Origin of the sequence: Asaia sp. VD9, assembly GCF_037150015.1 — a bacterium.
Classification (GTDB): Bacteria; Pseudomonadota; Alphaproteobacteria; order Acetobacterales; family Acetobacteraceae; genus Asaia.
This window is the reverse complement of record NZ_JBBCQM010000013.1, coordinates 1-56,103: the sequence shown is the minus strand read 5'-3', so window position 1 is coordinate 56,103 and position 56,103 is coordinate 1. Positions and strand designations below refer to the sequence as shown.

Below are 56,103 nucleotides of genomic sequence, written 5' to 3'. Positions count from 1 at the left end.
CGTGAAATCCGCCATCGCGTCGTGGGAGGCCGAGAGCCACAGCCTGGCGGACATCCCCATCGTCGCCCCTCGGACGCTCTTCATCACGCGACCGGAGCAGGGTCACTCAGCTTACGACTTCGAGGCAGCGGACATGAGAGACCGTCCTCAACTCGCTTCGGTCGCGACGAAGATAGCCCGGCTCACGGACGAGGCCCTAGAAAACAAGCTGAAACGCGCGTTCCCGCACTACAATCCTACCGAAGACCACGCCGAGAACGACCGCCTCCGTGCCGCCGCCATCGCGACGTGGAAGGCCGCCCGTGACGCCCGCATCCAGGAGACCGCCCATGCCTCGCCTGCCTCTTCGCCCCGCCCTGCGCCTACTGTCTCGCAACGTGTTCCCGGCGTGGATGACGCTGATGTTCCTGGCGGCCTTGGTGAAGAATCCACACGGCACCACGCGGCTGGTCAGCGGCATAGCGACGGTCTGGTGGGCGTGCGGAGCGCTTCAGATGCTGACAGCCATCATGGTAGCGGGTGGAGCCATGAAGCTGATGCCGATGGCGAGGACGAGGTTCCAGACGGTCCGGGGCTAGATGACGAAGAGGTGTCGTCCTTCCGCTTCGGTTGATGGGCATCGTATCGTGGTGCGAGAGCCGCCCCGGAGCAATCTAGGGCGGCTTTTTCATGTGCAAGTTATGACGATACAGCATTGAAAGAAATCAGGTTTCTTTCGGAATGACGCTTGCTGACGATTCCTTGACACGGTATGTAATCTGTATCGAAGCCGAGACAGAAGACTGGGCAGATGGCTCACGACACAACCGATGAAGGCGGCATCTCAGTTGCCGTCCTCCTGTGCCGCAAGGATGGCTCAAACCAAGAGATGTGGGGGCCTTTGGCCGCAGAAATCGAGGCGCTGGTCATCGAGCGCATCCAGCGCGGCGCGACGCTGGGCCAGGTCGAGCACTGGTTTGAGGACACCTATCTTGACGAGGGGCAAAGCGCCTGCGTCACCGTCGATGAGATGTTTCACGAAGGAGAGTATCTGGGGCAACAGGTATGCATTGCCGTTGTCTGGGTCGACGAGTTCGTGGAGGCCTTTTAAGGGCCTCGGCGGTTCTCCGACTTCGCGGGCTCGGAGCCTAACTTCGGCTTGGGAAGACGTTTCTGCTTGGGCGGAACCCCATCACGGATGGCCGCAAGTTCAGCATCTCGCCGTTTTGCTGCCTCTGGCTCGATAACTGTCTGCGTCACAAAGCGTTCGAGTAAGTCTATCAAAGTAACAAGCTCATCTTGCCGGGGAAACCAGCCTCTGTGAGCAGCGGCATTGCCAGCCTCTATTAGGACAGCGAGATGAGCGCGTTCGTCAGACCGAATATGATTGCTTGAGAGTAGCTCATCGAGCTTTTCCTCGAATGACAGAGCGGCGTCTACTCCAAGCTTTGCGGCGACGACATCAAACGCTGTGCGCACGCCAACTGCCGACAGCATCACCAATCCAGCATCTATCGCCTTGTAGACCTCATCCAGCACTTCATAGAGGCGGCTTTCTCCCGGCGGCCACGATAAGAACAGGCTATCAAGCCACTCCGGCCTTGCACGCTTGGCTAAGGCAGGAAGATATTCGATATGCTCGATGTATTCTTTTTCTTCGTTGCCGTGGCCGTCGTCCCAGGAGGCATAGTCCTCCGAGTTCGTATATCCCACCCTGACGAAGGTATGCTCGCAGCCAGCGCACTCTAAAATCTGGTAAAGCCGATGTGCGGAGATATCTTCCGAATCAACTCTCCACTGGTGTTCCGCTCGGACATAACAATTCCGCTCACCACCGCAGGTCGAGCATTCGGCTTTTCTCTTTGAGATATCGCCCACCATCAGACGCGCCCCACCTTTGCGGCCTCAATCAAAGCCCTCTCCCTGGTCCGAATAGCTGCTGCTCGGGCCTCCAGGTCGAGTTTATTCGCAGCAAGAGCATTCATCACGCAGACGCTCCGTTTCCATCCTTTGCCTCCCGCGCCTTCCGCTCCGCCTTGCGACGCCGCAACTCCGCAGCTTGTTCCTCAGGTTTAGGGTTGTAATAGGTCTCATGCAGCACTCGCAGGGTCTTGTGTCCTGTCAGCTTGGCAAGCTCCATCGCGGACTGATGGTCCTTCGCCAGGTCCGTGATAGCGATGTGACGTAAATCGTGGAAAGTCACTTTCTGCTGCATGCCATGCAGAGACTGAGCCCGCTTAACGGCGGCAACGTAAGAATTCGACACCATGCTCTCAGTCAAGCCGCCGTCCGCGCCTAGTTTCGCTGGGTCGCCGAACAGCCAGCCATCGTTTCGAACAGGCATCGCCTCCATGGCCCCTCGGATAACTTCATAGCCCTCCAATGTGAGCGGCACGTCTCGCGGGCGCAAATCACTGCCGCCCCTCGTGTTTTTCGTCAGCGGCAGGTGGACATGGGTCTCGTGGAGATGCGCCCGATGGAGCCGCCGTATTTCCTTGGCGCGCATCGCCGTCTCAATCGCAATCAGCACACAATGGATGAGGTACGGTGGGCCGTTCCGGCACTCAGTCATCAGCAGCTTGGTGTCGGCAGCCGAAATCGCAACATGGCGAGGCGGCCTTGCAGGAGGCAGACTGACCAAGCGGCACGGGTTTGCGATATCGAGATGAAGCTGCTTTCGAGCTGCCTCGAAGACCGAGGATAAGATAGCGACCGCATTACGCACGGTTGACGGCGCAGCCCCTGCCTTTACCCGCTCATCAATCCAGCCCTGGATTTGGGCGGGCATGATGGACGTCATCGGGTATGGCTGCCATGCCTCCTGCGCCTTCCAGGCCCTGACCCGCGACGCCTCTTTATCGCCCCCTCGCTTTCGGGGCATCACATGCTGCTCGTGATGGCTCAACCCATCAGCAAGGGTGAATCGCCTCAACCGCTGCCCATCGTCCCATGTGCCGCCTCTGATGAGTTCTTCAGCCTTCACGCGCGCAGCGACAGCTTTATCCATTGTAGGCTCGGTGCCGTTCGCGTCGATGTCACGAATCCGCAAGCGCCATTGCCACTGGCCGGGAGCGCGGAGCTTAACTCCGGTGGGGATACCTTTGGGCTTTCGTGCCATTCGTTGTGCCAATCCGCTGCGGAGAACCGGACAGCGTTGGCACAAAAATTAAGGGGTATTTTTCACCACCCCTTGAGCGCCCACCTTGTTTTCCGCAGTTTTCTGCGGGTTTCAGGTGGTGGAGAGAGTTGGATTCGAACCAACGTAGGCGTACGCCAGCGGATTTACAGTCCGCCCCCTTTAGCCACTCGGGCATCTCTCCAGGTCGGGACGGGGAATATGGCGGATCAGGATTGGTGTCAACGGGCATTCTTCATTTTTGTTGCATGATACGGCCGTTGCTCCCATAGAGCGCTGATGTCCAAACGCCCCTCCCGCCCTTCCGCCGCCCGCGCTCCGGCTGGCCGTTCCGCACGCTCATCCGAGGGGCGCTCGACCGCCTCGGGCTACTGGATGTACGGCCTTCACGCCGTTGAAGCCGCCCTGCGTAATCCTGACCGCCAGGTTCACGAATTGCTGGTGACCAAGGAGGCTCTTTCGGCGTTAGAGGCCAAGCAGGCACCGATCCGTCTCTCCCCCAATGTGGTGGAGCGCCAACGTCTCGATCATCTGTGTGACCGTGACGCCGTGCACCAGGGTGTATGCCTGCGTGTCGAACCGCTCACACCGCCTTTCCTCGATGAGGTGCTCGAAAGCCGCGAGGGGCCGCTTCTGATTCTCGATCAAGTGACCGACCCGCGCAATATCGGTGCGATCCTGCGTTCGGCCGCGGCTTTTGGTGCCGCAGCGCTGGTCGTGCAGGATCGCAATACCCCGCAGGAGGGAGGCGCTCTCGCCAAGGCGGCTTCGGGCGCGCTGGATGTCGTGCCCGTACTGCGCGAGGTCAATCTCTCACGCATTATCGCGCAGCTCCAGAACGCAGGCCTCTGGACGGTCGGTCTCGATGCCGATGGGTCGGTGCTGAACGGGCAGGGCTTCGCCGGGCGACGTGTCGCTCTCGTGCTCGGGGCTGAAGGGGCAGGCCTGCGCCGCCTCACCCGTGAAAGCTGCGACGAGATTGCCAGCGTCTATATGCCTGGTGATATGGAGAGCCTGAACGTCTCGAATGCCGCAGCGGTCGCCCTTTACGAGCTCGTACGCCCGGCCTGAGAGGGGGGCGCCAACAAGCGCTCAGGCATCCCTGATGTCTATGGAAAGCGCATGGGGCGTGCGCGCGCTGGGGCTGCGCATCGCAGAAGCGTGTTCCCCTCCTGTGAGAGCCGCCTTGGCCTTCTGATCAGGGCTGCGTCTTACAGTGGCACTGTGTTAGCCTTGCCCCCTGGTGAGTCGTCTCAAAAGGGGAACCCGCATGAAAGCGGTTGGCTACAAGGCGCCCGGCGCGCCGGAAATCCTTGAGGATATCATCCTCCCCGACCCAATGCCGCCTCAGGGGCGTGACCTTCTGGTGCGAATCAAGGCGGTCTCGATCAATCCAGTTGACACGAAGATCCGATGCCGCGCGGGTGCGCTCGAAGGCGCGACCTGGCGCGTACTCGGCTGGGATGCGGCAGGGATCGTGGAAGCGATTGGCCCGGATGTGACGTTTTTCAGACCTGGTGACCATGTTTTCTATGCGGGCGAGCTCATGCGGCAGGGCAGCAATGCCGAGCTTCAATGCGTCGATGAAACCCTCGTCGGGCATATGCCGCAAGGTCTTGACTGGGGGCAGGCTGCATCGCTCCCCCTGACAGGCGTGACGGCGTGGGAAATGCTCTTCGACCGCATGGGGGTTACCAGTCTGACCGAGGGCGTTCTGCTGGTCGTGGGTGGAGCCGGGGGCGTTGGGTCGATTCTGATCCAGCTTGCGCGCAAGCTCACGGGACTGACCGTGATCGCAACTGCGTCGCGCCCCGAAACGGAGGTATGGGTGCGTCGTATGGGGGCGCATCATGTGATCAATCACCGCGCCGATATGGCGGCCCAGATAAGGGCGCTTGGACTCGATGCGGTGACGCATATCGCCTCGCTCACGGCCAGCGATCGTCACCAGGCTTTCTACGAGGAAATTCTCGCGCCGCAGGGACATGTGAGCCTGATCGATGATCCGGCCAGTTTCGATATCATGGGGTTCAAGCGCAAGAGCGCGGTGATCTCGTGGGAGTTCATGTTCACACGCTCGCTTTTCGCCACGCCCGATCAGGGGCGTCAGCACGAGATACTGGAGCAGATTTCCTCGCTCGTTCAGGCAGGGGCAATCGTCCCGACCGATCACAAACGCGCCCAGGGTCTGAACGCCGGTATTTTGCGCGGCCTGCATGAGGAAAGCGAGATCGGTACAAGCATCGGCAAGACTGTGCTGGTCTATTAGCGCCGCCGCTTTCTGGCTCCCGATCCTTCTGCGCGGGATGGGTCTTCAGGCGAGAATGCGTATCCCGCTCGGGGCTGCCTCAGGGCTGCGCCAGAACATCCCGCCCTGCAGACGCTCTTGTATGGCGGGAGGAAGAATGCAGCGTCTGGGCTCAAGACTGACTCTGGGGCGCAGATGATGCAGCCCCGGCGTCGACAGGCAAGCATCGAAGGCATCACTGCCGATCTGGTCGATGCGCTCGAGATCATAATCATGAGGGGGCAGGTTGAGCGCGCGCGTCAGCGTGTCGAGAGCTGCTTTCGGGTATCGCGCGAGATAGTCGTATTCCACTATGACGAGACGATGCGCAAAAGGGCCATGGAAGGCTTCGGTCAGAACGCGCCATGCATAGCCGAAGACGCCCTCGGGCGAGAGCAGATGCTCAATCCGGTCATGCTGGGTTGCGCGCCGCGCCATAGGCACCAGTCGTGATGACAGAATCGGATCGCTCACGATCAGACGCTCGAGCGAGTCCAGAATCCAGATTGGGTCACGTACGCAGCAAATGACCTTGGATTGGGGGAAGATTGTGTCGATCAGCCCCAGCCGCGCACACCAGTCCCGGTGGGTGTCGATGATCATGCGCTGGGTACCGGAAGGCGCATAGTAGCTGCTCACGATCTGCCTCAGTACGCGGTCGCGACGCGTGGGATCGAAATCACTCGCATGATCACCCTCTGCCATGAGGGAGGAAACACGCAGGATCATCGGTGCAACGGGTGAGGTGCGTCCTGAGGTTATCAGAGCCGGATTCTGGCTCAGAAGGGATGAGAGAAGGGTTGATCCGGAGCGAGGCAGTCCGGAAATGAAATGAACATCTGGTCCCGTATGCAGCACGCGCGATGATCCCTGGCCTGAGCGTCTCTAAATAAGTAAGGGACTTCGCTTATCCGGCGATATGGGGGGCAGCAATCGGGCAAGCAGGGCGCAATCTGTGCCCTAAAAAGCACAGGCAAGGAATAAACCTTTTGCGGCCTCGGGCGATAAGATGGTTCGAGCGAATTGTGATGCAGAAATGCAACACGTCACTTTTCGTTACCGAACGTAATGGTCGTGTCACGGTCTGCGGCATCGCGCTCTGTCGGTCTTCATGCCGGGCGGATGGCAGTGCCTGACACGATCGCTGCTCGACGCTGACGCCAACCTGACATTTGTCGTCAGAGCCGTAACACAGGAACAGGCATTTATGGGTATATTCAGCACCATCATGACGAAGATCTTTGGCCATGCGGAGGCGGCTCCGGCCAGTGGATCGGCAGGCGGGGCTGCCGCATCAGGCGACGCCGTGCCTGCGGCGGCGTCTTCCGTTCCCTCGGCGCCCAGCGCCCCGGTCGATGTCGACGCGGTTTTGTCCCGCCTGCAGGCAGAGAAGGGCCAGACGCTGAACTGGCGCACGTCCATCGTCGATCTGTTGAAGCTGCTCGACATGGACAGTTCGCTGGAAGCACGCAAGCACCTCGCTCAGGAACTGCATTATACCGAAAGCACGGAAGACAGTGCGGCCATGAATGTCTGGCTGATCCGTCAGGTCATGCAGAAACTGGCCGAGAATGGTGGGAAGGTCCCTGAAGACCTGCGTCACTGATCTGACTGCGTGACGGGCTGCGCGCCCGTCACGTCTTCAGACGGCGAAATGTCGGACCATCGCGCTGAGTGCCAGAGGGTCTTCCTCCAGCATCGCGCGTCGGTGAAGCTCATCGCACGCGTCCAGGCTTAGCGAGCGAATCATCCGCTTCACGGGTGGCAGCAGAGCGGCTGACATCGAGAACGAGCGGAGCCCCATACCGATCAGGAGCGCCACGGCGCGTGGGTCCGAGGCCATCTCGCCACACACACAGATCGGTCTGTGGGCGCGCAGTGCCTCATCCACCGACAGGCGCAGCAATTTCAGCAGCCCGGGATGGAGCCCTGTATAGAGATCCGACCCCATGGCCGAAGAACGATCGACTGCCAGCGTATACATGGTCAGGTCATTCGTCCCGAGCGCAAGAAACTCCGCCTGACGCACAAGCGCACCGGCCGTCAATGCGGCGGCGGGGGTCTCGATCATGACTCCCAAAGGGGGCAAGTCAGCAGGAAGTTTCACCCCTCTGCGGCGTAGTCTCTTGGCGCAGCGCTCATAGATCTGCCGTGTAGCCAGCACCTCATTGACCGAACTCACCATGGGCAGGAGGATGCGCAGCTTTCCCTCCAGACTGGCGCGCAGGATAGCGCAGAGCTGAGTTTCGAGAATTTCGGGATGACGCAGCAGCAGGCGCAGGCCACGAACGCCGAGTGCCGGATTTTCCTCTTCCTGCTCATCCGTAATCCCGAGCTGCCTCAGCCGCGCCAACCCTTTCTCGCCGCCCCAATCCAGCACACGGATCGTGGTGGTCATCTCCTGCATATCGGCAACGAGGCGGGCATAGACCGCATACTGCCCGTCTTCATCCGGCAGAGCCTCGCTCTCATCGAACAGGAATTCGGTGCGAAGCAATCCGATGCCTGCGGCGCCATTGCGGTGCAGCAGGGGAAGCTCATTGGGAAGCTCGACATTGGCCAGAAGCTCGATATCCTCGCCACTTACCAACCTGCTGGGCAAACGCCGCAACCGGCCAATGCCCTTACGCTCACGGGCCTCCTCAGCCATGGCCGAGCGAGCCTCGGCCAGCGTTGCCGAATCCGGATGCAGGACCACACGACCCGTTGTGCCATCCACGATCACAAGGCAGCCTTCCTGCATGTGATCGATCAGGGTCGGGACGGCCAGCACAGCGGGCACGTTGAGCGCGCGTAGCATGATAGCCGTATGGTCTGTTACGCCCCCGCCCTCCGAGAGGACGGCGGCGATACGGTTGGGGTCGATGACGGCGGCATCCGCGGGCCGTATCTGCTCGGCCACCAGTACCGAGCCACCTGGGATATCGGAAAAGGCCCGGAAAGAGACACCTGTGAGATTACGCAGCAGACGGCGGGCCACCTCACGGAATTCGCCCTCGCGTCTTTTTGCACCCTCGATTTCCTCTTCCGGCATGCCCGGTTGCGGCCCTGCCTGCGCCGCGAGCGCGTCACTTTCTAGCTGAACCGCAGCCTCTGCGGTCAGGCCGTCCTCGGCAAGGCGACGATGCGCGGCGCGCACCAGGCGCGAGTGATTGAGCATACGCTCATAGACAGAGAGCAGTGCATCGATCTCGATCCGACCCTCATCCGGGAGCGTGTCGAGTTTACCGCGCAGTTTCCTAAGTTGCTTGAGCGTGAGCGCAATTGCCTGATCGAGCCGCGTACGCTCGGCTTCGGCACCGAGAAGCGAAGGGACGGCCTCAATTACGGGTAGTGGGCGCTCATAGGCGAGGCTTGCCCGGGCGATGACTACCCCTTGCGAGATGCCAACGCCCTGCAGGATTTTCATGGGCTGATCGTCTGGCTGGGCCACTTCGCTCGGTGGCCGCCGCAATCGCTTAATCACGTTCACCAAAACCATCCGCGACGAGAGCGCAAAGCGCCTCGATCGCGGCAGCGGCCTGCGCTCCGCTAGCCGAAATCCGGACCATCTCGCCGCGACCGGCTCCGAGCATCATCAGCCCCATGATCGACAGGGCCGATACGCTCTGATCATGACGGCTCACCTCGACGGTCGCATCAAAGCGCTCCGCCTGAGTCACGAATTTCGCTGCGGCGCGGGCATGAAGGCCGAGCCGGTTGACGATGGTCACATCGCGCTCCAGCGTCGGGCCTGCACTCATCGGGCGGCCTGACGCAGGGGCGTCAGAAGAGGGGTAATGGGAGGGACATAGCTCATGGTCGTATTGACCACCATTTCACAGCTTTTACCGCCCTGCAAACATGAAGCCGGTAGCTGGTAGGCAGCCGCGATATATTTGCGCCCTGCCATTGTGGCCAGCTCGGCGCATTCGGCCAGACTGCGCGTGCAGCGGGTCTTGGCCAGTTTCACGAGCATCGGCACATTCACCCCGGCCAGAACCTCCACGCGCCCTTCCTGACGCAGGGAGAGGGCAAGATTGGAAGGGGTGCTGCCAAACATGTCGGTCAGGAGGAGAACGCCATCTCCGGTATCTACGGCGCTGATCGCCGTCTCGAGCAGGGCGCGGGCGGTAACGACATCGTCGTCGGGCATGATGCCCATCACCGCGATCTGGGGCTGAGGCCCGACAACATGGGTGACGATTTCAAGAAGAGACTGAGCGAGAGAGCCGTGTGTAACAAGAACGATCCCGATCATCGGGGCATTCCTTCATGGGGTACGTAGCGCCCTTTCAGGGGCGAACCCATGACATATTGGTCATCCGACGACGTTATCAAGACGGCTCTGTCCGTATCTGTTCATCCGGTACCGCACGTTGCTGGGGCGCGCGTACCCATCTCCATGAGCTGCGTCCCTGACGTGCCAGTTCTCGATGCATGACGACGATCGGTCCGTCTGACAAGAGTGTAATGTCGTCAGAGCCGCCCAACGACGCTGCGATCTCTTCAACAAGTGTTACAGAACGGTGCTGACCACCCGAGCATCCCACCGCAACGGTCGCATGTTTTTTCCCCTCGGCGACGAAACGAGGCAGTACAAGTTTCAGTAGATCGAGGATCCTGGACAGGAAAACATCGTAATCGGGATCCTGCTTCACGTATTGACGCACGACAGGATCGAGCCCGGTCATTGCCTTGAGATCAGGATCGTAATGCGGATTGCGCAGAAAACGCGCATCGAAAACGAGATCGGCCTCGCGGGGCAATCCTGCAGGATACGCAAAGGATTGAAGCGTCACTGTCATCGAGTCGCCATCATTCTGATGGCCGAATCGGGCCTCGATCAGGCGGCGCAGGTCATGAGGTGGCAGGTCCGAGGTGTCGATCACCAGATCGGCAGCCCCCAGAAGCGGGGCCAGCAGCACAATTTCCTGGTCGATGCTCGCAACCAGCCCGGGGGCTGTGCCTGTGCTGTTATCGAGCGGATGACGCCGCCTCGTGGCCGTGAAGCGACGCAGGAGGATATCGGTCTCGGCCGTGGCGTAGAGCAGCTCGACCAGCAGGTCGTTCTGTGCGCGGAGCTGGGCCAGAGCGCCCAGAACGGCCCTCGCCTCAAAACCGCGCGTGCGCACGTCGATCCCGATCGCCAGGGGCTGGTCGCTTCGCGCAACCAGTGCGTCAAGCAGCGTCAGGGGCGGATTATCCGTCACCTCGTAGCCCAGATCCTCGAGGATGCGCAGGATCGAGGATTTTCCGGCTCCCGACAGGCCCGTGACCAGAAGTACGCGTCGTGCGGGTGTCACCGTTCAAGTCTCCTGCCAGGCCGTAAGGGGGGAAGATCGAAAGATGTTATCGCGCTTCCGCCGCCATGGGGAGGGGGAGGACAGGGGGCGTTGCCCCATTTACGCCACAAAGCAGCGTGAATTCGCCGTTTATGCACCGCAGGGCGCTTCGGATGATCGCTACCGCGTCAGCCTGAAACCCGTTCATCCTGATCATCCAGGCGCCGGTTTGCGGGTCGCTTGCCATCTCAGGCAGACGGGTTACCGGCCCGTTCTCAACGAGCTCTATCCAGAGTTTGACGGGGGTACTGGCCTGATGAGGCATGCGCAGAATACCGAGCCCCCTCACCTCGATGAGCCCGGCGAGACGCGGCTCCGGACGGGCCATACCCGCCTCGATCAGGATCCGGTCATCGCCCACCAGGTCGAACCCTGAGTCGATCAGACGAAGCAGCAGGCTCGACTTTCCACTGCCTGAGGGGCCGGTCAGAACCACCCCCATGTCTTGCCAGCGTGCACAGGAAGCATGATGCCCGGTCGTCGCCCCAGCCTGCGAACCGGCGGGGGAAGGGGGGGAGGCTGGAGGGCGGGGGGCAGGGGGCGCTGCAGGGCCTGTCGGGGCGATAAGCGATGTGCAGCGTTCGGATTGTGCGATATGCTGGGTTTCATGCACGATCATCACTCCTCTCCTACCCGTCCTGCAGCGCTACAGGACAGTGTGACCTATTACGGCGTGACGGGACTTGGTCCTGATGGGCAGGCACCGGAGAGTCTGATCGAGGAATGCCAGAACGCCCTGATGCGTATGCGCGAGATTCTGGCCACCCATGGTCTCGTGCCCGAGGATATCACCCATCTGGCCTACATGATTCCTGATAGCAGCGTTTTTGCCGCCTGTCAGAGAATCATCGCCGAGGCCCTCGGGCCCGCCCGGCCTGCCATGACCCTGCGCCTCAAGCCCGAATTCGACGTGAAAGGGCAGCGTCTGGAGTTCAACTTCATCGCGGCGCCCTGAGCGGAGCATCGGGAAGCGTCGAGCCGTCACTCGGCGGCAGAGGCGTCTCGTGACGGGCTGAGGAACGATTGAGAAATGGTAGCCCCGGAGCGACGGACTCGTGCCTCGTGCCTCGCGATCGGGACATCGTCCCTGGACGCGTGCCGTTCATGGAGGCAAGGGCAGATATCACGACGAGAAAAAGGCGGAAGAGCGACCGCTCCCCCGCCTCGAGGTTCCGGGAAACCCGGTCCTCCTCTTCCGACCTCAGTGACGCGCGGAATAGAGGGTCGTCAGACGGTCCGGCGTGTTGGCGATACGCTCCAGATGCGGGTAGCGCAGGCCATCATGATAGGGGATGGCCACCGTGCGGAAATGTTCCCCTGATTTAACCAGGAGCGTGATGGGCGCCTTGTCTGTCTTCGCGGCCTTGATGGCGTCGATCAACCCATCGGGCGAGAAGCTGTCGCCATTGACGGCCACGATCTGGTCATGGATGGCAAGTCCCGCCTTATAGGCCGGGCTGTCCCAGGCAACCGTTCCCAGAGAGCCGTTCTTGGCGTTGATGATCACGCCCAGAGAAAAGCGCAGGCCCACGCGGTGGCGGTTCTTGAGCAGCTGCGCCTCGAAGGCATTTTCCTGATCGGTATAGACCAGCTTGTAGCCGCCCGTTTCGAGCCCGTTCAGCGGCGCGCGCTTTTGTACGGTGCTGATGCGCTCATGCAGGAACTTGGCCCAGTCATAGGGTACGATCTTGTTGAGCGTCAGAACCACATCGTCGAAAGTATAGGGGCTGACGATGATGCTGCCATCATTCGTGCCGAAAAACGCCTTGGCGAAATCATCGAGCGATTTCGTGTCATGAGACAGCTTGCGGATGGTCATATCGGCATCCAGCCAGACGAGCTGACCTTCAACGTAATAATCTTCCGAACGCTGGAAATCGCGCCATGAGAGCGGGGCGCGCTGGGCGATGATCGGGTCATTGGTCGTATCGGCCACGGGGCGCCAGCTACGGCCTGCCTGCGAATCATAGCTCGCAGCCATGAGCGCCAGGCTGTCGAAGCCCTGATCCTTGGTGACCAGTCCCGATCGTGCGGCAAGGATATTACCCCAGAATTCGGTCTGGCCCTCATAGACCCAGAGCAGCGAGCCGCGCTGGGGCGTATTGAAGGTGGCCCCATAGAGATCGGCTGGGCGGCGATATTTGCCGTTCCAGGAATGGGTGTATTCATGCGCCAGCAGGTCGCGCTGCGGGAAGGAGTGCTTCCAGTCCGTGAAATAGTCTTCGGTCACGCTGTCTTCGCTCGACTGATGATGCTCGAGACCGATCCCGCCCAGCTCGTCGGTCAGCGCCATCAGGAAGTCGTAATGCGCGTAATGCTGCGAGCCAAAGGTCAGCAGCGCTTGCGTGACAAGATTGCGGTGGATCTGCAACTGCGCGTCGTCATAGGCGAGGTCGCCCGGCTTGTCGGCCACCATGTTGAGCGTGACGGGAACGCCGCCCGGCGCGTTCAGGGCAACCTTCTTGAAGTAGGCCCCGGCAAAGATCGGAGAGTCGACCAGGGTGTTGTACGGCACGGTGCCGAAAGTGAGTGTATCGCCGTTGGCCGGCCCCGTGGGACGCAGGGCAGTGGCGGCCTGCCAGCCATGAGGCAGGGTCACGCTCGCCTGATAGGGCATGTTGCGGGAGTAGTATCCGGCTGGGTAGAGCGAGACCTCGTTCCATTGCACATTGACGATATGCGGCGTCATGACCACGCGGCCCTCGTCATCCGTAACAGGCGATAGCAGCTTGAAGTCGAGGTCGATCTGGGTCTGCGCCTTGGTGACAGGCACATGGAACGCGAACACATCCACCGGATCGCGCAGCCAGGAGAGGGTCTTGCCCTCTGAATGCACGACGAGGCCGCCGAGCTGGGTGATCGTGCCTTCAGGCGCATGACCGCCGGGCACCCATTTCGGATAGAGCAGCACAAGCTCGCCCGCTTCGCGCGCGGCCTGGGGCACGGGCAGGGTCTCATGAATGCTCATCACGTGATGCGCCAGATCGGTGGCATTCACGCTCAGCTTGATGGTGCCGGGAAAGGCGCCGTCCTTGGCCTGAGGGAGCGGCGAGGGCAGCGGGGTCGCCTCGGGCTGAGGCTGGGCAGCCAGGGCAGGCATGATCGGGCTGCCGAGGATCAGGGCAGTCAGGAAGCTACCGGCGCGGAAGAGGCGGATCGTCAAGCGGGAACACTCCGGAAAAAAGGCGTGGCTGAAACGGTTCATTACCAAAATGGAAACGGCGCCCTCTGGCAACCCATATTCCGGGTTTAAATGCGTCCCGCAGGACGTATCGCGACATGCGGCTCTGACCTTCCCAGGGCGCGGCTTCTGTGACCCGATCTCGCCATGGCGCTGGTTCCGCTCGTCAGCGACAGGCATCGTGCACGCAGAAACGCCCTTCAGCGAGAGGTCAGAAGCCCGATATCGCCGCCGATGGCCGCATGGTTGATCGTCACCACGGTTTCGCTCAGCAGCCATTCGGGGCGGACGGTATCGAGATCATAAACCGGTACGACCATGCCCTCCCGGGCGGTGACCGTCAGGGCGGCCTGCTCGGCGCTTTCTGCTCCACGCTGGATCAGCATGGCGTCGCATTCGGGCAGCGCGCCGGGGTCCACGCGCGTGATTGCGTTGGCAAGCTGGCGCGAGACCTGACGCAGCCATTCCACAGCGGGATCGGGTGCGAGCACGAGCACGGTATTGCCCGTGCCCAAAGCGAGCCCGACTGCGTGGAGCAGGGAAGGCCAGCTTTCACAGGCGCAAAGAATGACGCCGCGCGGACGCAGGCTGTAGCGGTTGCTTTCGCCGGAGGGCGCCGGCAGGTCGAATGACAGCCCGCTCAGCGCGTGAGCAATCACAGCGCGCACGCGTCGGGCCGAGGGCGGGTCACGCGGCTCGAGAAAGGACAGGAAAGCGCGTGCGGTAGAAGGAACCGGCGTTTCAGGAGGTGCGACGATCGGGCAGGGCGCGCCGTGCATCAGCCTCGGCAGAAGAAGCGGTCCGCCCAATTTGGGCCCGGAGCCGGACAGGCCTTTGCCCCCGAAAGGCTGCATCCCGATCGTGGCCCCGATAATGGCCCGATTGACATAGATATTACCGGCTCGACTACGTGCGCAGGCGCGCTCGATCGTGGCGGGAAGGCGGCTCTGTACGCCGAACGTGAGTGCATAGCCTGTTGCGTTCAGCGCATCGATCACGCCATCGAGTTCATGCCGCGCGTAACGCCGTATATGCAGGACCGGGCCGAATACTTCTTGGCCGATATCAGCCACACGCCCGATCTCGATCAGGGTTGGCGCTACGAAATGCCCCCGCAAGGTCTCGGCCTGCATGTCAGGCTGCCAGACGCGATAACCCGCGCGCCTCATGCGCTCGACATGGTCTTCCACACGCGCCCGGGCGCTGGCCGAGATCACCGGGCCGATATCGGTCCTGAACTGGTCAGGCGCTCCGATACACAACTCGCGTATGGCGGATTGAAGCCGCTCGATCAGCGCGTCGGCTCCATCTTCCTGAATCAGCAGGACGCGCAGCGAGGCGCTGCGTTGCCCGGCGCTGTCGAAAGCGGAAGACAGGATATCGGGAATGACCTGCTCGGGGGGCACGGAGCTGTCCACGAGCATGGCGTTCTGCCCGCTCGTATCGGACAGCAGGGGTACAGGCTGACCCGTGCGCCCGGTACGCCCGAGCAATTCGCGACTGATGGTTTTCGCAACGGCTGTCGAACCGGTGAACATCACGCCGTCTATGCGTGAATCCGCGACGAGCGAGGCCCCTACATTTCCTTCACCGGGCAGGAGCTGAAGGGCACGCGCGGGAAGTCCTGCCTCCAGAAACAGGCCGAGCAGCCGGGCGGCGATCAGCGGTGTTTCTTCTGCAGGCTTGGCGATGACCGCGTTGCCCGCAGCCAGAGCGACCGCTACCTGCCCGGTGAAGCTTGCGAGCGGGAAATTCCATGGGCTGATGCACAGAATGGTGCCAAGAGGTGCGCCGAGCCCGCCTGTTTCGGCAAGGCTGCGTAGCTGGGCAGCGTAGTAGCGCAGATAATCCACCGCTTCGCGCCATTCCCCCACGGCATTGGCCAGGGTCTTGCCCGCCTCGCGCATCAGCAGGGCGATCAGGGCTATCTGGTCCTGCTCCAGAGCCAGAGCCATGCGATCGAGACAGTCGGCGCGGGTGCCGGGCTCGGTTCGCCGCCAGATCATGTCGGTTTCGGCGGCATTGAGCGCGGCGTCGATATCGCGTGGCCTGGCATAGACGACCACCCCCACCCGGTCTTCATGGGTGGCCGGGTTGGAGATGGCGCGCGGTCTGCCTTCCGGTCGGGGCATGGCGGCGCCCATCGGCAGAGCCTCGAGCAAGGCAACCTGACCGGGCAAGGTGCTTGCGAGCGCTTGCAGTGTGAGCGGGTTCGCCAGATCGAGACTGGCGGCCGAGACGCGCTCGGGCAAGAACAGCTCGGTAGGGGGCGTGATACGCTGGCTTGGCATGCCGCGCGGCAGGACATTGCGCGCCTTGGCCACGGGATCGGCGATCAGCGTATCCAGGGCGATGGTCCGGTTGGCGGCCTGATTGACGAAGGAGCAAGGAGCCCCGTTCTCGAGCAGACGACGCACCAGGGTCGGGGCGAGGCGTGAATCGGGGCCGATCGGGGCCATGATCCGACAGCCCGGCGTTGCAGCATTCTGCCCCGTGCCGCTATGTCCCGCACCGGAAGCGGCGTTGGCGCGCATCAGTGGGGCATAGAGCGTTTCGCCCATGCCATGCAGGCAGCCGAATTCATATCGACCCGGGGTGAACGGGTTGGCCAGCGCCATGATGGTCGCGATGCTTCGCGCATTATGGGTGCCGAACTGGGGATAGAGCGCTTCCGGCGCCTCAAGTGCCTGTCGGGCGCAGGCGATGAAGCTCACATCGGTGTGGCATTTGCGCGTGAAGACCGGGTAATCGCTGGCCGATTCCCTTTGGGCGTCGCGGATCTCCCGATCCCAGAACCCGCCCTTGACCAGACGGAGTACGATACGTCTCTCGGTTTCGCCCGCGAGCGCGATGAGATGCTCGATCACGGGCAGGCATCTTTTGTCGCTGGCCTGCACCGTGAAGCCCAGTCCGTTCCACCCTGCCAGCTCATGCAGATGGCAGAGCGCCTCGAATAGATCGAGCGACAGCTCCAGTTCCGTGCTGCGACCGGCATCGAGGATCAGGAGAATATCGGCGGCACGCGCGCGTTGTGCCAGCGTGGCGAGAAAGGGCAGCAATTCGGCTTTGATGCGTGCAAGCTGCGTGGTCTCGAACCGGGGGTGCAGCGACGAGAGACACAGCGAGAGGGCCGGGCGCTCGAACAGCGTGTCTCCCCGAGCCTGACGTCCCAGCGTATCGACCATGGTGAGTGCGTCGCGCCGGGCCATTTCGGCTTCCTCGGCGGTCTGGGCCGTTTCGTGCAGGGCGGCATAGGCGAGTGTGAACCCTTGCTGTTCCAGCTTGCGCCCGCGCCGCAGGGCCTGGTTCAGGGTTTCGGCCAGAACGAACTGGCTGCCCATCATGCGTATGGCTTTTTCCACCCCGTGACGAATGAAGGGGGCCGTTCCGCGCATGGCCAGGCTGCGCAGCCCGCCCGTCACGGCATTGAAGCGAGACGAGGTGGACATGGCCCAGCTCGCGGCATTCAGGAAGAAGGGATGGTCATGGCCGCCATGATGCAGCCATTCCCCCTGGCCGATCTGGTCATGGATCAGCGCATCGCGTGTCGGGGCGTCGGGAATGCGCAACAGCGTTCCCGCAAGGCAGAGCAGAGCCTTCCCCTCGGCCGACACAAGGGGGAAGGCCTGCATCATGGTCTCGACCCCTTTTGTATCGGCGTTCTCACGCAGGGCCGTGGCGAGGATGCGGGACTGAGCCTCGATCTCTTCCATCTGGCTGTCGGTCAGGGTTGCACGGGTGAGGAGGGGAGCAAGGATTTCCGCCTCGGGGCGGCGGGCAGCATGGGCGATGGCCTCACGCGTGGGCGAGAGCGCCGGACGATGAGGAAGGAAACTGGAAAACGGAATCATGCTGTCTCAGTCGCGCGAGAACCCAAAGCCCGAGTCTAGACGGGCCCATGGAGCAGGAAAACCCTGCGGTCGTTACTTGTGAGTCATGAACACCCGGGGATTGGCCCCCGCCCGATCAAAGGGGCGCGAGGGACAGGTCACGCGGGGCACTGGCGATGTGACGGGCCCGGAGCGGCTGCCCGTGCGGCATCTGCCGGAGAACGGGACAGGCGACAGACAGGCCTGAAGGGTGTTGCGCCGATCAGGGATGACGTCTGGTGAAGAAACGCACGTTGCGCTCTTCGATGTTCAGATCGCGCAGGGCGTCGGCGAATTTCTCGAAATGCGGGGTCTTCAGATGCGCTTCGAAAGCGGCGCGTCCGGTGTAGACTTCATGGAGCACGATGATGTCAGAGGCATCCTGTTGTGTAAGCACGTCAAAGGTCAGGCAGCCTTCCTCATCGGCAAGGGAGCGGTCGCTGTCATAGCGGCACATTTCGAGAAACGCCGGGAAGCTTTCGGCGGGAGCCGCAAATTCCGCGATGACGGTGAAATGCTCGGACATGGCTATAACTCCATCGAGTTTACTGAATTGACTTTTCTGCCCCAATTCTGCGAAGAGTAAACACCGATTCACGGGAGAGACCGGACAATTTTTCCGGCGCCGAAGGAGCAACCGCCCCGGAAACTCTCAGGCAAAAGGACCGCGATCGGCTGGAACTTCTGGAGAGAGGCATTCCTGTGGGATGTCCGCCGACGGGATAGCGATCTCAGGCAAAGGCGACAGAAGGGGCGACGATTTTTTCGTTTTCTGCCTTGGGGGATTCCGCCCGTTGTCCGACGCGCTCTCATTCACGCCGCTCAATGACCTGCATATCGAGCTCGGAGCTCGCATGGTGCCGTTTGCGGGCTATTCGATGCCCCTGCAATACCCGGCCGGGCTCATGGCAGAGCATCTGCATACGCGCAAAAGCGCGGGGCTGTTCGACGTTTCCCATATGGGACAGCTGCGGATCACCGCGAAGAAGGGCACGCTTAACGATGCCGCCCTCGCACTTGAAAGCCTGATCCCCGTCGATCTGGCGGGTCTGGGTGCCAACCGCCAGCGCTACGGTTTTCTTACCAATGACGCAGGTGGTATCCGTGACGATCTGATGGTCGCCAATATGGGTGACTGGCTGTTCGTGGTCGTCAATGCCTCCTGCAAGGCCGCCGATACGGCGCTGATGGAAGCGGCTCTCGGGGATCGGGTGGTGATCGAGAAGCTCGATGATCGCGCCCTGCTGGCTCTTCAGGGGCCGGAAGCCGTCAACGTGCTTCTGGATCTCTGCCCCGAAGCGGCCGAAATGCGGTTCATGGATGCGATCGAGGCCGATATCGATGGCGTTGCCTGCACTTTGACCCGCTCGGGTTATACGGGTGAGGATGGCTATGAGATCGGTATCCCGGCCGAGCATGCCGAGCAGATCGCCCGCGCGCTTCTGGCCGATGAGCGCGTTCTGCCTATCGGTCTGGGCGCGCGCGACAGCCTGCGTCTCGAGTCCGGTCTTTGCCTGTACGGGAATGACCTGGACGAAACCACCACACCCGTCGAGGCCGCCCTTGGCTGGGCCATGCAGAAGGCGCGCCGTGAAGGCGGCGCACGTGCAGGGGGCTATCCGGGTGCCGAGATCATCATGAAGCAGGCGCGTGAGGGCGTGTCCCGCCTGCGCGTGGGTCTGGCGGCGGAAGGGCGTGCGCCCGTACGCGCTGGTACCGAGCTTTTTGCCGATGAGGCGGGCACGCAGAAGGTGGGTGTCGTCACCTCCGGTGCCTTCGGTCCCAGCATCAATGCCCCTGTGGCGATGGGCTATGTGGAGACGGCTCATGCCGGCCTCGGCACCACGCTCTACGGCGCCCTGCGCGGCAAGTACGTGCCGGTCCAGGTGCGCGCCCTGCCTTTCGTCCCGCCCGGCTTCAAACGCTGAAAACCGTCAACTGAGAGAACGCGATCAATGAGCACCACCTACTACACCCCGTCCCATGAATGGATCCGTCTCGAAGGCGATATCGCCACGGTCGGCATCACGGCCCATGCTTCCGACGAACTCGGCGAGCTGGTTTTTGTCGAAGCCAAGGACGAAGGCACCGAAGTGCCGCAGGGTGAGCCTGCCGCCGTTGTCGAATCCGTCAAGGCCGCTTCGGACATCTATGCCCCGGTGAGCGGCGTTCTGGCCGGGTTCAACACTCGTCTTTCCGATGAGCCGACCCTGGTCGGTACAGATCCGGAAGGCGAGGGCTGGATCTTCAAGCTCCGCGTGAGCGACTCCGCCCAGCTCGAATCCCTCCTCGACGCAGATGCCTACAAGGCATCGCTTTGATCTGACCGCCGGACTGGCTTGCCGGTCCGGTTCCCTTTGTACCGTCAGATCCGGATGGCCGGTCTGATGCTTCCTTCCGAGCACAGGGTGGCCCGTGCCGTCCTGACTCGTTTGCGTTCCTGACGAGGATCTGCCGAGACGTGACCCGTAACGCCCCGCTCAATACGTCGCCCAATACATCGCTGTGGCCCGCGCATGAAGACGACCAGTTCGTCTCGCGCCATAACGGCCCGCGTCCCGGCGAAGTCGTTTCCATGCTCAAGACGCTCGGTGTGCCGAGCATCGATGCGCTGATCGAGCAGACCGTGCCTTCTGCCATTCTGGACCGCAAGGCCTCTGGCGTCGGTCCTGCGCTGACCGAGAGCGAGGCACTGGCGCGGCTGAAGCAGATCGCAAGCCGCAATGTGGTCATGCAGTCCATGATCGGGCAGGGCTATTACGGCACGATCCTGCCTCCCGTCATCCAGCGCAATATTTTGGAGAATCCGGCCTGGTACACGGCCTATACGCCGTATCAGCCAGAAATCAGCCAAGGCCGTCTTGAAGCGCTGCTGAACTTTCAGACACTGGTCTGTGACCTGACCGGGCTCGATATCGCCAATGCCTCGCTTCTGGACGAGGCCACGGCCTGCGCCGAAGCCATGGCGCTTGCCCAGCGCAACGCCAAGACCAAGAGCACGGTATTCTTTGTCGATTCCGACACGCATCCCCAGACCCTTGCGGTGCTGCGGACGCGCGCCGAGCCACTGGGGTGGACCATTCAGCTCGGTAACCCTGAAACCGATCTCGAGCCTGAAGCCGTTTTCGGTGCGCTGCTCTCCTATCCGGGCAGCTCGGGTGAAGTGCGTGATTTTCGTGGGGTGATTGCCTCCCTGCATGAGAAGGGTGCCATTGTGGCCCTTACCTGCGACCCGCTGGCCCTTGTCATGCTTGAAGCGCCCGGCAAGCTGGGCGCCGATATCGCCATCGGCTCCATGCAACGTTTCGGGGTGCCCATGGGCTTTGGTGGCCCCCATGCCGGGTTCATGGCCGTGCGTGACGCCTATAAGCGCACCATGCCAGGCCGTCTGGTTGGTGTGTCGCGTGACAGCCGCGGGGCTTCTGCCTATCGCCTCGCACTGCAGACCCGGGAACAACATATCCGTCGTGAGAAGGCGACCTCGAACATCTGCACGGCACAGGTGCTTCTGGCGGTCATCGCTTCGATGTATGCGGTCTATCACGGTCCAGAGGGTCTCCGCGCTATCGCCCATCGCGTGAACCGTCTCGCGTCCATTCTGGCCGAAGGCCTGCGCGAACTGGCCGTCAAAATCGAGACCAGCGTCTTCTTTGACACCATCACGGTCGAAGCCGGTGAGTCCGCAGCCCTCGTGCTCGAGCGCGCCCGCAAGGTCGGAATCAATCTGCGCGATGCCGGTGAGGGGCGTCTCGGCATTGCCTGTGACGAAACCACCGAGGCGAGCCATATCAAGGCGCTGTGGCGCTGCTTCTGCCCGGATGATGCGCGCCTTGCTGCGCTCGAAGCCAGGCTGGACGGTACCACGACCATCCCGGAATCGCTGACGCGCAGCGGGGCGTTCATGACGGCCGCCGTCTTCCACGCCCATCGCTCCGAGACGGATCTGTTGCGCTATATGCGCCGTTTGTCCGACATGGATCTGGCGCTGGATCGCACCATGATCCCGCTCGGCTCCTGCACCATGAAGCTGAATGCCACGGCCGAGATGATCCCCATCACATGGCCGGAGTTCGGGGCGCTTCATCCTTTTGCGCCAGCCGATCAGACCGAAGGCTATCAGGAGCTCTTCGGCATTCTTGAACACGCGCTTTGCGCCGTGAGCGGGTACGATGCCGTCTCGCTTCAGCCCAATTCCGGCGCGCAGGGCGAATATGCCGGATTGCTGGCCATCCGCGCCTATCATCAGGCCAATGGCCAGAGCGAGCGCGATGTCTGCCTGATTCCGGCCTCGGCCCATGGCACCAACCCGGCTTCCGCCCAGATGGTTGGCATGCGCGTGGTCGTCACAGCCTGCGACGCCTCGGGGAATGTCGATCTGGAGGATCTGCGCAAGAAGATCGCCCAGAATGAAGGCCGCATCGCAGCCCTCATGCTCACCTATCCCTCGACGCATGGCGTGTTCGAGGAAGCCGTGATGGAAATTTGCGATCTCGTTCACGAGGCGGGTGGTCAGGTCTATCTGGACGGTGCCAACATGAACGCGCAGGTCGGTCTGGCACGTCCCGGTCTGTACGGCGCCGACGTGTCGCATTTCAACCTGCACAAGACCTTCTGCATCCCCCATGGCGGCGGCGGTCCGGGCATGGGACCGATCGGGGTCAAGGCGCATCTTGCCCCACATCTGCCCGGTCGCCCGGAGCGTGGCGATGCCCGCGCGGTGTCGGCTGCCCCCTTTGGCTCGGCCTCCATCCTGCCGATTTCGGTCGCCTATGTGCTCATGATGGGCGATGACGGTCTGCGCGAGGCCACCGAAATGGCGATCCTGAACGCCAATTACATCGCAGCCCGTCTCGAGCCGCATTATCCGGTGCTCTATCGCGGCAGCAACGGACGCACCGCGCATGAATGCATCATCGATCTGCGTCCGCTCAAGGATGCTGTGGGCGTCACGGTGGATGATATCGCCAAGCGCCTGATCGATCATGGCTTCCATGCCCCGACGGTCAGCTTCCCCGTGGCAGGCACCTTCATGATCGAGCCGACCGAATCAGAAGGAAAGGCCGAACTGGATCGCTTCTGTGACGCCATGATCGCCATCCGTGAAGAGATCCGTGCGATCGAATCCGGAGCCATCGCTATGGAGGCCAGTCCGCTGCGTCATGCGCCTCACAGCACTGCCGATCTGGTGGGTGAGTGGGACCGTCAGTACGACCGTATGCAGGGCTGCTTCCCTAACGGGCTGGACCGCGTGAAGTATTTTGCGCCGGTCAATCGTATTGATAACGCCTGGGGTGACCGCAATCTGGTCTGCTCCTGCCCGGATATCTCGAACTACGCCGAAGCTGCGGAGTAAGACGGGTCGACCCTCGTCCTCTCTGAGGGGCGGGGGTCTTCTTTTTCTGGAAGAAAAAGAAGCAAGAAGACTTTCCTGGTTTTGGCTGGGGGCGTTGTGGAGCGTTTTCGCCCTCGGACCGCCGGAAGTATTTTATCATTCGGCGGTGACCCTGAACCGGCACCTGCGCTTGCTTGTGCTCTTCTGGCTCAGACCCTCATCAAGTCAAAAGTTTTTTGGTTCTTTTTTCCAAAAAAGAACGCTCACTTCCCATCCTGCCGCACATGAACCCAAACCCCGCCTGTCAATTCGACAAGGCGTTGCGGCGTCATGCGCACCGAAGCCGTGATCGACCCGGCGGCGGGGATGATTTCGTCGAAGGCCTGGAGGGACTCATCGCAATAGACGGGGAGGGGAGCAGGCAGACCAAAAGGGCAGACACCGCCAACCGGGTGACTGGTGACGTCGAGCACGGCTTCAGGGCCCAGAAAGCGGGGCTTGCCGCCCAGCGCTTCGCGGGCGCGTTTGTTGTCGAGCCGCGCCGTACCCGCCATGACCACGAGTACGATACGCCCGCCCACATCTACGCAGAGCGTCTTCGCGATCTGATCGGGCGCCACGTTGTGCACGTCGGCGGCCTCGAGGACGGTGGCGGTGCTGCGGCCGTCATCGATGATCGACAGATCGGGGGCAAGGCGGGCGAGTTCGTCGCGAACAGAGTCCAGGCTCATACGGGTCTCAGCGTCTGATCAGGATATAATTGATGGTGAGGTCGATATCGAAATGGTCGCCCTTCATGTCCGGTGGCACCGGCGGCAGATGGGCGCCCTGGAACATGCCTGTGGTTGCAGCATCGAGGGAGTAGGAGCCCGACTGCCCGGTGAGTCGCACGGACTTCACCCGTCCGTCGCGGTCCAGGACCACATGCACGGAGGAGGGGCCGTCCTCGCCATTCTTGATAGCGTCTTCGGGGTAATAGAGATGCGCGCGAATCCAGCGATCGATCTCGCTGCCATAGTCATCGCTCACCCCGCGAATGGAGTTGCGCGTCATGAACGGCGCGTTGATCTGCCCATTGGTCGACAATGGACCGAGTGACATGTCGATCGGCGCACCAGAACCGCCACGGCGCCCGCGCTGACGACGCGGGGTGGAGGGGGCTTCGCCAAAATCGAGCGTGGTCATATTCGCGAAGGGGTTATCCGACTGCCTGGTGGTCGGGCGGCGGCTCGAACGATGGCTATGAGCCCGTGTCTGGGTCTGCCTGCCCGATTTGGCAATGCCGGGGCTGACCGGACGGTCTGTCTGGGTCTTGGGCAGCTCTGTAGAAGGGCCCTCGGGGACAGGCGGAGCTGCGGGCGGTGTCGGGGTCGGAACGGCCGGGGTCGGGGTGGATTCGGCCTGATCGGGTTGCTGTTCCTGCTGTTGCTCGGGGCTGGATGCCGAAGGGGCATCGTGGCTCTGCGAGGGCTTTTCCTCCCCGCCCGGCTTGTCCTCATGCGGGCCAGCCATGCCACTGCGGGAGGGCGGCGCGAACATCATTTCGACCTGAGGCTGTTCTATTCCCTCGGGCAAACCGCGCGCATGGCGGGCGCCTTCGAGCAGCAGCAAGCCGATCAACAGGGCATGGGCGATGGCCGAGGCGACGAGAACGGTCGTGACGCCCGGGTCTTCGAGAACCTGAGGGCGGATCAGTGAGGCGCTGGCCGGTTTGAGGTCCGGCTCGAGCCCGGTTCTCGGCTCGTGGTGGGAAAAACGGAATCGGCTGCCCTTGACGGGGGGAGGAGCGCGCAGCAACGCGGCAGCCGGCGCAAAAAGCAGCGGTTCGTTTCGCACCCGCTTCTTGCCCGGGCGCAAAGCATTGGCCACACCGGAAGAGGGCGGAGCCGGATCGACGGGCTGGGTGCGTTTCAGAAGAACACCTGTAGAGAAACAGAACACACGCCGCCACGTGGCCGGGCAGGCGGCGAACTCTGCATGACGACACGATCTGGCACTTGCCGCTATCATGGCATCGGACCCATCATCTTGCCAAGCGCATGAGGGCCAAGCTTGATACAGAAGAGAAAAAAGATGGTTCTCGATGATCCCGATCTCTACCGATGCCTTAGTCAGGATCCGCCGCTCGCTGCGGCCATGGAGCGCATAGGTCCTTGCCGCCTCAGGGGCAGCGACGGCAAGACGCCTTATCAGGCGTTGTTTCGCGCCATTGTCGGGCAGCAGTTGCACGGGCGCGCGGCGGAAGCCATTCTCGGGCGTATCTGCGCGCTCGGCGATGGCGAGACACCCAGCCCTCAGGATTTTGCGACCTACACGGATGAGAGTTTGCGCGCATGTGGTCTCTCTGCTGCCAAGCTTCTGGCACTGAGAGGGCTGGCCGAAGCGACCATATCGGGCGTCGTACCCGATCCGGTTGAAGCGCAGAACCTGAGCGATGACGCCCTGATTGCCCGGCTGGTTACACTGCGGGGGATCGGACGCTGGACCGTCGAGATGTTGCTCATTTTTACATTAAATCGGCGAGATGTCCTGCCGGTCGATGATTTCGCGATCCGGGCAGGATGGCAGAAGCTGCGCGGGCTGGACCTGCCACCCAAACCCGCAGCATTACGCGCAGAGGGTTTGCGCTTTGCCCCCTATCGCTCCGCGCTCGCCTGGTATCTCTGGCGCCTGTCTGAGGAGGGCAAGGCCATCAAGAATGTGCTGACCGGAGATTGAGCGCCATGACCTGCCTGCCTCAGTGCCGGGTCAGGTCCGGAATGATCGAAAGCAGGAAATGCAGCCCTGGCGTGATGGTCGAAAGCGGGATGCGCTCGTTCAGCCCATGGCTGAAATCATCCGACGACTTGATGAAGATCGGGCTCGCGCCATAGCTCGGAATGCCGAGCTGCCTGAACCACATGCTGTCGCTTGCACCCGAACTCATGCTGGGAAAGCTCGGAACGCTTGGAAAAGCTGCCTGAGCCGCTCGTGCGATAGCCGGGGGAAATACGCCATCGAGGGGGGAGGGCTGTGTTTCGACCGAGCCTGCACTCCGGTCTTCGATCCGTATCGTCGGGTCCTGAACGAGCGCATTGAGATCACGCATGATGTCCCAGCGCGAATGCCCGGGGAAGATGCGGCAATTGATATTGGCTTCGGCGTGTTGGGGCAGGGCGTTCAGCGCATGGCCGCCCTTGATCATCGTGACCACACAGGTGGTTCCAATGCTCCCCACAAGCGCCGGATCGGCCCGCAGCGTGGCCACAGCCTCGGTATTGCCGGGGCTCGCGGCAAAGGCGCGCATGGCGGCTGCCAGCCTGGGGGAGGAGAAGCGCGCGGCATTCATGAAGTAACTGCGCGTAAGGGCATTCAACTCAGGGGTGAAGGGATGGGCCTTGATCTTGAGCAGGCCGCTCGCCAGGACGTCGATGGCGTTGCGCGCACGTGGCTCCGAGGAATGTCCTCCCGGGTCACTGACGATAAGCGCAAAATCCGCGTAGGTTTTTTCAGCGCCCGACCAGCTGTAATAGAGGGGGCGCCCGGTTTCCTCGTCGAGAACGCCCCCTCCCACATCCAGATTGAGAACCTCCTGCGCATCGGAAAGCGATTTGGCGAGCATCTGGCTCGTTTGCATCGTCGTCTCTTCATCTCCCGAGAGAGCAAGGACGATTCCGCGCTCCGGACGGTAGCCCTGCTGCCTGAGATGAATCAGTGCTGTGATGCCGAGCGCATTGCTCATTTTCATATCGGTGGCGCCCCGACCGAAGAGATAGCCTTCCTCGACCACCGGGACGAAGGGGTCTCGAGTCCAGTCTGAAGCGTTGGCGGCCACCACATCCATATGGCCCGAGATGACGAGCGGCTTCAGCGCCGGATTACGGCCCGGCCAGCGCAGGGTGAGATAGGCTGTCTGACCCACAGGCGTGATCGTAATGGCCGAGGCGGGAAAGCCGCCCTCGGTCAGCGTTTTCTCGTAAAGGTGGGCGACATCCATGACCTGATTGTCCGGGCCTGCAACGGAACGCAGGGCGATCGAACTCTTCGCCAGATCAAGCGCCTGCAATCCGTCCCGTGTGAGGGAAGGCAGAGGCTCGGCCTGGGCGGAGCCGATGCAGAAAAGCAGCATCAGGGCGGAGCGTCTGATCATGGAAAAACCTTGCACAGGGCCTGACAATCAGATGTTCTCGATAAAATCGAGCATCTTTTCGGAAAAGAGTTTCGGGTTGTCCGCATGCAGCCAGTGACCCGCATCGGGGATGGTCTCGAGCCTGTAGTGCGGGAAGAGACGGCGCATGACCGGCTCATGGTCCTTGGTGATGTACGGAGAATGTTCCCCCCGCAGGAAGAGCGTCGGTCCCTCATAGACGTAACCCTCGGGAACATAGGGCCAGTTCTCGATATTCGTCATCGAGCTGGCAATGTCCCGCAGGCCGATCTGCCAGCCCGGCTCTGGACCGAGACGCACGTTCTGCAGCATCAGGTCACGCACGCTGCGGTTCGGAATATCCCTGGCCAGAAGCTGGTCCGCCTGCTGACGGTCGAGGTGATCGGGAAAATGGATGTGCAGCATCGCCTCGGCCAGAGCCGCCTGGCCGAATCCCGTGCGCGCAGGGGCCATATCGCCCACCAGCAGACCGGATACGAGCTCCGGATATTGAAGGGCCATGATCATGGCCAGCTTGCCGCCCATGGAATGCCCGACCAGAATGGCGGGTAGTGCTTCATGATGGCGCAGGGTCTCGACCACGTCATCGACCATGGCGGGGAAGTCCATCGGGCCGTGAGGGCTCTCGCCGTGATTGCGCAGGTCCAGCGCCAGGGTGCGATGGGTGCGCGCTACCTGGCGCTGCAGGAACCCCATATTGCGCCCTCGTCCGAACAACCCATGAAGAAACACGACCGGCGGATGTCCGGCGGGCTGGGCCGAGAGGCGTTCGATGACGTTCAGCAGCACGGTGAGAGGATCCTTTCAGAGCAGCGGAGTGGTCAGAGTCTGGGGTTTTCTGTTGCCTGCGGCAAGTCTGAACGACAATAAGGACAGTGCTCGCCCCCGGCTCTGGGGATCACGTCTCTCGAAAGTCATGTCAGGATCTTTCTTGGCCTCAGGGTTCTCCAGAACTGTCAGAGGGCTCGCCCTCAAACGGCTCCGGCTTGGTGTGCCTGTTCCGTACTATGTGCGCGCGCTCGTCCGATCCAATGAAATCTGGTTGACTGTCTTATCATCATGTGTCGGCGCGCTGGCCGGAATATGCGTCTGGCTCATGACCTGCAGCACCCTCGCGGCGCATCGCTGGCTCTATGCGCTGCATAATGATGGGCGTCTTTCCGGGCTGGCCAGCCTCGCCCCATGGCGCACCCTCGTGATGCCCTGTCTGGGCGGGCTGGTGCTCGGCCTGTTCGGGCTGCTGATCGCGAAACGCTTCCGCCATCGACCCGTTGACCCGATTGAAGCCAATGCCCTTCATGGTGGACGTATGTCGGTGCGCGACAGCACTATCGTGGCGTTCCAGACCTTTCTTTCCAATGGCAGCGGAGCGTCGCTGGGGCTCGAGGCGGGATTCACGCAGATTGCAGCCGCGCTCGGGAGTTTCTGCGGCCGCCTTTTCAGGGTGCGCCGCGCCGATTTGCGTATCCTGGTAGGATGCGGGGCTGGCGGCGCGATCGGGGCGGCCTTCGATGCTCCCATTGCCGGCGCATTCTATGCGTTCGAGCTGGTGATCGGGACCTATTCCCTCGTCAATCTGGCGCCTGTGGCGGTGGCGTGTATCGCGGCTGTGGGCACGGCTCATCTGCTGGGAGGCGTCAGCACGACGCTTTCTCTTCTGCCTCATCCCCAGTTGACCCTGCGCGATACGCTCCCGGTGCTGGCGCTTGGCGTGTTCTGCGGGCTGATCGGCATTGGCACCATGCGGGGGGTCACTCTGGCCGAGGTGTTATTCCGCCACCTTTCCCTGCCGTCCTGGCTGCGCCCTGCGCTGGGCGGGCTCATGGTAGGGGGGCTCGCGCTCTATTCGCCGTCCATTCTCTCGGCGGGCCATGCTGCGGTCAGAAAGGTTCTGGAGGAAGGACAGGCTCTCGGGCCCATCTGCCTGCTCCTCATCTTCAAGGTACTGGCCTCGTCCATTTCGATCGGGAGCGGCTTTCGCGGTGGGCTGTTCTTCGCCTCGCTTTATCTCGGGGTGCTCTCCGGATCGCTTTTCGGCTTTGGTCTCGAGTCATTGGGCCAGGGAGGCCCCTCGGTCACGACCTGCGCCGTGCTCGGTATGAGCGCCACGGCGGTCGCGATCATCGGTGTGCCCATGACCATGACCTGCCTGATCCTTGAGATGACCGCAGATCTGTCGCTCGCGAGCGGTGTGTTGCTTGCCAGCGTACTCTCCCTTCTCACAGTGCGTCAGCTCTTCGGTTATTCCTTTGCGACATGGCGTTTCCACCAGAGAGGGGAATCGATTCGATCCGCCATCGATGTGGGCTGGCTGCGTGAACTCGTGGTCGAGAAACTGATGCAGCGCGAGGTGCCCTGTCGCGCCCCGGAGATGCGTCTTGCCGAAGCGCGACTGAGCTGCCCGCTCGGAATGGGGCCTCACATCGTTCTGACTGAGCCAGGGGGGCGTTATCGCGGGATCGTGTTGCTGTCCGAAATACACGCCCCCGATCATCCGTCCGAGCGGTCTTTGGCGAGCCTCGCCCTGCAGAGGGAGACGGTTCTGACACCCGGCATGTCCTGTCGCGAAGCGGTCGGGCTGTTCGAGCGGGCTGAGGCAGATGCACTTGTTGTTGTGGCTGATTATGCCACCGCAAAGGTCGTGGGAATGCTGAGCGAGAAATACGTTCTGCGCCGCTATGCCGAGGCTCTGGACCGCACCAGAAGGGAGCTGGCCGGAGAGGCGCGTATGGTGTGACACGCAAGGCGCAGCGGGGCGAAACGGGCTGAAGAAATCATTGTCCAGCTGTTACGAGGCGTTGACACGACACGTCGACATGGGTAGCAGACGCGCACCAAGGACTCCCCGCTCAGGGGAGAAAAGCGAGGTATGGAATCGTGGGCGCACAGGACGACCTGAACGTTTCCTCGCAAGCGGGCGAAGGTGCTGAGAGCTTCGACAAGAGGCTTGCAGAGGCTGAAGCCCGGATGCGCGGCAAAAGCGGCAAGTCGGACAACGTTTCCACGCAGGATGGTGGCAATGCCGATTACTCGGCATTCGGGCTGGCAATGAGGATCGGGACCGAAATGGTCGCGGCACTGGTTGTCGGTGTGGTTCTGGGGTATGGGCTTGATCGCCTGTGCGGGACCAAGCCTCTCTTTCTGATCCTGTTCTCGCTCGTCGGCGGTGCGGCAGGAATGCTGAATGTCTGGCGTGCGGTGAAAAACGCCAACGTCTGACGTCCCGGCGCAGGGTATGCGTCGGTTTTTGGGTTTTCATGGATTGCCGGGGTCCTCCCGGGATCTGCATCGTAAACGGGAGAGGCAGCTTGGCCGCCGGATCAACGATTGACGCGCTCGGCCAGTTCGAGCTTCATCCTGTTCTCGGGCAGATCGGCGAGGCGCTGCGCTTCAGCCAGTCTCCGGCCTTCATGCTGGTGGCTGTCGTCCTGGTTCTCGGCTTCCTGTATATTGGCATGCGCCCCGCTGCTGTCGTGCCGGGACGAATGCAGGCCGCGGCTGAGCTGGGCTACGACTTCATCCATAACATGGCTGTCGAGACCATTGGCAAGGAAGGCACAGCCTTCTTCCCGTTCGTCTTCGCTCTGTTCTTCTTCATTCTGGCTGGCAACTATCTGGGCCTGATCCCCTATTGCTTTACCTTTACGAGCCATATTGCGGTCACGGCTTCTCTGGCCATCCTCGTTTTCGTGGTGTCGATTCTGGCCTCGCTGAAATACCAGGGCATCAAGTTCTTCGCGCATTTCATGCCTGAAGGTGCCCCTGCGTTCCTTGCGCCGCTTCTGATCCCGATCGAGATCCTTTCCTTTCTTTCGCGACCCGTCAGCCTGTCGATCCGACTTTTCGCCAACATGATGGCTGGTCACGTTCTGCTCGAAGTTTTTGCCGGCTTCACCCTGATGCTGGCTGGTCTTGGAGCTTTCGGGTCTGTGCTGGCCGTGACGCCTGTCGTCATCAATGTCGCGCTGACGGCTCTGGAATTGCTGGTGGGCGTTCTGCAGGCTTATGTGTTCGCCATCCTCACCTGCATTTATCTGCGTGAGGCTGTGGCGCACTGAGTGCACGCCCCGATCCACGCTCAACTGTTGTATCGTCGTAACCAAGGAACCTGACTCATGGACGTCTCTGCTGCTCGCGAAATCGGCGCCGGTATTGCTGTTATCGCTCTTGCCGGTGTCGGCATCGGCCTCGGCAACATCTTCTCCACGCTGGTGAGCTCGATCGCCCGCAACCCGGCTGCCCGCCCCCACGTGTTCGGCCTCGGCATGCTCGGCTTCGCGCTGACGGAAGCCGTCGCGCTGTTCGCTCTTCTGATCGCCTTCCTGATCCTCTTCGTCTGATCGAAAGGCAGGGATAGCCATCATGCGCCTTCCGTCTCGAAATCTCGCTGCCCCGCTGGCCATTGCGCTGGCGCTCGGCACTGTGCCGGGACGGGCCTGGGCCGTTGGCATGCCGCAGCTTGACTTCTCCAACCCCCTGCTCATCGGGCAGGTGGTCTGGGGAGCGGTCATTTTCGCGGTTTTCTACGTCATTCTGAGCCGCTCGGCCCTGCCACGCATCGAAGGGGTTCTGACCCATCGACGCAACCGGATCGAGGGCGATCTCGATATTGCCCGCCGTGCCCGTGACGACGCTGATCGCGCCGTTGACGAGCTGCGTCGCGCCCGCCATGACGCGGCTGCGCAGGCCCAGGCCAATATTGACCGGGTCGTTCAGGAAGCCCGTTCGGCTGCCGAAGCCCAGACCCATGAAATGAACCATCGGCTCATGGCCGATATTGCCGAAGCCGAGAAGCGCATCGCCTCTGCCCGTGCAGAAGCGCTCGCAAGCCTGCCTGGCGTGGCGACCGAGACGGCCCAGAGCCTGATCGAGAAGCTGCTGCGCCCTGCAGGTATCGAGAATGCAATCTCCGAGGCACAGGTGCAGGATGCCGTCCGCACCGGTCTCGCGGCAAGCAGAGGCTGAGGGATAACGCGATGTTCCACGATCAACGTTTTTGGGTCGCCGTTTCCTTCGTCGCCTTCTTCGTGCTGTTCGGCGGCAAGCTCTGGAAGGCCATTGCGGCCGTTCTGGACGCCCGCGCCAATCAGGTCCGCAGCAACCTCGACGAGGCGAGCCGCCTGCGTCGTGAGGCCGAGAAGATGCTTGAGGATGCCACGCGCGAGCGTGAACAGGCTCTGGCCGAATCCCGCGCCCTGATCGAGCGTTCGCGTGAGGAAGCCGCTGCCATTGCCGAGCATGCCCGCCGCGAAGCCGAGGCTGTGGCATCACGCCGCGAGCAGATGGCGCGTGACCGTATTGCTGCCTCCGAGCGCCAGGCAATTCGGGAAATGCGTGAAGTCGCGGCCGATGCCGCGATCCAGGCGACACGCGCTCTGGTCGGCCAGTATCTGCGCTCTGAGCAGGCCGGGGCCTCAGCCCTGCTTGATCGGGGTATCAGCGACCTGCCCCAGGCGCTCAAGGCATCGAATGAGGCCGGATCGCGCAGCCAGAGCGCTGCGTGACCGATCTGTCCGGGCGGCATGCCCGGACAAGCCATAGGCGGTTTCTGCCATGAGTGTACGACTTTCCATCGTCATTGCTGTTCTCAACGAGGCGGAAAATATCCGTCCGGTTTGCGAGGAACTCGCGAACGTCTTCGAGAACGCTCCCGATATCGAAATCCTTTTTGTCGATGATGGCAGCACGGATGCCACCTGCGAGGCGCTTCTGGCGGCGCGCGGGGAGCTGCTTCCCGGACTGCGCCTGTTGAGCCATGATCGGCGTCGCGGAAAATCGGCAGCCCTGCGCACGGGTATCGAGGCGGCGCACGGGAACTGGATTGCCACGCTCGACGGTGACGGACAGGACGATCCGGCAGTTATCATCGACATGCTCAAGCGGGCCGAGGCCTGCAAGGAGGGAGAGCCACTGGTGGTGGGTGTGCGCCTCAAGCGTAGCGATCGGTTGTCGCGTGTCATCGCCACGAAGCTGGCCAATGGCCTGCGTCGTCGTCTGCTCAAGGATGGCTGCCCCGATACCGGCGCCCCCATGAAGCTTTTCGCGCGCTCAGCCTTCCTGCGTATCCCCCAGTTCGAAGGCGTGCACCGCTTTCTTCCCGCCCTGCTGGGTTGTTACGGGGCGAAGCTCATCTGTGTTGAGACGCGTCATCGCGCCCGTCTGCATGGACAGTCCAAATATACCAATTTCAATCGCGCGCTCGTCGGCATCCGTGATCTTCTGGGTGTCATGTGGCTGCTCAATCGTACGAGACTGCCGGGCCGCGTAACCGAACGCTGAGGGCTCTGATGACTCTGACCTGGCGCCACTATCTCGGCGTGGCTTTGCTGACCCTGCTGATCTTCCTGCCGGGGCGTATGAGCCTCGTGCCGCTCGATCGCGACGAGCCGCGTTATATGGAAGCCTCGGCCCAGATGATCGAGAGCGGCAATTACGTCGATGTCCGCTTCCTTGATCAGCCGCGTTATCTGCAGCCCGCCGGGATCTACTGGCTCGAGGCAACTGCCGAGCGAATCGCAGGCGGTCCTCATGCGCGCCATGTTGCCTGGCCCTATCGCATCCCCAGCCTGATCGCCGCCATCTCGGCGGTGACCCTGACCGCCTATCTCGGCGCAACCCTTTTTGGTGGGGTGGCCGGTCTTCTGGCGGCGGGTTTTCTGGCGGTTTCCACGCTGCTGACCGCTGAAGGCCGCATGGCCACGATCGATACAGTGCTGCTGCTGGATATCCTGCTGGTTCAGACCGCGCTGCTGCGCGCCTATATGGACGAACAGCGCAGTCGTGTGACGCCGCTTCCAGTCGCTCTGCTCTACTGGGTGGCGCTCGGTTGCGGGCTCATGCTCAAGGGGCCGGTGGTACTGATACCCGGTCTCGCCACCCCCCTCGCGCTTCGCATCATCGAGCGTCAGGCGGGCTGGTTCCGGCGCCTGCGCCCGAGCTGGGGCTGGTTGCTGACCCTCGCCGTGGTGCTGCCCTGGTGCATCGCCATCGGCGTGGTGAGCCATGGCGAATTTTTCTCGCGTTCCGTCGGGACGAATTTTCTGGGCAAGATCGGTCATGGACAGCAGGCGCATGGTCTGCCTCCGGGCTTCCATATTGCGGTCTTCCTGTTGGCCTTCTGGCCCGGTTCGCTCTTTCTGGTTCTGGGCCTGCCCGCCATCTGGGCGCGCCATCGCGAACCCGCCATCCGCTTTCTGTTATGCTGGATCGTTCCGCACTGGCTCGTTTTCGAGGCGATCGCGACGAAGCTGCCGCACTACGTACTGCCCACCTACCCAGCTATTGCCATTCTCACAGCCGCGACCTTGACCCGCTGGCCCCTGCGTCGCCCCAACGCTCTCTGGGCAAAGGGCATGATGGGGCTTTATGGGCTTCTCTGGGGCGTACTCTCCCTTGCTTTTGTCGTGGCGGGGGCGATCCTGCTCTGGACGAGTGAGCATCGTCTCGATTATGGCGCGCTGATTGCGCTCGCCGGGGCCTTGCCGCTGGTGCTCTACACATTCTGGCTCATGTGGAGGGCCGATCGCTTTCGGGCAGCCTGGGTGATGTTGAGCGCAGCCGTGGTGATCCATGCAGGGATATTCCTGACGGTCATTCCCAATCTGGGTCTGTTGCAACTCGCGCCGCGAGCTGCCGCTCTATACGATGATTACCGCCCTTGCGAGAACAGTACCCTCGTTTCCGTTTCCTACTCCGAACCGAGCCTGGCATTTCTGGCTGGGTCGAACACAAAGCTTCTGGGAGTGGGGCCAGCTTCGGAATTTCTGACGACGAATGCGGCCTGCGCATTGGTTCTGGTCGACCGCAAGGATGAAACAGCTCTGCATGCGGCGATGGAAACCCGAGGCTTCGGTCTGACGGAATATGGCCGCGTGAACGGGCTCAACTATTCCAATGGTCATCATCTGGATCTGGGACTGTTTGCCCCTGTGCGTCAATAGAGACTGACAGAATGAATAGCTTGAAGAGGGAAGGCGATATTATTTTTATTCGCTTAACTTCTTCAAGTAATCATCGGTCCGATCGCTGGGCGATCAGGCTGTGCGGTCAGCGGCAATCGTGGCAACAAGAAGAGCGCCAATAACAGGAATGAAGGAGATCATCGACAGGGCGCTGAGGGCGCTGAACGGGTGGGCGAGAATGTTGGCGATTTCGACGGTAAACATGAGAATTTCCTTGGGTATCTGATGTGTCGGCGCGGTAAGAGCGCTCAAACCAACCCAAAGGCAATCTCATAAAACGCGTTCCAGCAATGCAGTAAACGCATGGAACGAACATGATTTCTATTTACGGGTTACTGGGGGTGTCTGGGTGATATAAAATTCCGCCTCACCCACCCTTGAATGTTATCTTGTTGCTTTGATGAGCGCCATCGGCTTGGGAAGGGCACCGTCTCTTTTCAGGCCATGCCACGCGAGAAACGTGTCGACCAGAAAGGAAGAGAGCGCACCGACCGTGCAGAACAGGGCGCCTCCAAACAGAAAGATGAGCCAGGCGACGGTCTGGCTATTGTGCAGGCTGCCAACGAAAAGCGCCAGAGCGGCGCCGCAGGTCGAGGCGCCTCCCACCCCCCCCAGCATGATGGCGCTATCGAGCGCGAAGACCCGGCGTCTCAGTCGGCGCTGATGGCGTTCGAGTCTCGCGCGCTCCTCCGGGTCATCCGTCTGGCCATCCAGGCGATGCGCTACTTCTTCCACATGATCGGATACCCGGGCCAGACGTGTATTGAAGAGCGTCAGGAGGGAGGCCACGCCGGACAGCATGAAAACCGGGGTCAGCGCGGTCTGGATGACATGCGCAACGCTGTCGATGGGTTCGGGGGCCAGAAGGGCGTTGAGGCCGACAGGGTCGAGCGCCATGGGGCAGGGGCTCCGTAGTCTGGAGGGCAGGAGAGGGGCAGGTTCTACAGCCCTGGCAAAACTCTGCAACATCAAGGGCCCGGCACTGGCACGGGGCCGAAGCTGTGTTAGAACAGGCTGTAACAGAATACTCCCTGCTTCAAGGTGGAAATTCCGCGCGTGCCGAACCTTCTCTCCCTGCGCCAGCGTTTCTGCGCCGCGCTTCTGGCTGCTCCGCTGGCTCTGGCCGCTGTACCGTCTGCGCAAGCTGCAAGCGTCGAATTCTCCCGACTCACCTGGACCGAAATCCAGGCTCAAATTCAGAGTGGCACGGATACCATCATCGTGCCTGTCGGCGGGACCGAGCAGAGCGGCCCTTATATCGCGGTCGGCAAGCACAATGTGCGGGCTGAAGTGCAGGCTCAACGGATCGCTCAGGCGCTCGGTCATACGCTGGTCGCGCCGGTCATGGCCTATGTCCCTGAGGGCGGGACGGATCCGCGGAGCTCCCATATGCGTTTCGCCGGCACCATCTCGATCCCGCCTGCCGTGTTCGAAGGGGTAATCGAAGGCGCGGGAGAGAGTTTTCATGTACAGGGTTTTCGTCGTGTCGTGTTTATCGCCGATCACGGCGGATATTTGTCCTATCTCAAGGCGGCTGTGGCCAAGCTGAACAATAAATGGCGCGGTCAGGGAGAGGCGCTCTACCTGGCGGCTTATTACGATAGTATCGGGTCCACCTACGCTCAGGTCCTTCGTCAGAAAGGCTTCGGGGCCGATCTGGGCAAACATGCCGATTTGAGTGATACGGCGCTCATGCTGGCCATCGACCCGGGGATGGTACGTGAAAAGGCCCTCAGGGCAGCGTCCCTGCCAGGCGCGGCCCAGGGTGTGTATGGAGGGGACCCCCGTCCCGCCACTGCGGATCTGGGGCGTATCGGCACGGAGATTCAGGTTCAGGCAGCACTCAATGCCCTCGGCAGATCCCGCTGAGATGAATCGTTTTCAAGGAGCATCTATGAAGTTCTCACGTCATGCGTTCGTTGTTTCGCTGTTGGGTCTGACGCTCGGCGCAGCCCCTGCGACACGGGCGCAAGAGGCCGCACCGAAAACGGTTCCGGCCAGTCCTGCCGCCCCGAATGAGACGGCCCCTGCAGCCCCCGTCACGAATGCGCCTGCATCCGGAGCTCCTTCCGCCGCCCCCGGCGCGTCTGCAGCGCCTGCGGTGGCTGATGCCCCGGTTCAGACCATACCCGGAATGCCGCCCGTGCTGGATCCACACGATATCTATAGCGAGACGGTGGCTGGCAAGATCTCGCCTGCGATCAAGGACGATCTGGCACGCGTCTATGTGCCCAATCTGCGCGGCAACAGCGTTTCGGTCATTGATCCGGCGACCTTCAAGGTTGTCGACACCTTCAAGGTCGGCCGCAGCCCGCAGCATGTCGTGCCGAGCTGGGATCTGCGTACGCTCTGGGTCACCAATAATGCCGAGGGCAGCAACGATGGCAGCCTGACGCCCATCGACCCGCGCACCGGCAAGCCCGGTCAGGCCATCACGGTCGATGATCCCTACAACATGTATTTCACCCCCGATGGCAAATACGCCATCGTCGTGGCCGAGGCGCATGAGCGCCTTGATTTCCGTGACCCGCATACGATGGCGCTTGTCGGGTCGGTCGAGGCACCGCAATGCAAGGGCATCAACCACGCCGATTTCTCCATCGACGGGCGCTACGCCATTTTCACCTGCGAGTTCGGGGGGTATCTGGCGAAGATCGACACGGTCAATCGCAGTCTGATCGGCTATCTGAAGCTTTCCAAGGGCGGTATGCCGCAGGATATCCTGACAGCGCCTGACGGGCATAAATTCTACATTGCCGACATGCATGCCGATGGTGTGTTCGTGGTCGATGGCGACAGTTTCAAGGAAACGGGTTTCATCCCGACCGGCCCGGGTACCCATGGCGAATATCCGAGCCGCGACGGCAAGTTCATGTATGTGGCCAATCGCGGATCGCACAAGATCCATGGCCCACGTCGCAGCCCCGGCAGCGTCTCGGTCATCGACTTCGCGACCGATAAGGTGGTCAAGACCTGGCCGATCCCCGGCGGTGGGAGCCCCGATATGGGCAATGTCAGCGCAGACGGCAAGCTGCTCTGGCTCTCGGGCCGCTTCGATGATGTTGCCTATGCCATTGATACCGAGACGGGCGACGTGAAGAAGATTCCGGTCGGTGCAGAGCCGCACGGCCTGACAGTCTGGCCGCAGCCGGGTCGTTACAGCGTGGGTCATACCGGCATTCTGCGCTGACCTTGCTTATCCCGCCCCGGGGCCAGCTGTGGCATCGGGGCGGGGCTTGCCTCAAGGACGCCGTTGCCCTTCCGGTCTGAGCCTGGGAGCTGGCGCATCATCCAGCCTCTCGGGTAAGAATGCGCTCCAGCGGGTCCGAGGCCTGCATCCCGCCTGCGATTGTACCAGAGCCTTGCGGGAGGCCAGAGGCGGGTTCACAGGCCTTTCTCCAAGCATTCCGCGAATGCGGGCACACGACAAGATTCGCGATGGGCTGACCCTGATGGACCAGGCGCCTCAGCACCGTGTCTTCCCTTTTGTCAGCCTGCGTCGATGCGGATGGCTGCACAGGGTTGTGACTGGACGCCCGTCTCGGTCTAACGCCTTTCTGGGCAAAAACATCGCTTTCCGAAGGAGCCCCACCCCGATGCTGATTTCCGCCCCGACGGATTATCGCGAGGCTGCGCGGCGCAGGCTTCCTCCGTTCCTGTTTCACTACATCGATGGCGGGGCTTATGCGGAATATACGATGAACCGCAACCAGGCTGATCTGTCAGCCGTCGCGTTGCGTCAGCGTATTCTGAAGAACATGGCCGGGCTGGATACGTCGATAAGCCTGCTGGGACAGAAATTCGCTTTTCCCGCAGCTCTGGCGCCAGTCGGGCTCACCGGTATGTATGCCCGAAGAGGCGAGGTTCAGGCTGCGCGCGCGGCGGCGCGCAAGGGCATACCCTTCACGCTCTCCACTGTGTCGGTCTGTCCGATCGAGGAAGTGCAGAGCCAGTCGCCCACCCCCATCTGGTTCCAGCTCTATGTGCTGAAAGACCGCGGCTTCATGCGTCATGTGCTGGAACGCGCGCGCGAAGCGGGTGTGACCACACTGGTCTTCACGGTCGACATGCCCATGCCGGGGGCGCGCTATCGCGATATCCATTCGGGTATGTCAGGGCCCTATGCAGCAGCCAGACGCCTTGCCCAGGCAATGGGCCACCCCCATTGGGCCTGGCATGTGGGGGTGAGGGGCAAGCCGCATGATCTGGGGAATATCTCCACCTATCGGGGGCACCCTACGGGGCTGCAGGATTATATCGGCTGGTTGGGCCGCAATTACGACCCGTCGATCAGCTGGAAGGATCTCGAATGGATACGCACCTTCTGGAAGGGGCCCATGTTGATCAAGGGTATTCTCGATGTCGAGGATGCGCGCGACGCCGTCCGCTTTGGTGCTGACGGGATCGTCGTGTCCAATCATGGGGGAAGGCAACTCGATGGTGTGCCGTCAAGCTGCCGCGCCCTTCCGGCCATTGCTCAAGCCGTTAAAGGCGAACTTGCCATTCTGGCCGATTCGGGTGTCCGTTCCGGGCTCGATATTGCGCGTATGGTTGCCCTCGGGGCCGATGCCGTGCTGCTGGGACGTGCCTATATCTACGCGCTTGCGGCAGGCGGTCAGAACGGTGTGAGCCGCCTGCTCGATCTGATGGAGCAGGAATTGCGCGTCGCCATGACCCTGACCGGCGCCCGGACCATCGACCAACTGACGCGGGAGAGTCTGGTCAAGGCGCTCTCCTGACATCCCCTCCCTGGCGTTCAGGGCAGTTTCTGCCCCGGCTCATAGCGGGATCTGGAATTGCAGCCAGTAGCGGTCGCCCCGCGTGCTGTTTTGAACACCCATTTCATGTTGCCATTTCAGGGCTACCGCGTAGGGCGGTCTGAAAAACCAGATCAGTTGCGGACCGAGACCGTATTTGGCCAGGCGATTGCCATCCCCCACACGATGACCGTTCTGGACGTCATTGGTGAATTGCGAGGTGACGAACCCGTTCAGCCCCAGCCGCAATTGCGGCAGCGCTGGGCTCAGCATGTAATTTGCGCCGAAATCGATATTGATGACATTACCCGATTTATAGTCTGTCGCGCCATTGCGGGCATTGATCTGCAATTCCCCTTCGGCCGAGACATCGAAGCGTTTGGTCGGCATCCAGGTCAGTGCGGCTTCCTGATTGAACCCGAAAACATGCGTGGATTCATTCACCAGATCCGTCCTGCTGAAGGAGCCGATCGGCAGAAAGGCGCCCTCGCCCAGATAAACGTGCAGTTTGGGCGTATGCCAGGACAGGTAGAGCGGTGCCAGGTAAAGCCAGTTTGGCCCAAAAGCCGTACTCCCCTGACCGCCTGCACGCAGGGTCAGGCTGTTGATGGCCAGAATGGCGCTGCTCGAGAGCGTCGCGCCCAGAAACTGTCCGTGCCAGCTATGGAACAGGCGGGCTGCATTGGCGATGGCCGTGGCCCTGAAACCGGGAACCGAGGATTTCCTGCTCGTGCTTGAATAGGCCCCATTCGGATTCACCACAAAATAGTCCTGCCAGTAGGTCTGGCCTGGCGGAGGGGTGAGCGCAGGATAGATGGTCTGAACACCCGAGGCCCAGTTGGTCTGCCCACCCTCAGTTGCCTGGCTGGCGGGTGTCAGCGCGCCGAGCATCGCCATCAGACAGACTGCGCGCGTGAGATGCCCAGTGAACTGCGTTTTCATCTGATCCCCCATGGTGATGCCGTGGAGGAAAAATCATCATGAGCGAGGCAGGTGGTTCTTGTCCGGGAGAGAGGATTTTCTTGCTGCGCGCTCGCGCTTTGTCCTAGGGCGGAACAATAACGATACCGCAACGTATTGGGGCGTGATATGGGCGGTTTCAGGCCAGATGGGGGCACAAAGGGAGGGCAGGGATCATGCCGCTCGTCATGCAAAGCTATGATACGCTGGGACTGTCGCCACGGGCGGGACTGGAATTCTGGCAAGATGTCGTCTGCCGGTCTTTCGTCCCGCTGGAATGCCGCGCTCAGGGGGCAGGGTTCCACGGGGCGGTAAGGCGCCTTGAAATGGAGGCGTTCAGCCTCACGACTGTCTGCTCCGGCGCGCAATCGGTTGCCCGAACGCGTCGTCTGATCAGCGCCGCCGGGGAGAGCCATTATCTCGTCAGTCTCGGGGTGACCGGCAGGGGGCAGGTTATCCAGGATGGACGGGAAGCCATCGTGGCGCCTGGCAGTTTCGCCCTCTATCACACCGACAGGCCCTACACGTTGCGCTTTAACGAGGATTTCGAGCAGATCATCCTGATGATGCCGACTGAGGCGCTGGACGCCCGGTTCGGCCATGCGCCGGGCCTGACCGCCACAGTGATGGACGGCGCCAATCCGCTTTGCGGTCTGGCTGCGTCCTTTTTTCACGGGTTGACCGGGACCAGCCGATCCCTGCCGGATCTGCTCGTCCCGCGCCTGACCGCGCAGGCGGCTGAACTCGTGGCCTCGATGCTGATCGCCTCGGGATATCGTTCTGGCGCGCCGACGTCGCATCGCCTGACCATGGGGCTCCAGATACGCAACGCGATAGAGACGAAGCTGCGTGATCCTTCTCTGGGGCGCAAGGCGCTGGCCGAGCAGTTTCGTATCTCGACGCGCTATCTCGATGACCTGTTTGCCGATCAGGGCATGGGCGTCTCGGAATACATCATGAAGCGTCGTCTTGACTGGGCGCGTGAGGCGCTCGCCGATCCTTGTCGTGATCGCTACCAGATCGGCGAGATCGCAGCGATGAGCGGCTTCGTCAGCCAGGCGCATTTCAGCCGCGTCTTTGCTGCGGCCCATGGCTGCGCGCCACGCGCCTTCCGTCTGGCCAGCCGTGAAACCCGAGAGACAAAGGGTCTTTCGGATGGCTGAACGCCTGCCCTGCATGCCGGATATCATGAGGCATGTTTTGCTTCCGTAGCGGACAAGACAGGTGATCGTTGCGCTCTAGGATCGATCCTGTGCCGGGCTTTTCTGTCCGGCTGGAGATCTATTGACGGAGCGGAACAGTGAGCCTCAAGCACCCTCGATACAAGGTCGCTGTCGTACAGGCAGCCCCTGTCTATCTCGATCTCGACGCCACCATCGACAAGACGATCGCCCTGATCGATGAGGCCGCAGCGAAGGGGGCGGCGCTGATCGCCTTCCCCGAAACATTCATCCCCGGCTATCCGTGGCATATCTGGCTGGACAGCCCCGCCTGGTCCATTGGGAGTGGTTTCACCGGGCGGTATTTCGACAACTCGCTGGCCTATGACAGCCCGGAGGCCGATCGCCTGCGGGGCGCGGTCAAGCGGGCAGGAATCACCGCCGTGCTGGGTCTGTCCGAGCGTCAGGATGGGTCGCTCTATATCGCCCAATGGATTATCGGCCCCGATGGTGAGACGATTGCCACCCGACGAAAGCTGCGCGTGACCCATGTGGAGCGTACGGTCTATGGCGAGGGCGATGGAAGCGACCTGGCGGTCCATGCCGTGCCGGGTCTGGGGCGCGTCGGGGCGCTCTGTTGCTGGGAGCATATCCAGCCTCTCACGAAATACGCGATGTACGCCCAGAACGAGCAGGTGCATGTGGGCGCCTGGCCCAGCTTCTCGCTCTATGAGCCCTTCGCTCATGCGCTGAGTGCCGAGGTGAATATTGCGGCCTCACGCGTCTATGCCGTGGAGGGCGGCTGTTTCGTGCTGGCCCCGTGCGCCGTGGTTTCCGAAGCCATGATCGAGACATTATGCACGACGCCTGAGAAGCGGGGTCTGCTCAAGGCAGGCGGGGGCGCTGCCCGCGTCATTGGCCCGGATGGGCGCGATCTTGTCGCGCCCCTCGCGCCGGATGAGGAAGGTCTGCTGATCGCCGAGATCGATCTGGCCGCGATCCCGATTGCCAAGGCTTCTGCGGACCCGATCGGGCATTATTCGCGCCCTGATGTGACGCGCCTGCTCTTCAATCCGGTGCGGGCGCGCCGTGTCGATTACATGCGCCCCCGCGACCCCGACCCGGTCGAGGCAGGCTCCTTCTGCGTTCCGCCCGGCCTGGAGGATTGAGCATGGAAAGCGCCATTGCCCCCCATCTTCGTTGCCCCCGGCATGATCCGGATTTCAATCCGCGTCGCATAAGCGATGATTTCCTGCCGCCTTTCCCGGCCTGGACGGCGAGGGACAAGACGGAGCAGGACCAGAGCGTCATGGGGTATTTCGGCGTGCAATGGCGCGATCCTGCGCTCGATGAGGCCGCAGATCGTCTGCTCGACACGCTGGCACAGCGGCTGGCCGGATCTGCCGTCAACGTGGAGCGGGCGGTTTTTGAGGATGGGGCGGGATATGCCAATGCCGTGCTGATCGGCTACTGGCCGGACCCTCAGGCCCACGCCGGATGGTGGCGTGGGCAGCAGGAGTGGTGGCAAGGGCAGGCCCGTGCGCACGGCGGGCTTGGGCTGTATCGGGAGGTTTTCCTGCCGCGCAGTACCCATCTGGAAACGCTGTTCAGCGCGTCGGACCGGCTGGAGGGCATCGGTGTTATGCTGGGAGGGCGCAGCGCGGAGCCCATTCAGGAACATGGTTATTGGGGCGGGATGCGCGACCGTCTGCCTGCCAGCCAAAAGGAGGCTTTCGCAGCCTCCGGAGGGCGGGAGATCGTGCCGATCGCGCCGGGTGCGCGGCTGGTGATCGGGCATGAAGGTCTGGCCCTGATCCGCTCCGGTCAGGACTGGTCGGATGTGGTCGGGCAGGAACTGGCGCTCTATCGGGACCGGATCGAACCAACGCTGCGCGCAGGCATGATGTTCCTGCGAGATGAAGGGGTGGAGATCGGCTGCTATTTCAACCGCTACATGTACGTGGATGAAACGCGGGGAGGCAAACCCTGTCGCAGTTTCGGCATGAGTGTCTGGCGTGATCTGGCCTCTCTGGAGCATTGGGCCGAGCATCATCCCACCCATAAGGCGATTTTCGGCGATTTCATCGAAGTGGTGCAAGCGCTCAGAGGCGTCCTGAGCCTGCGTCTGTTCCATGAGGTGGCCGTCCTGCAATCCGACGCGCAGATCTATGAGTATCTCGGCTGTCATGACCGTACCGGTATGCTCAACGGTCTGGCCTAGGGTACCCTGCCAAGGACAGGTTCAAGGGGCCGTAGCAGCGCGATCAGGGTCTGGGCGGGGAGGGGCAGTGTGCCACTGCCCGCTCCCTCTCAGCGGGTGGGAAAAGTTTCGCCCACCATCGATTCGCTCAACTTCCAGAGTGCCTCGGCCCGCGCGGGATCGACGGCGTAGGCGCGCACGCCGGGGATGGTGATGCCGAGGGGCTCGTTATCGGGGACAATGGCGCTCACGCTGCAATTCTCGCCGTAGCGCCCGCCAATGGTCTGTGGATCGGCTATGGTTGCCGCCCAGACTGCGCTCGCCGCGCCTTGCGGGATGGATTTGAAAACGAAGGGGGGACGCCCGGCCTCGGCCTCCTGCCGATTGATCCCTTCAACCATGGCCTCGATTGCGCCCTCGGGCATGTGGCGTACGAGTTCCGTGGCGATCCCGCCGGGATGCACGGCCATGGCCCGGATATCACGGGGCTTGTGGCGCGCATCGAGCGCGACGGCGAACAGGATATTGGCCGTCTTCGAGCGGCCATAAGCGCCGAACGGTGTGTATTCGGTGCGCTCAAAGTTCGGGTCGTCCAGATCGATATCGCCATAGCGATGCCCGGCAGAGGACAGCATGATGACCCGCCCGCCCGGCTTCACGAGGGGCATGAGCCGGTTCACGAGGACGAAATGTCCGAGATGATTGGTCCCGAACTGCGTTTCGAACCCGTCTTTCGTATATCCCAGCGGCGTTGCCATCACCCCCGCATTCGCGATCAGCGCATCGAAGGGAAGATTGGTCGCCAGCAGGTGCTCGGCGCAGTCACGCACGCTCGCCAGATCCGCGAGATCGAGGGCTGTGACACTGAACAGGGCGGGGTCGATCATGTGTGTGGCCTGTCGGGCCTTGGCGAGATCACGCGCTGTGCCGACGACCTTTGCCCCATGGGCGACCAGCGCCCGGGCAGTTTCGATACCGAGCCCTGCTGAAACGCCGGTGACAAGATAGCGTTTGCCGGTGAGCGACACGCCGCTGAGCACGTCACCGGTCGTCGTCTGTGCGTTGAAAGAAGTGGACATGAACAGCCTCATGGGCAGAAGGCGCATGCGTCTTGCCGGCCGACAGGACACAAGCTAAACGGAAGCATACTCCGCTTCTCATATACGGAATCATATTCCGTTTAACAAGAGGGTTCTCTCCGATGACCGACACCCCCAAGGCGCGCCGTCCGCGCTCCGATGGGCAGCGTAGCCGCCTGGCGCTTCTGGCTGCAGCGCGCAGTGCCTTCATGGCAGGGGAAAGTGATATCCGCATGGATGCCATCGCGTCGCGTGCCGGAGTCGGGGTTGGGACGCTCTATCGTCATTTTGCCGATCGTTCCGCCCTGATCGAGGCGGTTTATGCCGATGAACGCGATCAGCTCGTGGCGTCGGCTCCGGTTTTGGCCGCCAGCCACGAACCACTCGAAGCGCTGCGCCAGTGGATGCAGCTTTTCGTGGCTTATGCCGCGACCAAGAAGATCATGACTCCGGTGCTTGAAACCGTGACCGGCGGCGCGGCCTCTCTGCATGAACGCTCTGGCGCACCGATTATCGACGCCATGCAGCGCCTGACATCGGCCTGTGTCGCGGCAGGCGTTCTGCGAGACGATATCGATCCTATGGACATGCTGCGTGCGGTCTACGGGGTCTGCACGATCGCCGGAGACAGGCCGCAACAGGCCATCCAGTTCATTGATATCGTTCTCGCTGGCGCCCGTCCCGGGGTGACGCCCTAGGAGGGCGGCCTGCCTGCCTGGCGGGTCGGGCGCAGCGCGCGCTTATTTCATGGGGAAGCCGAGCGTGCGCAGGGAAGACAGTATCGTATCACGCCCATGCAGGGCTGCCCGTGTCGCGATTCGCGCCGCCATGGTTTGGGACCATAGTCTCGGCGGCAGGCCCTGCTCCTTCTGAAAATCACCGTCGCGCGCGTCATGCAGTGCGATCAGGGACGCCTCATCCGCTACGCCATAATGCTCGTGATGGAGCACGACCGGTTGTGGCAGGCGCGGCTTGACGCTGGCCGGGCGGGACGGGTCGGGATAGCCGACGCAAAGCCCGAAGACCCCGATGCAGCGCGCGGGAAGGCCGAGTTCGCGGGCGACTTCCTCGGGATGGTTGCGCAGACCGCCGATATAGACGGTTCCCAGTCCCGCAGCCTCAAGCGTGGCGACGGCATTCTGGGCAGCAAGAGCCGTGTCGATGGCGGCCAGAAGCGTGACCTCGGTATAGTCGAGCGCCTCATGGCCCTGGCCGGTCGCGCTGGCGACCCGCTCAAGGCGGGAGAGATCGGCCAGCCACACGAGGAAGACCGGCGCCTGGGTGATGTGGGCCTGGTTGCCACAAAGCTCGGCAAAGCGGGCCCGCCGCCCGGGATCGCGTAGCGCGACGACGCTCCAGGCCTGGAGGTTGCTCGAACTTGCGGCAGATTGCGCAGCAGCGATGGCGGCTTCGATGGTGCCCTCGGGCAGGGCGTCGGGCAGATAGGCGCGCACGCTGCGATGGGTCAGCAATGAGTCGAAAACATCGGTCTGCGCTGCGGGTGTTTCTGCCAGCTCCGGGGGAGGGGCGGTACGATACCGTTGCTGCCAGAGGGTGGTGAGGCGATCGGTCATGACGGGCTCCACTTGGGGCCCGTCAGTGCAGGAGCAGGACGCAGCCTGTGGCGCGCCTGCCCGACGGGCCTTCAGGCGGGGTAGGTTAGGAGCGAATGCAGCGGTACGTCCAGCTTGTCGCGGCCGCCCAGACCGTCCAGCTCGACCAGGACCGAGGTGCCGACCACTTCGGCGCCAACATTCTGCAGCAGCCTGATCGAGGCTGAGAGCGTGCCACCTGTGGCCAGGAGATCATCGAGCACCACCACGCGCTGGCCCGGCTTGACGGCGTCTTCCTGGATGTGCAGTTCGTCCTTACCGTATTCCAGTCCGTATTTGAGCGCGATGGTCTTGCCCGGCAGCTTGCCCGGCTTACGCAGCATGATGAAGCCGCAACCCAGACGCATGGCGACCGGAGCGGCGGTCAGAAAGCCACGGCTCTCGATTCCTGCCAGCAGGTCGGGCTGCCACGGGGCGATGGCGCGCGCAAGACGGGCGGTTGCGATCTGCCAGGCATCGGCATTACGGATCAGGGTTGAGATGTCGTAGAACAGGATGCCCGGCTTGGGGAAATCCGGGATCTCGCGAATATACTTCTTGAGATCGAGTTCCGGCTGGTCGCCGTGCGTCACGTTCTGGGCCATGGTCCTGCTTCTCTTCCCTGGTTTACTGGAGCATCAAAAGGCGCGGCATCTAGCCGCTTCGGGTCGCAAAAGTAAATGTCGGGCCGCCCCAAGGCTCAGCCCTTGGACGCCTCTGCCGTCGTGATCGCCTCGAGCAGGGCGGCCCGACGGAATGGCTTGGGCAGGATCACGGCACCCGGTACCAGATCGTCACGCGACGAGGAATCGTCGAAATCACCCGAAATCAGGATCACGGGCAGGGCAGGGCTCGTGTCCCGCAAGCGCAGGGCCAGTTCGGCACCAGAGCTGCCGGGCAGGTTCAGATCGGTGATCAGAAGACCGGGCATGGTGTTTGCGGCCAGAGCGAGCGCCTCGCTGGTCGAGGCTGCGCGCAACACGCTCCGGTCGAGGGTGGAGAGAATCGTTTCAACGATAAGGGCAATGGAATCGTCATCCTCCACAAGAAGGACAGGCGAATCGGGCATCTCTCAACTCTCCACCACGGGCGCTGCCGATTATTCGGCAGGCGATACGGATTTGTGGCCGTGGGGACGCAAAATGGCAAATACGCCCATCATCAGAGCCGCAAACAGCATCAGCGCGGCCATGGGCATGGGGGTATCTGCAGGCAGCAGTCCGATAGCCGTGCTGGCCAGTGAACCCAGCGCGTATTGCATGGTTCCTGCAAAGGCCGACGCGCTCCCGGCAAATTGAGACTGGTTGCTCAAGGCCCCCACCATGGAATTGGGGCCGATGATACCGGTCATGCCCAGGGTGAGCATCATGCAGCCCACAATCGGGATCAGCATGATCGGGCGGATGTGATGGGTCGGGCCCAGATACTGCTCAGCCAGCATCACCACGACCAGAAGCGCGATGGCACCAAAAATCGCGATGACCAGTGCCCAGCCGAGCATGGCCGAGGAACTGACACGTCCGACCAGAGCGCCGTTGATTTGTGACGAACCGATCATGCACACCGCGAACAGGCCGAACAGCATGCCGTAATGGGCGGGGGTAAAGCCGAAGATATGCTCGAACACGGTGGGAGCTGCCGTGAGGTAGGTGAAGGACAGGAAGCCGCAGAAACCCCAGACCAGAGCATTGGTAATGAAGCAGCGCTCACGCGCGATGAAGAGATAGCGGTGCAGGAGCGAGAGCGGCCGCAACTCGCGACGGCTTTCGACAGGCAGGGTTTCGGGAAAGGCACGCAGCAGGAACAGTACGCACACCCCACCATAGACGGCCGACACCCAGAAAATGGCCCGCCAGCTGATATAGTCGAGCGCGATCCCCCCCAGCATCGGGGCGAGAATGGGCACGATCCCCTGAATGAGGATCAGCTTGGACATGAGCTTCGCGGCTTCGTTTCCAGTTGAGAGATCGCGCACGCAGGCACTGGGAATCACGATGCTGGCCGAAGCCGCAATGGCGGCAACGAGCCGGAAGACGCACATCCAGCCCATTGTGGTGGCCATGGCGCAGCCAACACTGCCCAGCGTGTACACGATCATGCCGATCAGCATGGGAATGCGTCGCCCGAAGCGGTCAGCCAGAGGCCCCATGCTGATCTGCCCGATAGCCAGACCGACCATCCAGGCCGAAAGCGTCATTCCGGCACTGCCCGCGGGGGAGTGGAGCGACCTTTCAAGCGCTGGAAAGGCGGGAAGATAGATATCGGTCGAAACCGGACCCACCGCCGTCAGGAACCCCAGAAGCAGGGGAAGCCAGCCAGGCATGACGACAGGGGTGGCCCGGGCAGGATCGCCCCGCAATCCGGTGGCAGAGTTGTCAGAAAGAGAAATCCCGTCGGGAGAGGCCATGAGGCGCTCCTGCTGGATGATGGACTGCAAGATGTTAGACGTATGCCCTGTGTCAGACAGGTTCCGCGCTCTTCAAGCGCATCAGGAAGAAGGCGGTTTTTGGACCAGTCTCTGGCAATGAGGTGTCAGATATCGCAGCGCTCAGGTTTTTCAATGACTTTTTTCGACCCTGCCGGAAGAAAGTCACGCAGAGGGCACGACACGGCCGTCACTTTACGTCGTCATTCCCCGCTTCTTGAGTCAACGTTGCGAGCGCACCGCCCTCTCTTCTGGCACGTGCCATGAGTAGCCATGCGAGAGCGGAGGAGCCCGCGAAAAGCGCAACGCCGAGCCCGATCTGTACGCCCTGCCCGAGTTGTGCACCGGCACCGATGAGGACGAAGACGAGGTTCTGGGGAATGGCGCCCAGAAACGTGGCCCAGCCGAAGGCGTTGATCGGCACTCCATAAAGCCCGGCGGCCACGGTCACCATGATGGCTGAGCCGACGGGCATCAGTCTCAGGGTCAGCACCGCCTGGAATGGGGTCTTTTCCAGAATATGCCCTATGAGCGCCAGACGCCCCCTGAAACGTGCCTGCCAGCGTGCGCGCTGCGCAGGCGAAGCCATGCGTCTTGTCCACAGAAAACCCAGGAGCGCTCCGGCCAGGCTTGCGGCGCTGGCCAGACCAAAACCCGCCAGGGCCCCGAAGACAAGACCAGCCACCACACAGAGCGCCTGACGGGGCAGGCCGAACAGGCTGTAGGGAATGCCGATGGCGAGGAATACGAGAGGCGCGAGAGGCTGGTGCTTCCACCCTTCGATATAGGCGAGCAACGCCCGCGTCAGAGAGAACTCCCGCACGGCAAGGAGCAGAACCGTGACGAAAGACAGGGTCAGTGCGGGCTTCCAGAGGGCCTTGAATTGTGACTGACGGGCAGGGGAAGGGATGGGCAGAACAGGGCTCCATTCGGTGTGCACCGAGCGATTAGCAGTCCTTTAACGACAGAGGAAGCACCCTATGATGCAGATGGGTAACAGTGGGTGACGATTCTGTCACCCGAGGGCAATTGTCACGCAGGTTTCGTTGCTGTTGGTGAACGTAACTGGTAGCCGGGGAGTAAGTTTCTGTTTGATGTCGTAACGATATTATCGACGTCGAGCAGCGACGCTCTGATCGTCAAGTGCCGAGGGAACCGCTACTCTATGTCGTCCAGTTTCACGCATCGCTGTCTTATGATGCTTCTCACAGGGACCGCCCTTGCAGGAAGCATTCAGGTCTCGACCGCCGCGCCGACCCGTCAAAAGCACCATGCGTCCAGCCATCGGACGGCAAGCTCGGCTCCTGCCAAGGTTGCAGCCCCCGCTGCTGCGCCCGTTGCAGCGGCTGCCCGCCCGGCTCCTGTGCCGGTCATGGCGCGTTCGCAGCCTGAGGAAATCGCCGTGACAGGCCGAAGCAGCCGCAGCCGCCAGCCCGGTGGCGGTTTGCTGCGTGTCGAGACGGCTCCCAAGGCCGTGCAGACCATCACGCATGATTTCATTGCCAAGCTGGCCCCGAGCGTGAACCTGCAGCAGGTCATCGCCATGATGCCGGCCGCAAACGTGACGCAGGCCGACCCGTTCGGTCTCTATACGGGCCAGACCAATGTCCGTGGTTTCGACACCACCGAAATCGGCTGGCTTCTTGATGGCGCGCCGCTGAACGATATCGGTGGCGGTCAGTTCTATGCCAACGAAGTACTGGAATCCGAGAACCTCGAAAGCGTCTCGATGCAGCCGGGCTCGGTCAATCTGGATACCCCGGTGCTGAGCGCCTCGGCCGGTATGACGACCATGACCATGAGCAATCCGACGCATCGCTTCGGCGGGGTGATGGATGTGTCTTTCGGCTCGTTCGACACGTTTCGTGAATTCATCCGCCTGAACTCTGGCGATATCGGCAATAGCGGCGTGCGTGCCATGTTCGCTTTCAGCCATACCAAGGGCAACACCTGGCGTGGCCCCGGTCAGGCCGAGAAATACCATTACGATTTCAAGATGGTGAAGGACTTCCGTAACGGAAGCCATACCGGTCTGACCGTGGCCTATAACGACCAGACCAACGACTTCTATCTGGCCCCCAATCTCAGTCAGTGGCGTACGACAGGGTATTCGACCAATTACGCGACGGATTATGCTGGTCCGAATGCAGCAGGCGCAAATTACTACAAGCTGCACGTCAACCCGTTCGAAAACGTGGTTGCAGCCCTGCCGACTCATATCGTCATCACGCCCAAGCTGACGCTCGAGGACTCGCTGTATTTCTGGCACGGCATCGGCAACGGCACGGGTGCTTCGGTCATCAATGCCTCGAGCTATATGGGCAACCAGGCCGTCAAGCTCGATCTGGGTGGTGCCAAGAGCGCTCTGGCGCTGGCTCCGTCGAACCAGGAGCAGTTCCGCACCGGCAACACCATCTCGCTGCATTACAAGCCCGATCATCACCACGATATCTCGCTGGGCTGGTGGTACGAATATGCCAACCTGTACCAGTACTCGCCTTATGGCATCGTGAACCAGGCGACCGGCGAGGCGAACAATATCTGGGGCACGACCGACATCATCAAGACGACCACGGGACAGCCTTTCCGCGCCCGTGACTTCCTGTCGCTCACGCAGGTGAACATGATCTTCATCGGCGATACGATGAAGTATTTCAATGACCGCCTGAACATCCAGATCGGCTTCAAGGAAGCGATGGTCACCCGTCGCATGTACAACTACACGCCGGGTACGCAGTACAACCGCAACCTGCACACGCCCGAGCCGCTGCCCCAGATCGGCATTGCCTGGAACTTCAACAAGCAGCACCAGATCTATGTGTCGGGCAGCACCAACTTCAAGGCGCCGTCCAACACCTCGCTGGTCGATTATTACAACACGGCAGGCAGACAGACCCAAAGAGGTGGACCGTCCAAGCCGGAATACACCATCCAGGAAGAATTGGGTTACCGCTATAACGGTGAGCTGATTGTCGGCTCGATCTCGTTCTTCAACTACAACCTGACCAACCGTCAGCAGACCCTCAATTACTATGACGGGACGGCAGGTGCCAGCTATAGCCAGACGGTCAATGCCGGTGGCCAGACCACGCGCGGCGTCGATATCCAGATCGCCACACGTGCCTGGCACCACATCCGCCCCTATGCAACGTTCGAATATCTGCACTCGACCATCGATAACAATATTCGCGTGAATAACGACCTGCTGCCGACGGCTGGCAAGATCGCCATCCGTTCGCCGTCCAAGCAGGCCAAGTTCGGCCTCGATTATGACGATGGCAGCTTCTGGTTCTCGGGTCAGGTCATCTACGTTGGCAAGCAATATGCCAGCTTCATGAATGACAGTTCGATTCCGCAATATGTCACGAACCAGGTGGGTATCGGCTACCGCTTCAAGAACCATGGTTTCATGAAGTCGCCGCAGATCCAGCTGAACATGACCAACCTGACGGGCGCCAAGTTCCGCAACGGCGTGTATGGCTTTACCACCAACCTGAACCCGACCAAGGGTGTGTATGGCACCATGATCGCTTCCGGTGGTCAGCCCTCCTACTACCTGAACCCGCCCTTCTCGGCGATGGTCACCCTTTCCACGGGGTTCTGATCATTCCGCAAGGGGGGCCACCGTCCAGCCAAAATGGCTGGCGGTCGGTTCCGGGGTGATCTCGCATTGCAGGCCTCTGCGGCCTGCATTCACGAAGATCGTTTCCTGCTCAAGCGCGTGTCGGTCCAGAAGGACGGGCACGCGTTTTTTTTGTCCGAACGGGCTGATACCGCCCGTCTTGTAGGCGGTCAGGCGTTCGGCATCGGGCGGGGCCATCATGGCAGCCGATTTGCCCTTCAGAGCGGCGGCGACCGCCTTGAGATGCAGCTTGTGATCCGACCGGATGATCGCGCAGGCAGGTTTGTCCTTGTCCACCCAGACCATCAGCGTCTTGAAGACACGTTCAGGCGAGACGCCGAGCGACTCTGCCGCCTGCAATCCCTTGCGGCTCGCCTCGGGGTCATAATCATGCGCGTGCAAGGTGTAGGCTATGCCCTCTTTCTCCAGCAGGACGAGGGCAGGGGTCTGGCCAGAGACGGGCTTCATCGCAGGGGCTCCATGAGACGTGTGATTGTGTCTCATCAGAAAACCGCGCTACCTGCCTGTCAAATCGTCCCGCAATCGCGCCCCCGTACCGTTCTCCGGCAATAGTGTATCAACCCTGTTCGACTTCCACGGGTTGAGGCAGCGGCTTGCGGCGCAGAAATGCCAGCACATTACCCAGCAGGATCAGCACCAGCCCCGCCAGCATCGGCACAGACCAGGTCACCTTTTCGAGGAATGCCGACATGCCGAGGGCAATGACTGGTGAGAGAATGGTCGCATAAGCGGCGCGATCCGCTCCGATGCGCCGCACCAGTTCGAGATAGAACAGAAACCCGGCGACCGAGCCGAACAAGGCAAGGTAGAGCAATCCGCCCAGCCAGCGCGTCGTGAGGGGGAATTGATAGCCATGACCTGAGAGCGGGATGACAACGGCAAGCAGTGTGGCACCGCAAATCATGCCCCAGAAAATGGTATTGGTGAGACTCAGATCGAACCCGGCCAGATGGCGCGAGAGCATGTTCCCGCAGGAAAACAGGAACGTCCCCAGCAAAGCGAAGCCCATGCCCGCAAGCATCAGGTGCCAGTTTTCATGAGCCATATCGCCGGCCAGAAGAAGGGCCACGCCACACACTCCCAGAAGCCCCCCGGCCAGCACGCGCATATCCGGTGTCTTGCGGAAGAACAGCCAGAGATTGAGCGTGTTGAACAAGGTGGCCATGCTGAAGATGACTGAAACTGTCCCGCTCGGCAGATAGAGTTCAGAACTGTAGATGCCGAGAAAGTTGCAGGAGAACAGGCAGGCACCCATGCCCGCAATCCACGGCCATGCCGCTTTGGGTGGTACACGCAGCTTGCCGGTCAGGGCCAGACCGGCCCCGATAAGCGTTGCCGAGAGAACGAAGCGCCAGAAAATGGCCACGTCGGCAGTCGTTCCGCCAATCTGGAGATGAATGGCGAACCAGGTCAGCCCCCAGAGGATGACAACGGCGAAAAACAGGAAGGGGGCCATCGATGCGCTTTCTTGATCCCGGAGACAGGGGAAACCTACCTTATGGGATCGCTCTCTCCGGAAAAAGAGCAGCTTATGACGAAGACGTCATATTTCATGCGACTTTGAGCCGGATGACGCGTTGTGAAATCCGTCCTGCCAGCGCCAATGCCGCTGAGACCCTGGCTCCCTGAGGGGCAGTGTCTCTGAGGCGTAAGGCCAGACGGCAGAACCTGGCAGAAAGGAACAGTGTCATGAGTTCATTCACGGACAAGGTCAGCGGCACCGTCAAACAGGTGGTCGGCTCGATCAAGGAAGAAACCGGCAAGCTCACCCATAACGAGAGACTGGAGGCCGAAGGCGCCGCGCAAAATCTCGAAGGTAAGGCCGAGAAAACGAAGGGCGATGTGAAAACCGCCGTCAATAACGGCATCGATAGCGTCAAGGATGGCCTCAACAAGCTCTGAGGTTTTCTTGAAATCCGCCTCGCACTACTCCCCGAGGCGGATTTCTCCTGCCTGGTCACTTAGCAGATCAGAAGGGTGAGGGCTGATATCGCCAGCAGGCCTCCCATGAAGCGATTGATCAGAGCGGCATGGCTTGACATCACATTGAGACGATACAGGGAAAGCCCGAGTACCGCCCAGCCGAGCTGAGACGCGAGTCCAATAACAAGCTTTATGCCTATCATGAGCGCCAGCGTCCGTAACCAGTGCGGGCCTTAGGGAAGATAGGCTGTGCCGGTCGTCAGCGCCATCATCCATGCTTTTGGGTTGGACCAGCAGAGCAGGAGCGCCCGGCTCCAATGAGGCAAGGCGTTTTCAGACGTTGCGTCGGGGCGCTGACAGGCAACCGACCAGGCGAGATAGAGCATCCAGCCGGCACCCAATGTCCCGAGTGCTCGGGTAAGAACGGGCATGGACTGCAGGATAATGCCGCCGCCGATTGCGCCGACAACAAGCATTGCGCCGAACGCCAGGGTAATAGCTGCGATGCTCGGCAGGGTACTCCTCAGCCCGGAGCGTCCGGCAATGGTCATGATCAGCAGATTATTCGGCCCGGCGCTTGCAGAGCTTGTCAGCGCGAAGACCAGAAAGGAGGCGATAGCCTCACGGGAGAGGCCAAGGGAAGTCTCGAGGGGGAAAGTTGCTTGCATCGAGGGAGCACCGTGTCAGGGCCACGCGGCAAGACCTCAAAATGTCCCGCCGTAGAGGCGGGGTTGGGAGAGGGCCTAGCAGAAACTCTGCACACGCACCCGCTCGACCCTGCCTGTGCAGGAAATGGGTACGACGACGGAGAGAAGCTGCTGTGCCATGGAAAGATGAGCCTAGCGGTATCCGGGGCACTCGCAAGAACGCGCATGCACGCTGAGAGAGGAAAAATCTCCTTTTTTTGGATTAATTTGTTTGTGGTGTGTTGATTGATGGGGGTGGGAATCGGGATTGGCTTATGATTGGCGGGGGTTTTGGGTGTTTTGAGGAAGTGTTTGACAACCCCCCCTGGTTTCCGTAAAAGCCCGTTCACCGCAGCGGACGATGCTGGGGTGGCTGCCTGAAAGACTGAGTAAGATCAGTAGTTTAGGTAGGGTTCTTTGAAAATTGAATAGGAATGGAAGGGATATGTTGGCGGCGCTTTG

55 protein-coding genes, 1 tRNA gene and 1 riboswitch (1 of these 57 only partly in view) are annotated in these 56,103 nt (G+C 61.7%); of the genes, 27 read left to right on the top strand and 29 right to left on the bottom strand.

What is annotated here, in order from left to right; all coding sequences use genetic code 11:
* Window positions 1-613, top strand: partial view of a MobA/MobL family protein gene (locus tag WFJ47_RS14125; protein WP_336763826.1) — the end only. Its footprint begins 1,943 nt before the window's first position; 613 of the gene's 2,556 nt are visible here — the last part of the coding sequence; its start codon lies off the left edge, out of view; its stop codon occupies window positions 611-613.
* 177 nt (window positions 614-790) lie between these two features.
* Window positions 791-1,090, top strand: a complete 300-nt coding sequence (locus tag WFJ47_RS14120; protein ID WP_336763825.1) for a hypothetical protein — start codon at window positions 791-793, stop codon at window positions 1,088-1,090.
* Here the strand turns inward: WFJ47_RS14120 and WFJ47_RS14115 are convergent.
* The 3 genes from WFJ47_RS14115 to WFJ47_RS14105 all read right to left on the bottom strand — a co-directional run bounded on the left by WFJ47_RS14115 (window position 1,087) and on the right by WFJ47_RS14105 (window position 3,299).
* Entirely contained in the window at window positions 1,087-1,860 is a 774-nt protein-coding gene (locus WFJ47_RS14115; RefSeq protein ID WP_336763823.1) for a DUF4145 domain-containing protein, read from the bottom strand. The genes WFJ47_RS14120 and WFJ47_RS14115 overlap by 4 nt on opposite strands.
* Before the next feature lie 103 nt (window positions 1,861-1,963).
* Entirely contained in the window at window positions 1,964-3,097 is a 1,134-nt protein-coding gene (locus WFJ47_RS14110; RefSeq protein WP_336763821.1) for a tyrosine-type recombinase/integrase, read from the bottom strand.
* Window positions 3,098-3,213: 116 nt separating this feature from the next.
* Window positions 3,214-3,299, bottom strand: a tRNA-Tyr gene (locus WFJ47_RS14105).
* Between the two features lie 95 nt (window positions 3,300-3,394).
* On the opposite strand from WFJ47_RS14105, the gene rlmB reads away from it, so the two are divergent.
* Window positions 3,395-4,186, top strand: coding sequence for a 23S rRNA (guanosine(2251)-2'-O)-methyltransferase RlmB (gene rlmB / locus WFJ47_RS14100; RefSeq protein WP_336763820.1), 792 nt, complete (start codon window positions 3,395-3,397; stop codon window positions 4,184-4,186).
* Window positions 4,187-4,385: 199 nt separating this feature from the next.
* A complete protein-coding gene (locus WFJ47_RS14095) occupies window positions 4,386-5,384 on the top strand; it encodes a zinc-binding alcohol dehydrogenase family protein (RefSeq protein WP_336763819.1) in 999 nt (332 codons plus the stop codon).
* Between the two features lie 45 nt (window positions 5,385-5,429).
* On the opposite strand, the gene WFJ47_RS14090 is transcribed toward WFJ47_RS14095, so the two are convergent.
* Entirely contained in the window at window positions 5,430-6,260 is an 831-nt protein-coding gene (locus WFJ47_RS14090) for a sulfotransferase (protein WP_336763818.1), read from the bottom strand.
* 349 nt (window positions 6,261-6,609) lie between these two features.
* Between WFJ47_RS14090 and WFJ47_RS14085 the strand changes: the two genes are divergently transcribed.
* Window positions 6,610-7,008 carry a DUF3597 domain-containing protein gene (locus WFJ47_RS14085; RefSeq protein WP_127102961.1) on the top strand — a complete coding sequence of 133 codons (399 nt, stop codon included), beginning with the start codon at window positions 6,610-6,612 and terminating at the stop codon, window positions 7,006-7,008.
* A 36-nt stretch (window positions 7,009-7,044) separates the two neighbouring features.
* Here the strand turns inward: WFJ47_RS14085 and ptsP are convergent, their stop codons facing one another.
* The 5 genes from ptsP to WFJ47_RS14060 all read right to left on the bottom strand — a co-directional run bounded on the left by ptsP (window position 7,045) and on the right by WFJ47_RS14060 (window position 11,339).
* Complete coding sequence (gene ptsP / locus WFJ47_RS14080; protein ID WP_336763816.1) at window positions 7,045-8,811, bottom strand: phosphoenolpyruvate--protein phosphotransferase; 1,767 nt, start codon at window positions 8,809-8,811, stop codon at window positions 7,045-7,047.
* Between the two features lie 49 nt (window positions 8,812-8,860).
* Window positions 8,861-9,145: an HPr family phosphocarrier protein gene (locus tag WFJ47_RS14075; RefSeq protein ID WP_127102963.1), complete on the bottom strand. Its 285-nt coding sequence runs from the start codon at window positions 9,143-9,145 to the stop codon at window positions 8,861-8,863.
* Window positions 9,142-9,642, bottom strand: coding sequence for a PTS sugar transporter subunit IIA (locus WFJ47_RS14070; protein WP_127102964.1), 501 nt, complete (start codon window positions 9,640-9,642; stop codon window positions 9,142-9,144). Before WFJ47_RS14070 ends, WFJ47_RS14075 begins: the two co-directional genes overlap by 4 nt.
* A 76-nt stretch (window positions 9,643-9,718) precedes the next feature.
* A complete protein-coding gene (gene rapZ / locus WFJ47_RS14065; protein WP_336763815.1) occupies window positions 9,719-10,687 on the bottom strand; it encodes an RNase adapter RapZ in 969 nt (322 codons plus the stop codon).
* 46 nt (window positions 10,688-10,733) lie between these two features.
* The gene (locus WFJ47_RS14060) at window positions 10,734-11,339 is read right to left on the bottom strand and encodes an HPr kinase/phosphatase C-terminal domain-containing protein (protein ID WP_336763814.1); all 606 of its coding nucleotides are present in this window, start codon (window positions 11,337-11,339) and stop codon (window positions 10,734-10,736) included.
* Here WFJ47_RS14060 and WFJ47_RS14055 point away from each other — a divergent pair.
* Entirely contained in the window at window positions 11,322-11,681 is a 360-nt protein-coding gene (locus WFJ47_RS14055) for a RidA family protein (RefSeq protein ID WP_127102967.1), read from the top strand. The two genes, WFJ47_RS14060 and WFJ47_RS14055, sit on opposite strands and share 18 nt — an antisense overlap.
* A 246-nt stretch (window positions 11,682-11,927) precedes the next feature.
* Here the strand turns inward: WFJ47_RS14055 and WFJ47_RS14050 are convergent, their stop codons facing one another.
* The 3 genes from WFJ47_RS14050 to WFJ47_RS14040 all read right to left on the bottom strand — a co-directional run bounded on the left by WFJ47_RS14050 (window position 11,928) and on the right by WFJ47_RS14040 (window position 18,302).
* Complete coding sequence (locus WFJ47_RS14050) at window positions 11,928-13,889, bottom strand: M61 family metallopeptidase (protein WP_233582150.1); 1,962 nt, start codon at window positions 13,887-13,889, stop codon at window positions 11,928-11,930.
* A gap of 218 nt (window positions 13,890-14,107) precedes the next feature.
* Complete coding sequence (gene putA / locus WFJ47_RS14045) at window positions 14,108-17,758, bottom strand: bifunctional proline dehydrogenase/L-glutamate gamma-semialdehyde dehydrogenase PutA (protein WP_336763813.1); 3,651 nt, start codon at window positions 17,756-17,758, stop codon at window positions 14,108-14,110.
* A 241-nt stretch (window positions 17,759-17,999) separates the two neighbouring features.
* On the bottom strand, window positions 18,000-18,302 hold the full coding sequence (locus WFJ47_RS14040) for a putative quinol monooxygenase (protein WP_127102969.1): 303 nt from the start codon (window positions 18,300-18,302) through the stop codon (window positions 18,000-18,002).
* A gap of 61 nt (window positions 18,303-18,363) precedes the next feature.
* Window positions 18,364-18,454: riboswitch (glycine riboswitch) on the top strand.
* 116 nt (window positions 18,455-18,570) lie between these two features.
* Here WFJ47_RS14040 and gcvT point away from each other — a divergent pair.
* From gcvT to gcvP, 3 genes are all read left to right on the top strand, one after another.
* Window positions 18,571-19,704, top strand: coding sequence for a glycine cleavage system aminomethyltransferase GcvT (gene gcvT / locus WFJ47_RS14035; protein WP_127102970.1), 1,134 nt, complete (start codon window positions 18,571-18,573; stop codon window positions 19,702-19,704).
* Between the two features lie 27 nt (window positions 19,705-19,731).
* On the top strand, window positions 19,732-20,097 hold the full coding sequence (gcvH, locus tag WFJ47_RS14030; protein ID WP_035443956.1) for a glycine cleavage system protein GcvH: 366 nt from the start codon (window positions 19,732-19,734) through the stop codon (window positions 20,095-20,097).
* 140 nt (window positions 20,098-20,237) lie between these two features.
* On the top strand, window positions 20,238-23,129 hold the full coding sequence (gcvP, locus tag WFJ47_RS14025; RefSeq protein WP_336763810.1) for an aminomethyl-transferring glycine dehydrogenase: 2,892 nt from the start codon (window positions 20,238-20,240) through the stop codon (window positions 23,127-23,129).
* 242 nt (window positions 23,130-23,371) lie between these two features.
* On the opposite strand, the gene WFJ47_RS14020 is transcribed toward gcvP, so the two are convergent.
* Both WFJ47_RS14020 and WFJ47_RS14015 read right to left on the bottom strand, forming a co-directional pair.
* Complete coding sequence (locus WFJ47_RS14020) at window positions 23,372-23,839, bottom strand: YbaK/EbsC family protein (RefSeq protein ID WP_336763809.1); 468 nt, start codon at window positions 23,837-23,839, stop codon at window positions 23,372-23,374.
* Between the two features lie 7 nt (window positions 23,840-23,846).
* Window positions 23,847-25,118 (bottom strand): energy transducer TonB, encoded by a 1,272-nt coding sequence (locus tag WFJ47_RS14015; RefSeq protein WP_336763808.1) that lies wholly within the window; start codon window positions 25,116-25,118, stop codon window positions 23,847-23,849.
* Window positions 25,119-25,181: 63 nt separating this feature from the next.
* Between WFJ47_RS14015 and WFJ47_RS14010 the strand changes: the two genes are divergently transcribed.
* Window positions 25,182-25,826, top strand: coding sequence for a DNA-3-methyladenine glycosylase 2 family protein (locus WFJ47_RS14010; protein ID WP_336763807.1), 645 nt, complete (start codon window positions 25,182-25,184; stop codon window positions 25,824-25,826).
* Window positions 25,827-25,845: 19 nt separating this feature from the next.
* Here WFJ47_RS14010 and WFJ47_RS14005 read toward each other — a convergent pair whose 3' ends face one another.
* Complete coding sequence (locus WFJ47_RS14005; RefSeq protein ID WP_336763806.1) at window positions 25,846-27,237, bottom strand: M20/M25/M40 family metallo-hydrolase; 1,392 nt, start codon at window positions 27,235-27,237, stop codon at window positions 25,846-25,848.
* A 27-nt stretch (window positions 27,238-27,264) separates the two neighbouring features.
* Window positions 27,265-28,044, bottom strand: coding sequence for an alpha/beta fold hydrolase (locus tag WFJ47_RS14000; protein ID WP_127102976.1), 780 nt, complete (start codon window positions 28,042-28,044; stop codon window positions 27,265-27,267).
* Window positions 28,045-28,351: 307 nt separating this feature from the next.
* Between WFJ47_RS14000 and WFJ47_RS13995 the strand changes: the two genes are divergently transcribed.
* The 8 genes from WFJ47_RS13995 (at window position 28,352) to WFJ47_RS13960 (ending at window position 35,195) form a co-directional block, all read left to right on the top strand.
* Window positions 28,352-29,992, top strand: coding sequence for a chloride channel protein (locus WFJ47_RS13995; protein ID WP_336763805.1), 1,641 nt, complete (start codon window positions 28,352-28,354; stop codon window positions 29,990-29,992).
* Between the two features lie 140 nt (window positions 29,993-30,132).
* Entirely contained in the window at window positions 30,133-30,474 is a 342-nt protein-coding gene (locus WFJ47_RS13990; protein WP_233582152.1) for an AtpZ/AtpI family protein, read from the top strand.
* A gap of 89 nt (window positions 30,475-30,563) precedes the next feature.
* The gene (locus WFJ47_RS13985; protein ID WP_127102978.1) at window positions 30,564-31,313 is read left to right on the top strand and encodes a F0F1 ATP synthase subunit A; all 750 of its coding nucleotides are present in this window, start codon (window positions 30,564-30,566) and stop codon (window positions 31,311-31,313) included.
* Between the two features lie 57 nt (window positions 31,314-31,370).
* Window positions 31,371-31,595, top strand: coding sequence for an ATP synthase subunit C family protein (locus tag WFJ47_RS13980; protein ID WP_023977841.1), 225 nt, complete (start codon window positions 31,371-31,373; stop codon window positions 31,593-31,595).
* 22 nt (window positions 31,596-31,617) lie between these two features.
* A complete protein-coding gene (locus tag WFJ47_RS13975) occupies window positions 31,618-32,220 on the top strand; it encodes a hypothetical protein (protein WP_127102979.1) in 603 nt (200 codons plus the stop codon).
* Window positions 32,221-32,231: 11 nt separating this feature from the next.
* Entirely contained in the window at window positions 32,232-32,759 is a 528-nt protein-coding gene (locus WFJ47_RS13970) for an ATP synthase F0 subunit B (protein ID WP_127102980.1), read from the top strand.
* 49 nt (window positions 32,760-32,808) lie between these two features.
* Window positions 32,809-33,534: a glycosyltransferase family 2 protein gene (locus tag WFJ47_RS13965; RefSeq protein WP_127102981.1), complete on the top strand. Its 726-nt coding sequence runs from the start codon at window positions 32,809-32,811 to the stop codon at window positions 33,532-33,534.
* A gap of 8 nt (window positions 33,535-33,542) precedes the next feature.
* Window positions 33,543-35,195, top strand: coding sequence for a glycosyltransferase family 39 protein (locus WFJ47_RS13960; RefSeq protein WP_336763800.1), 1,653 nt, complete (start codon window positions 33,543-33,545; stop codon window positions 35,193-35,195).
* Window positions 35,196-35,288: 93 nt separating this feature from the next.
* Here the strand turns inward: WFJ47_RS13960 and WFJ47_RS13955 are convergent, their stop codons facing one another.
* Both WFJ47_RS13955 and WFJ47_RS13950 read right to left on the bottom strand, forming a co-directional pair.
* Window positions 35,289-35,420, bottom strand: coding sequence for a hypothetical protein (locus WFJ47_RS13955; protein ID WP_255424184.1), 132 nt, complete (start codon window positions 35,418-35,420; stop codon window positions 35,289-35,291).
* Window positions 35,421-35,600: 180 nt separating this feature from the next.
* On the bottom strand, window positions 35,601-36,113 hold the full coding sequence (locus WFJ47_RS13950) for a DUF2721 domain-containing protein (protein ID WP_336763798.1): 513 nt from the start codon (window positions 36,111-36,113) through the stop codon (window positions 35,601-35,603).
* 159 nt (window positions 36,114-36,272) lie between these two features.
* Between WFJ47_RS13950 and WFJ47_RS13945 the strand changes: the two genes are divergently transcribed.
* The 3 genes from WFJ47_RS13945 (at window position 36,273) to lldD (ending at window position 39,955) form a co-directional block, all read left to right on the top strand.
* The gene (locus tag WFJ47_RS13945) at window positions 36,273-37,085 is read left to right on the top strand and encodes a creatininase family protein (protein WP_408868664.1); all 813 of its coding nucleotides are present in this window, start codon (window positions 36,273-36,275) and stop codon (window positions 37,083-37,085) included.
* Window positions 37,086-37,110: 25 nt separating this feature from the next.
* Window positions 37,111-38,406, top strand: a complete 1,296-nt coding sequence (locus tag WFJ47_RS13940; protein ID WP_336763796.1) for a YncE family protein — start codon at window positions 37,111-37,113, stop codon at window positions 38,404-38,406.
* 406 nt (window positions 38,407-38,812) lie between these two features.
* Entirely contained in the window at window positions 38,813-39,955 is a 1,143-nt protein-coding gene (gene lldD, locus WFJ47_RS13935) for an FMN-dependent L-lactate dehydrogenase LldD (protein WP_336763794.1), read from the top strand.
* A 39-nt stretch (window positions 39,956-39,994) separates the two neighbouring features.
* Here the strand turns inward: lldD and WFJ47_RS13930 are convergent, their stop codons facing one another.
* Window positions 39,995-40,915, bottom strand: a complete 921-nt coding sequence (locus WFJ47_RS13930) for a transporter (RefSeq protein ID WP_233582154.1) — start codon at window positions 40,913-40,915, stop codon at window positions 39,995-39,997.
* Between the two features lie 194 nt (window positions 40,916-41,109).
* Between WFJ47_RS13930 and WFJ47_RS13925 the strand changes: the two genes are divergently transcribed.
* The 3 genes from WFJ47_RS13925 (at window position 41,110) to WFJ47_RS13915 (ending at window position 44,314) form a co-directional block, all read left to right on the top strand.
* Window positions 41,110-42,096, top strand: a complete 987-nt coding sequence (locus WFJ47_RS13925; RefSeq protein WP_127102985.1) for a helix-turn-helix domain-containing protein — start codon at window positions 41,110-41,112, stop codon at window positions 42,094-42,096.
* Window positions 42,097-42,233: 137 nt separating this feature from the next.
* Window positions 42,234-43,262 carry a carbon-nitrogen hydrolase family protein gene (locus WFJ47_RS13920; RefSeq protein ID WP_336763791.1) on the top strand — a complete coding sequence of 343 codons (1,029 nt, stop codon included), beginning with the start codon at window positions 42,234-42,236 and terminating at the stop codon, window positions 43,260-43,262.
* Between the two features lie 2 nt (window positions 43,263-43,264).
* Complete coding sequence (locus WFJ47_RS13915; protein WP_336763790.1) at window positions 43,265-44,314, top strand: phenylacetaldoxime dehydratase family protein; 1,050 nt, start codon at window positions 43,265-43,267, stop codon at window positions 44,312-44,314.
* A gap of 89 nt (window positions 44,315-44,403) precedes the next feature.
* Here WFJ47_RS13915 and WFJ47_RS13910 read toward each other — a convergent pair whose 3' ends face one another.
* Window positions 44,404-45,372 (bottom strand): SDR family NAD(P)-dependent oxidoreductase, encoded by a 969-nt coding sequence (locus WFJ47_RS13910; RefSeq protein WP_336763789.1) that lies wholly within the window; start codon window positions 45,370-45,372, stop codon window positions 44,404-44,406.
* Window positions 45,373-45,494: 122 nt separating this feature from the next.
* Here WFJ47_RS13910 and WFJ47_RS13905 point away from each other — a divergent pair, with 122 nt between their 5' ends.
* On the top strand, window positions 45,495-46,070 hold the full coding sequence (locus tag WFJ47_RS13905; RefSeq protein ID WP_127102989.1) for a TetR/AcrR family transcriptional regulator: 576 nt from the start codon (window positions 45,495-45,497) through the stop codon (window positions 46,068-46,070).
* 42 nt (window positions 46,071-46,112) lie between these two features.
* Here WFJ47_RS13905 and WFJ47_RS13900 read toward each other — a convergent pair whose 3' ends face one another.
* The 5 genes from WFJ47_RS13900 to WFJ47_RS13880 form a co-directional block, all read right to left on the bottom strand.
* Window positions 46,113-46,946 (bottom strand): NADPH-dependent oxidoreductase, encoded by an 834-nt coding sequence (locus WFJ47_RS13900; protein WP_127102990.1) that lies wholly within the window; start codon window positions 46,944-46,946, stop codon window positions 46,113-46,115.
* A gap of 71 nt (window positions 46,947-47,017) precedes the next feature.
* Window positions 47,018-47,569 carry an adenine phosphoribosyltransferase gene (locus tag WFJ47_RS13895; protein ID WP_336763787.1) on the bottom strand — a complete coding sequence of 184 codons (552 nt, stop codon included), beginning with the start codon at window positions 47,567-47,569 and terminating at the stop codon, window positions 47,018-47,020.
* A 95-nt stretch (window positions 47,570-47,664) separates the two neighbouring features.
* Window positions 47,665-48,033 (bottom strand): response regulator, encoded by a 369-nt coding sequence (locus tag WFJ47_RS13890; protein WP_336763785.1) that lies wholly within the window; start codon window positions 48,031-48,033, stop codon window positions 47,665-47,667.
* Between the two features lie 30 nt (window positions 48,034-48,063).
* On the bottom strand, window positions 48,064-49,371 hold the full coding sequence (locus WFJ47_RS13885) for a multidrug effflux MFS transporter (RefSeq protein ID WP_336763783.1): 1,308 nt from the start codon (window positions 49,369-49,371) through the stop codon (window positions 48,064-48,066).
* 208 nt (window positions 49,372-49,579) lie between these two features.
* A complete protein-coding gene (locus WFJ47_RS13880; protein ID WP_336763781.1) occupies window positions 49,580-50,329 on the bottom strand; it encodes a VTT domain-containing protein in 750 nt (249 codons plus the stop codon).
* Between the two features lie 255 nt (window positions 50,330-50,584).
* Between WFJ47_RS13880 and WFJ47_RS13875 the strand changes: the two genes are divergently transcribed.
* On the top strand, window positions 50,585-52,993 hold the full coding sequence (locus tag WFJ47_RS13875) for a TonB-dependent receptor domain-containing protein (protein ID WP_336763780.1): 2,409 nt from the start codon (window positions 50,585-50,587) through the stop codon (window positions 52,991-52,993).
* Here WFJ47_RS13875 and ybaK read toward each other — a convergent pair whose 3' ends face one another.
* The gene (gene ybaK / locus WFJ47_RS13870) at window positions 52,994-53,479 is read right to left on the bottom strand and encodes a Cys-tRNA(Pro) deacylase (protein ID WP_336763778.1); all 486 of its coding nucleotides are present in this window, start codon (window positions 53,477-53,479) and stop codon (window positions 52,994-52,996) included.
* 109 nt (window positions 53,480-53,588) lie between these two features.
* A complete protein-coding gene (locus tag WFJ47_RS13865) occupies window positions 53,589-54,488 on the bottom strand; it encodes a DMT family transporter (protein ID WP_127102996.1) in 900 nt (299 codons plus the stop codon).
* Window positions 54,489-54,721: 233 nt separating this feature from the next.
* On the opposite strand from WFJ47_RS13865, the gene WFJ47_RS13860 reads away from it, so the two are divergent.
* Window positions 54,722-54,934, top strand: a complete 213-nt coding sequence (locus WFJ47_RS13860; RefSeq protein WP_264813950.1) for a CsbD family protein — start codon at window positions 54,722-54,724, stop codon at window positions 54,932-54,934.
* Between the two features lie 59 nt (window positions 54,935-54,993).
* Here the strand turns inward: WFJ47_RS13860 and WFJ47_RS13855 are convergent, their stop codons facing one another.
* The gene (locus tag WFJ47_RS13855) at window positions 54,994-55,158 is read right to left on the bottom strand and encodes a hypothetical protein (protein WP_336763775.1); all 165 of its coding nucleotides are present in this window, start codon (window positions 55,156-55,158) and stop codon (window positions 54,994-54,996) included.
* Between the two features lie 30 nt (window positions 55,159-55,188).
* Complete coding sequence (locus WFJ47_RS13850) at window positions 55,189-55,623, bottom strand: LysE family transporter (protein WP_336763773.1); 435 nt, start codon at window positions 55,621-55,623, stop codon at window positions 55,189-55,191.
* Window positions 55,624-56,103 lie beyond the last annotated feature (480 nt).

Bases quoted from the DNA above. Each gene is read 5' to 3' on its own strand.
- WFJ47_RS14120 (WP_336763825.1), top strand. From the start codon at position 791: ATGGCTCACGACACAACCGATGAAGGCGGCATCTCAGTTGCCGTCCTC.
- WFJ47_RS14115 (WP_336763823.1), bottom strand. From the start codon at position 1,860: ATGGTGGGCGATATCTCAAAGAGAAAAGCCGAATGCTCGACCTGCGGT.
- WFJ47_RS14110 (WP_336763821.1), bottom strand. From the start codon at position 3,097: ATGGCACGAAAGCCCAAAGGTATCCCCACCGGAGTTAAGCTCCGCGCT.
- rlmB (WP_336763820.1), top strand. From the start codon at position 3,395: ATGTCCAAACGCCCCTCCCGCCCTTCCGCCGCCCGCGCTCCGGCTGGC.
- WFJ47_RS14095 (WP_336763819.1), top strand. From the start codon at position 4,386: ATGAAAGCGGTTGGCTACAAGGCGCCCGGCGCGCCGGAAATCCTTGAG.
- WFJ47_RS14085 (WP_127102961.1), top strand. From the start codon at position 6,610: ATGGGTATATTCAGCACCATCATGACGAAGATCTTTGGCCATGCGGAG.
- ptsP (WP_336763816.1), bottom strand. From the start codon at position 8,811: ATGAAAATCCTGCAGGGCGTTGGCATCTCGCAAGGGGTAGTCATCGCC.
- WFJ47_RS14075 (WP_127102963.1), bottom strand. From the start codon at position 9,145: ATGAGTGCAGGCCCGACGCTGGAGCGCGATGTGACCATCGTCAACCGG.
- WFJ47_RS14070 (WP_127102964.1), bottom strand. From the start codon at position 9,642: ATGATCGGGATCGTTCTTGTTACACACGGCTCTCTCGCTCAGTCTCTT.
- WFJ47_RS14055 (WP_127102967.1), top strand. From the start codon at position 11,322: ATGCTGGGTTTCATGCACGATCATCACTCCTCTCCTACCCGTCCTGCA.
- putA (WP_336763813.1), bottom strand. From the start codon at position 17,758: ATGATTCCGTTTTCCAGTTTCCTTCCTCATCGTCCGGCGCTCTCGCCC.
- WFJ47_RS14040 (WP_127102969.1), bottom strand. From the start codon at position 18,302: ATGTCCGAGCATTTCACCGTCATCGCGGAATTTGCGGCTCCCGCCGAA.
- gcvH (WP_035443956.1), top strand. From the start codon at position 19,732: ATGAGCACCACCTACTACACCCCGTCCCATGAATGGATCCGTCTCGAA.
- WFJ47_RS14020 (WP_336763809.1), bottom strand. From the start codon at position 23,839: ATGAGCCTGGACTCTGTTCGCGACGAACTCGCCCGCCTTGCCCCCGAT.
- WFJ47_RS14015 (WP_336763808.1), bottom strand. From the start codon at position 25,118: ATGATAGCGGCAAGTGCCAGATCGTGTCGTCATGCAGAGTTCGCCGCC.
- WFJ47_RS14010 (WP_336763807.1), top strand. From the start codon at position 25,182: ATGGTTCTCGATGATCCCGATCTCTACCGATGCCTTAGTCAGGATCCG.
- WFJ47_RS14005 (WP_336763806.1), bottom strand. From the start codon at position 27,237: ATGATCAGACGCTCCGCCCTGATGCTGCTTTTCTGCATCGGCTCCGCC.
- WFJ47_RS13995 (WP_336763805.1), top strand. From the start codon at position 28,352: ATGACCTGCAGCACCCTCGCGGCGCATCGCTGGCTCTATGCGCTGCAT.
- WFJ47_RS13980 (WP_023977841.1), top strand. From the start codon at position 31,371: ATGGACGTCTCTGCTGCTCGCGAAATCGGCGCCGGTATTGCTGTTATC.
- WFJ47_RS13975 (WP_127102979.1), top strand. From the start codon at position 31,618: ATGCGCCTTCCGTCTCGAAATCTCGCTGCCCCGCTGGCCATTGCGCTG.
- WFJ47_RS13970 (WP_127102980.1), top strand. From the start codon at position 32,232: ATGTTCCACGATCAACGTTTTTGGGTCGCCGTTTCCTTCGTCGCCTTC.
- WFJ47_RS13965 (WP_127102981.1), top strand. From the start codon at position 32,809: ATGAGTGTACGACTTTCCATCGTCATTGCTGTTCTCAACGAGGCGGAA.
- WFJ47_RS13960 (WP_336763800.1), top strand. From the start codon at position 33,543: ATGACTCTGACCTGGCGCCACTATCTCGGCGTGGCTTTGCTGACCCTG.
- WFJ47_RS13955 (WP_255424184.1), bottom strand. From the start codon at position 35,420: ATGTTTACCGTCGAAATCGCCAACATTCTCGCCCACCCGTTCAGCGCC.
- WFJ47_RS13950 (WP_336763798.1), bottom strand. From the start codon at position 36,113: ATGGCGCTCGACCCTGTCGGCCTCAACGCCCTTCTGGCCCCCGAACCC.
- WFJ47_RS13940 (WP_336763796.1), top strand. From the start codon at position 37,111: ATGAAGTTCTCACGTCATGCGTTCGTTGTTTCGCTGTTGGGTCTGACG.
- lldD (WP_336763794.1), top strand. From the start codon at position 38,813: ATGCTGATTTCCGCCCCGACGGATTATCGCGAGGCTGCGCGGCGCAGG.
- WFJ47_RS13930 (WP_233582154.1), bottom strand. From the start codon at position 40,915: ATGAAAACGCAGTTCACTGGGCATCTCACGCGCGCAGTCTGTCTGATG.
- WFJ47_RS13925 (WP_127102985.1), top strand. From the start codon at position 41,110: ATGCCGCTCGTCATGCAAAGCTATGATACGCTGGGACTGTCGCCACGG.
- WFJ47_RS13915 (WP_336763790.1), top strand. From the start codon at position 43,265: ATGGAAAGCGCCATTGCCCCCCATCTTCGTTGCCCCCGGCATGATCCG.
- WFJ47_RS13910 (WP_336763789.1), bottom strand. From the start codon at position 45,372: ATGTCCACTTCTTTCAACGCACAGACGACGACCGGTGACGTGCTCAGC.
- WFJ47_RS13905 (WP_127102989.1), top strand. From the start codon at position 45,495: ATGACCGACACCCCCAAGGCGCGCCGTCCGCGCTCCGATGGGCAGCGT.
- WFJ47_RS13900 (WP_127102990.1), bottom strand. From the start codon at position 46,946: ATGACCGATCGCCTCACCACCCTCTGGCAGCAACGGTATCGTACCGCC.
- WFJ47_RS13895 (WP_336763787.1), bottom strand. From the start codon at position 47,569: ATGGCCCAGAACGTGACGCACGGCGACCAGCCGGAACTCGATCTCAAG.
- WFJ47_RS13890 (WP_336763785.1), bottom strand. From the start codon at position 48,033: ATGCCCGATTCGCCTGTCCTTCTTGTGGAGGATGACGATTCCATTGCC.
- WFJ47_RS13885 (WP_336763783.1), bottom strand. From the start codon at position 49,371: ATGGCCTCTCCCGACGGGATTTCTCTTTCTGACAACTCTGCCACCGGA.
- WFJ47_RS13875 (WP_336763780.1), top strand. From the start codon at position 50,585: ATGATGCTTCTCACAGGGACCGCCCTTGCAGGAAGCATTCAGGTCTCG.
- ybaK (WP_336763778.1), bottom strand. From the start codon at position 53,479: ATGAAGCCCGTCTCTGGCCAGACCCCTGCCCTCGTCCTGCTGGAGAAA.
- WFJ47_RS13865 (WP_127102996.1), bottom strand. From the start codon at position 54,488: ATGGCCCCCTTCCTGTTTTTCGCCGTTGTCATCCTCTGGGGGCTGACC.
- WFJ47_RS13860 (WP_264813950.1), top strand. From the start codon at position 54,722: ATGAGTTCATTCACGGACAAGGTCAGCGGCACCGTCAAACAGGTGGTC.
- WFJ47_RS13855 (WP_336763775.1), bottom strand. From the start codon at position 55,158: ATGATAGGCATAAAGCTTGTTATTGGACTCGCGTCTCAGCTCGGCTGG.
- WFJ47_RS13850 (WP_336763773.1), bottom strand. From the start codon at position 55,623: ATGCAAGCAACTTTCCCCCTCGAGACTTCCCTTGGCCTCTCCCGTGAG.